The following is a 55,387-nucleotide window of genomic DNA, read 5'->3' as shown; positions in this document are numbered from 1 at the left end:
GCGAGGACGGCGTGCTCACCACCATCGACGTCGAACCCGAGCACCAGCGCATCGCCAAGCAGGCGTTCACCGAGGCAGGGGTGGGCCCGGGCCGGACCAGGCTGATCAGCGGCCGCGCCCAGGAGGTGCTGACCCGGCTGGCCGACGAGTCCTACGACCTGGTGTTCATCGACGCCACACCGGCCGACCAGCCCCACTTCGTCACCGAAGGCGTGCGACTGCTGCGCCCCGGCGGCGCGATCGTCGTGCACCGCTCCGCGCTCGGCGGCCGGGCCGGTGACGCCTCGGCCAAGGACAGCGAGGTCGCCGCGGTGCGCGAGGCGGCCCGTTTGATCGCCGAGGACGACCGGCTGACGCCGGTGCTCATCCCGCTCGGCGACGGCCTGCTCGTGGCTGCCCGGGACTGACGCTTTTCCCTTTCCACTCCCCGCCCCCGCGGAATAGCGTTGCCGGCTGCACTCAGGCCTCCGGTATGAGTGACCAGGAACGGCTATTCCGGCGCTTCTTGACGAATCCTTGACGGGTCTGATCCTTGACCGCCTACTGAACGAGCGTTTAATGTACTGAACATGCGTTCAGTAGATGATCTGACCGCGGTGGCGCGGATCCGCGACGCCGCGGTCGACCTTTTCGGCCGCGACGGCTTCGGGGTGAGCGTGCGGGCGATCGCGGCGGCCGCAGGTGTCAGCCCCGGCCTGGTGATCCATCACTTCGGCTCCAAGGAGGGCCTGCGCAAGGCGTGCGACGACTTCGTCACCGAGACCGTGCGGGCCAGCAAGACCGAGACGATCCAGTCCTCCGATCCGGCGACGTGGTTAGCCCAGATGGCCGAGATCGAGGAGTACGCCCCGCTGATGGCCTACCTGGTACGCAGCATGCAGTCCGGTGGCGATCTGGCAAAAGCGTTCTGGCGCACCATGATCGACAATGCCGAGCAGTACATCGAGGAGGGGGTGCGGGCCGGCACCGTCAAGCCGAGCGCGGATCCGTTGGGCAGGGCGCGATTCCTGGCGATGGCCGCCGGCGGCGGCTTCCTGCTCTACCTGCAGTTACACGACGACCCGACAGACCTGCGGGCGGTGCTGCGCAACTACAGCGAGGACATGGTGCTGCCCGCCCTGGAGCTCTACACCAACGGTCTGATGGCCGACTCCACCATGTACGACGCGTTCCTCGCTCAACGGCAGCGAGGCATCGGATTCACCGAAGGAGCGCACGATGACTGACCGCACACCGGCCGTAGACATCCAGGGATTGCGAAAGTCCTTCGGCCGCACCAAGGCTCTGGACGGACTCGACCTCACCGTCGCTCCCGGCACCGTCGCCGGATTCCTCGGCCCCAACGGCTCCGGCAAGTCCACCACCATCCGGGTGCTGCTCGGGCTGCTGCGGGCCGACGGCGGCACGGTCTCGCTGCTGGGCGGTGATCCGTGGCACGACGCGGTCGCTTTGCATCGCCGGATCGCCTATGTGCCTGGCGATGTCACTCTGTGGCCCAACCTGACCGGGATGCAGGCCATCGACTTCCTGGCCGGGCTGCGGGGTGCGGACACCGTGGACCGGGCGCGTCGTGACGAACTCATCGAACGCTTCGAACTCGACCCGCACAAGAAGGCCCGCACGTACTCCAAGGGCAACCGTCAGAAGGTCGCGATCATCGCTGCGTTCAGCACCCGCAGTGAACTGTTCGTGCTGGATGAGCCGACCTCGGGCCTGGACCCGCTGATGGAACAGGCTTTTCAGCAGTGCGTGCGCGAGGTCGCCGGCCAGGGCGCAGCGGTCCTGCTGTCCAGCCACATCCTGGCCGAGGTCGAGAAGCTCTGTGACACAGTGACCATCGTGCGCGCCGGGCGGACCGTGCGGTCCGGAGCACTGGCAGACCTGCGATATCTGATGCGCACCACCGTCACCGCACGCACCCGGGGGGACCGCAGCCGACTGGAACGTGCGCCCTATATCCACGACCTGCGCACCGACGACGGGGATCTGCGGTTCTCGGTCGACCGTGGTGATCTCGACCGCGCCATGGCCGATCTCAGCAGCCTCGGCATCGACGAGCTGACCGTCGCACCGACCTCGCTGGAGGACCTGTTCCTCCGCGAGTATCAGGGGGCCGGGCGATGAGCACCGCCGTCGAGTTGCGCTTCGGAGGTCCACGGCACGCCTCCGGGACGTCGAGCTCACCGTGGACGGGCACCGCCCGGCTGGTCGGCCTCGCGCTGCGGCGTGACCGCATCCGGTTGTCCGTGTGGATCGTGGCCCTGACCGCGATGATGGCCTACTCCCCCGGCACCATCGAGCTGGCCTACCCTGAGGAGATTCAGCGCCAGGCCAGGGTGGACCTGCTGAAGACCCCCGCCGGGATGATGCTGGGCGGGCCGATGTTCGGTGTCAAAGAGACCGAGCTCGGTGCGATGGTGGCCAACGAACTGATGCTCACACTGATCATTGCCACGTCGATCCTGGCCGTGCTCACGGTAATTCGGCATACCCGGGCCGAGGAGGAAAGCGGCACAGCAGAACTGGTGCTGTCCTCGGCCGTCGGCCGCTACGCGCGCACCACCGCGGCACTGGCGGTGGTGGCGGCCGTCAACGTCGTTCTCGCCGCGACGATGACCGCTGCCACGGCCGCCAACGGCTTCGACGTGGTGAACTCCGCCGCAATGTGTCTCGGGGTCACCGCGGTCGCCACACTGTTCGGCGCCGTCGCCGCAGTCACCGCGCAGATGTGGCGGTCGGCGCGGGCCGCAACGGGAGCCGCCATGGCCGTCCTCGCCGCGGCCGCGCTCATCCGCGGCGTGGGCGATGTCATCGACCCGGCGGGCAGCCCTCTGAGCTGGGTCTCGCCCATCGCGTGGGCCCAGCAGATGCGGGCCTTCGTCGAGTTGCGTTGGTGGCCGTTGATTCCGCTGCTACTGCTGGCGCTGATCCTGATCGCCGCGGCGGCGGGGCTGGAGGCGCGCCGCCAGTACGACGAAGGCTCGATCGCGTCGAGGAGTGAACGCCCCGGCGCCCGGCCGGTACGGGGCCTGCTCGCGCTGCACCTGCGTTTGCAGCGCGGTCAGACGATCGGATGGTCGGTCGGCCTGTTCGCCGCGGGCTTGGCCTTCGGTTCGATGACGGACTCGCTGCTGGATGCCGCCCGGGACAACGAGCTGATCGCCGCGATCGTCTCGGACCAGGGAGTGGACGGGGTCTACACGACGATGTCGCAGTTCCTCGCCGCCGCTGCGGCCGCCTACGTGGTGTCCGCGGTGTTGCGCGTGTACGGCGACGAGCAGTCCGGTCTGGGCGAAGCGGTTCTGGCAGGAGCGGTTTCGCGAGAGCGGTGGTTGTTGAGCGCGGTGGCCTCGGCGGTGCTCGGCGCGACGGTGTTGATGTTCTTCGCAGGCATGGGCAACGGCCTCGGCGCCGGACTGACCCTCGGTGAGCCCGTCACGGTGCTCAGGCTCACCGTGGCCGGGCTGGCGTTCGTGCCGGCCCTGGCGGTGCTGGCCGGCGTCGCCGCGCTGTCGGTCGCGCTCCGTCAGGCCTGGACCGCCTGGCTGGCCGTGACTTTCGTCGTGGCCGCGTTGTACCTCGGCGCACTGCTGCGGCTGCCCGACTGGCTGCTCGACCTCTCGCCGGTGGGCCACACCACCTACCCGAACGAGGTTCCCACCCTCGCTTGGATCGTGATGTGCTGCGTGGCAGCGGCTTTGGCGGTGATCGCAGCCGGACTGTACCGGAACCGCGACGCGGTCTGAAATCGGCGGGAGGCCGACCGTGGAGCTGATCGCACAAGCGCTCGCGTCGAGGGTGTCGGTGCGGTGTTCTGCGCCGCGGAGACCCGGCCCGCCCAGCGGGTCATCATCACCGCGACGACGGCGCTTGTCGCTGTGACCTTCGCGATGTCGGCGCTGGATCACCGGTTCGGCTGGTCGTCGGTGCCGGTGTGGCTGGTTGTCGTCAGCAACGTCATGGTGGCCGCCGGGCTGGGGGCGGCTGCGCTGGTGATCGTGCAGAACCACTACGCGGCCGTGACCGTGCGGGTGCAAGCCGGTCCGCCGCTGGCGTCGACCGGCCTGTACGGGCTGGTGGTGGCACGCATCCTCGACGAGGAGACCCCAGCGGGTGCGTTACCGGCTGGTCCCCGGGATGTGGCGATCGCCGCATACTGATCGGATGGAGCTGCTCACCGGGTTCGGCCTGGCCACGGCGGCGGGACTGAACGCCTACATCCCGCTGCTCGCGCTCGGGCTGCTTGCGCGGTTCACCGACCTGGTCACGCTGCCCGCGGGCTGGGCCTGGCTGGAGAACGGCTGGGTGATGACGATCGTCGCGGTGCTGCTGGCCGTCGAGATCGTCGCCGACAAGGTGCCCGCGCTCGACACCGTCAACGACACCGTGCAGACGTTCGTCCGTCCCACCGCGGGCGGCATCGTGTTCGGTTCCGGCACCGCGGCCCAGACGACGGCGGTCACCGACCCGGGAGCGTTCGCCCAATCCGGTCAGTGGATCCCGGTCGCGGTCGGAGCAGTGGTGGCCTTGGCGGTGTCGCTGACCAAGTCGACGGTGCGGCCCGCGGCCAACGTCGCGACGGGCGGGGTCGCTGCACCCGTGCTGAGCACCACCGAGGACGTGATCAGCATCGGGCTGGCCTTCGTCGCGATCCTGGTCCCCATCCTCGTCCTGGTGATCACCGTCGCGCTGGCGTGGGCCGCCGTGCGGTTGATCCGGCGCCGTCGCTCCCCGCGCGCCACCTGAACCGCGCGCCACTGGGTACCCCGTCGCCATGCAGACGTTCCTGCCGTATCCGGGCTTCGCCGACTCGGCCCGTGTACTGGACGCCCGCCGGCTGGGCAAACAGCGGGTGGAGACCATCCAGATTCTGCGGGCGCTGACGGTCGCGGGCTACGGCTGGCGTCACCATCCCGCCGCCGCGATGTGGGCCGGTTACGAGGAGGCCCTGGTCCGGTACGGGCTCCAGATGTGCGCCGTGTGGTCTGCATCGGGGCGCGGTGACACATGCGCGGCGACACTGGTCAGTGACCTCACCGCCGGGACGGGGCTCTCGCAGATCCGCCCGTACGACGAACTCGTCGCCGCTCGCGAGCTTCCGCCCTGGCTCGGGGACGACGCGTTTCACCTCAGCCATCGGTCGGCGCTGGTGCGCAAGGATCCGGCGCACTACCGGCCACTGTTCCCCGACGTGCCCGACGACCTGCCCTACGTGTGGCCGGCGTCCGACCGCGCCCGCCGCGTCCCGGCCGGTTGACCGGCGGTCAGATCCAGACGCCCTTACCGACCGCGACCACTCCGCCGGCGCTGATCGAGAACCGTTCGCGGTCCTTGTCGAGGTCCACCCCGACCATCTCCCCTGGGCCGACCACCACGTTCTTGTCCAAGATCGCGTGGCGCACGACAGCTCCCCGTCCGATGCGCACCCCGGGGTGCAGCACGCTGCCTTCGACGATCGCGCCGTCGTCGATGACGACATTGGACGACAGCACCGAATTACGCACGGACGCAGCCGAAATGATGCTGCCGGCGCCGACCACGGATTCCTGCGCGGACCCGCCGTTGACGAACTTCGCCGGTGCGAGGTTCTCGGCGCCGCCCCGGATCGGCCAGCGCTTGTTGTAGAGGTTGAACACCGGATGCACCGACACCAGGTCCATGTGCGCGTCGTAGAACGCATCGAGGGTTCCGACGTCGCGCCAGTATCCGTGATCGCGCTCGGTGGCGCCGGGCACCTCGTTGTCGTTGAAGTCGTACACCGCGGCCATCCCGTCGGCGACCAGCAGGGGGATGATGTCGCCGCCCATGTCGTGGTCGGAGTCGTCGTCCTCGGCGTCCGCCCGGATCGCGTCGATGAGCACCTTGGTGGTGAAGATGTAGTTGCCCATCGACACGAAGGTCTGCTCGGGATCGTCGGGGGTGCCCGGCGGATCGGCCGGCTTCTCGATGAACCCGCGGATGCGCCCCGAGTCGTCGGCGTCGATGCAGCCGAACGCGCTGGCCTCGGCCCGCGGCACCCGGATGCCCGCGACGGTGGCACCCGCACCGCTTTCGATGTGCTGCTGGACCATCTGCTCGGGGTCCATCCGATAGACGTGGTCGGCGCCGAAGATCACGATGTAGTCCGGATCCTCGTCGTAGATCAGGTTCATCGACTGATAGATCGCATCCGCCGAACCGGTGTACCAGCGCGGGCCGAGCCGCTGCTGGGCCGGAACCGGGGTGATGTATTCACCGGCGAGCCCGGACAGCCGCCAGTTCTGCGAGATGTGACGGTCCAGCGAATGTGACTTGTACTGAGTCAGCACGCAGATCCGCAAGTAGCGGGCGTTGACGAGGTTGGAGAGCACGAAATCGATGAGCCGGTAGCCGCCCCCGAACGGGACGGCGGGCTTGGCGCGATCGGCTGTCAACGGGTAGAGACGCTTGCCTTCTCCGCCGGCGAGGACGATGCCCAACACATGTGGCGCTTCCCTCATGCTGCCAACCTATCCGCACGTGGAGACCGCGGCCACCCATTCCCGTCATTGCCACGCCGGGCGTGGCGCCGGCATACCGCGGCGGACGGCTTCTCGGGCTGTCCGTCAAGACAATTGGGTATGCGGCGCGGCCGGTTCCGAAGTTGGATACGGTCACAGGATGCGGGTGGCGATGATGACTCGGGAGTATCCGCCCGAGGTATACGGCGGTGCTGGTGTCCACGTCACGGAACTGGTGGCCCAGTTACGCCACCTGTGCGAGGTCGATGTGCACTGTATGGGCGCTCCGCGGGCCGGGGTCACGGTGGCGCAGCCCGATCCCGCGCTGTCTGGAGCCAACCCGGCGCTGGCCACGCTGTCGGCTGACCTGAACATGGTCAACGCCGCGTCGGCGGCCACCATCGTGCACTCGCACACCTGGTACACCGGGATGGCCGGGCACCTGGCCGCGCTGCTCTACGACGTCCCGCACGTGCTCACCGCGCACTCTCTGGAACCGATGCGGCCGTGGAAAGCCGAGCAGCTCGGCGGCGGCTACCGCATCTCGTTGTGGGTGGAGAAGACCGCAGTGGAGGCCGCCGACGCGGTCATCGCGGTCAGTTCGGGGATGCGGCAGGACGTGCTACGCACCTATCCGGCGCTGGACCCGGACCGGGTGCACGTGGTGCGTAACGGTATCGACACCGAGGTCTGGTATCCCGCCGAGCCGGACCCCGACGAATCGGTGCTTGCTGAACTCGGTGTCGACCTGCAACGGCCGATCGTTGCGTTCGTCGGCAGGATCACCCGGCAAAAGGGAGTGGCGCATCTGGTGGCGGCAGCGCACCGCTTCGAGCCGGACGTGCAGTTGGTGCTGTGCGCGGGCGCTCCGGACACCCCGGAGATCGCCGAGGAGGTCGCGTCGGCGGTGCAGGAACTGTCCCGCACCCGCACCGGGGTGTTCTGGGTGCGGGAGATGCTGCCGACCCACAAGATTCGCGAAATCCTATCGGCGGCAACCGTGTTCGTCTGCCCCTCGGTCTACGAGCCGCTCGGCATCGTCAACCTCGAGGCGATGGCGTGCGCGACGGCGGTGGTGGCGTCCGACGTCGGAGGGATTCCCGAGGTGGTGGCGCACGAAAAGACGGGCCTGCTCGTGCACTACGACCCCGACGACACCGCGTCGTTCGAACGCGGCCTGGCCGAAGCGGTCAACTCCCTGGTCAACGACCCGGACCGCGCGCGGCGCTACGGGGTCGCCGGTCGCCAACGGTGCATCGAGGAGTTCTCCTGGGCGCGTATCGCCGAGGAGACCCTGCAGATCTACCGCAGGGTCTCCGTCTAGCGGACACAGCGGGCTAGCTTGTCACGCCCTTGAGTTCGTCGCCCAGCGCGGCGGCCTCTTCGGGAGTGAGCTCCACGACGAGCCGGCCACCGCCTTCCAGTGGTACTCGCATCACGATGCCTCGCCCCTCCTTGGTTGCTTCCAGTGGACCGTCTCCGGTCCGGGGCTTCATCGCCGCCATCGAGTGCTCCCTCCACATGGGCGTGCCCGTCAGGGCCCGGTCTGTCCGTGAGCCGGGCCCGCACCTTCGACGTGCTCTGATAGCACCCGGCTCTGAACTGCTACAGGGCTCTATTGTTCCCTATCCGAGGCTGCTCGTGTGCGAAGACCCGGCTATAGCTGCCGTGATGAGGGGATCGTGCCCCGGCCCGGTCCTTCTTGACCGCCCTGAGCAAGTAGCCGCGCGGCGCCCCCGGCACATCTGCGGGCGCGGCGGGAGCGTGCTACCGCCGAACGGGTCGGTGAACAGGCGGTCCTCGCGCGCTGACTCCCTGGCGCGGATGGCCGCCACCACAACCGCGGTGCGCGCGCCACGGCTTCCCGCTGCCCGGACACGACGGTCACTGCCCTTCGCCGATGCGCGGTACCCAGCAGTTGTCGACATGGTCGTCCACCATCCCGGTGGCCTGCATCAGCGCGTACGCCGTCGTCGGCCCGACGAACCGGAACCCCCGTTTCTTGAGTTCTTTGGCCATCGCCTTCGATTCCGGGGTGACGGCGGCGATCTCGGACATGCTCGCCGGCCGGGCCCGCGCCCCCCGGTCGGCCGGCGCGAAGGACCACAGCAGCTCGCCGAGGTCCTCGCCGGCGTCGGCCATATCCGCGGCCACTCGCGCGTTGGCGATGGTGGCGTCGATCTTGGCACGGTTGCGCACGATGCCGGGATCGGCCATCAACCGCTCGACGTCCCGGTCGGAGTAGCGGGCGATCCGCTCGACGTCGAACCCGTCGAAGGCGGCGCGGAAGTTGTCCCGCTTGCGCAGGATGATCAGCCAGGACAACCCGCTCTGGAACGCTTCGAGGCTGACCCGTTCGAACAGTGCCGCCGAGTCGCGCAGGGGACGACCCCACTCGGTGTCGTGGTAGGCGCGATACAGCTCATAATCGGCCGGCGACAGCCGTGACCGGTCGATCCACCCGCACCTGATCAGCGGATCGGCGGCCGCGGAGGTCACGCGTCATCCCGGGCGCGCTGCGACGACACCGCGTGGTCGTCTTCGGGACCGTGGGCGGCCTCGTCAAGACCGTGGGCGGCGCGCAACGTGGTGAGCTCGCCGCGGAGCATGTCGAGCTCACGGGCCAGTCGATCCAGCACCCAGTCGACTTCGCTGGTTTTGTAGCCGCGCAGCGCCTGGCTGAACTTCACGGCGTCCACATCGGCACCGGTGACGCCCGATGCGGGCAGCACCGTGGCGGTGGTGGCCTGCGGCAGCGGCGGCAGCGTCTCGCCGCGACCGAACAGCACACTGCCGATGGCGAACAGGACGATCCCGACGAGCACCAGCACGACGAGGTACAGCAGAACGAGAGTCACCCCTCGATACTGCCGGATGGCGCCGACATCGACCGGTCAGGACGCCCCGGCCATCGGCGGGAAGTGCTACCGCGGGCGCAGCGTGATCATCGGCGGCCGGTCGGTCAGCGAGACCGTCGACGTGCGCGGGGCGTAGTCCTCGCCGTCGGCGAAGAACTGGGTGAGCCCAACCCCGGAGTCCGGGATCCCGCACCGGGACAGCAGCGTGGCGATCACCTGCCGGCTCATCGACGCGAGCTCGGTCAGCGGCCGGTTGCGGTGTGTCCGCACGCCGAGATTGACCTGGGCGATTCCGTCCAGACCCAGCCGGTCGTAGGTGTCGACCAGCAACCCGATCTCGACGCCGTAGCCGGGCGCGAACGGTACCGCCGTGAGCAGCTCCCGGGTTCCGGCGTACTCCCCGCCCAGAGGCTGGTACAGGCACATCAACTCGGGGCGTAGCGCGGCCAGCAGCGGGCGCGCCACCAGTTCGGTGACCCTGCCGCCGCCGTTGGCGTCCTCGCGCCCGCTGACCTTCAGCGGGCGCCGGTAGAACCCTTTGACCAGGTGCACGCCGTCGGCGGTGAGTAGCGGGCCCAGCAGCTTGGGCACGAACATCGGATCGGGGTCGAGCAGGTCGGAGTCGACGAAGGCGATGATGTCACCCGTCGTCGCGGCCAGCGACCGCCACAGCACCTCGCCCTTGCCGGGCTGCGGGGCGACCTCGGGCAGGGCAACCTCGCGGCCGACCACCCGGGCCCCGGCGGCGACGGCCCGGATCTCGGTGTCGTCGGTGGACCCGGAGTCGAGCACGATCAGCTCGTCGACCAGCCCGCCCAGCAGCGGGGTGATGGTCTCGACGACGCCGGCGACCGTCTCTTCCTCGTTGAGCGCGGGCAGCACCACCGACACGGTGCGGCCCTTCTTGGCGGCCTCCAGTTCGGCCACCGTCCAGCTCGGCCGACACCAGCTGCGCTCGCTGAGCCAGCGATGGTCGGCGACACCGAACGTTTCCAGATCGTTGACGCGATCAGACAACACAGTCATGCCAGTCCCCTCACCGTGCGTTTCGGCTGACGGGCGCCCTTGATCGACGCAACCATCTCAAGTACCCGACGTGTGGGTCCGACCTCGTGCACCCGAAAGAGCCGCGCCCCGTCGGCCGCCGCGAGAGCGGTGGCCGCCAGGGTGCCCTCAAGGCGTTCGGTCAAACCCACACCCAGAGTCTCCCCGACGAAATCCTTGTTACTCAGGGCCATCAGGACCGGCCATCCAGTGTTTACAAGGTCTTTCACATGACGCAACAAACTAAGACCGTGGTAAGTGTTCTTGCCGAAATCGTGGGTCGGATCGATGACGATCCGGTCCCGGCGCACCCCGAGCGCGACCGCCCGTTCGGCCGCCGCCGTCACCTCGGCGATGACGTCGTCGACGACTCCCCGCTCGGTCAGGCCGTAGTTCACCCGGAACGGACGGGTCCGCGGCACGGCGCCGCCGGTGTGTGAGCAGACCAATCCGGCGCCGAACTCGGCGGCCACACCGGCCAGCGCGGGGTCCGCCCCGCCCCAGGTGTCGTTGATCAGGTCCGCGCCGGCCGCGCACGCCTGCTTGGCGACCTCGGCGCGCCAGGTGTCGACACTGATCACCTGGTCGGGGAACTCGGCCCGCAGCCACTCGATGAACGGCACGACGCGGGCGATCTCCTCGTCGACGTCCACCGTCGCGCCGGGACCCGCCTTGACCCCGCCGACGTCGACGATGTCGGCGCCGTCGGCGACCACGCGGTGGGCGGCTTCCTTGGCGGCTTCGTCGGTGAACGTCGCGCCGCGGTCGTAGAACGAGTCCGGCGTGCGGTTGACGATCGCCATGATCAGCGCGCGATCCCCGGCCACGGGGTGTCCCAGAAACGTCGACTGCACGCCTTCAGGCTACGTTTCGCGCGCCGACCCGCTTTTCCAGCGTGATCACCCCTCGCGGGCTACTTGGGCTTCTTGCCCTCCTTCACCTCGGTCAGGTACTCCTCGTAGAACTCGACGTAGCCTTCCTCGCGGCCGGACAGCACGTACAGCGGATCGTCGACCTTGACGTCGTCGTCGTCGCCCTCGCCGCTGGAGCCGCCGTAGCCCTCCTTGCGCAGGTCGCCCTTCTGGCTCTTGAAGGTCGAGGTGTGCGCCAGCTCCTCCACCACTCGCACGAACAGCGGCACCGCGTAGCCGGGAAGCTTCTCGTACACCGTCTTGGCCAGCGCCTTGCCGTCGAACTCGTGGCCCTCCTTGAGCTGGATCGCGACCATCCCGGCCCGGCCGCCGGTGTCGGGCACCTCGACGCCGAAGACGGTGCACTCCTCGACCTGATGGTGCGTGGCCACCGCAGCCTCCACTTCGGTCGTGGCCACGTTCTCGCCCTTCCAGCGGAACGTGTCACCGAGCCGGTCGGTGAACGCCGCATGCCCGAGGCCCTGTGCGCGCATCAGGTCGCCGGTGTTGAACCACACGTCGCCTTCCTTGAACGCGTCACGGACGAGCTTCTTCTCCGACTCCTTCTCGTCGGTGTAGCCGTCGAACGGCTGGAAGTTGCTCACCTTCGACAGCAGCAGGCCGGGTTCACCCTTCTTGACCTTGCGCACCCGGCCGTCCTCGCCACGCACCGGTTCGCCGGTGTGCTCGTCGTACTCGACGAACGCGATCGGGGACGGGCAGATCCCGGTGGTCTTGTCGATGTTGAGGACGTTGACGAACGCGGTGTTGCCCTCGCTGGCGGCGTAGAACTCACAGACCCGCTTGATGCCGAAGCGCTCGGTGAACGCGTCCCAGATGGCGGGCCGCAGACCGTTTCCGCAGATGACCCGCACTTTGTGCTGGCGGTCGGTGGGCTTTTCGGGCTGGTTGAGCAGATAGGTGCAGATCTCGCCGATATAGACGAAGGCGGTGGCGTCGTAGCGGATCACGTCGTCCCAGAACTTCGACGCCGAGAACGACTTGCCCAGCGCCAGCGTCGCTCCGGAGTTGAGCACCGATGACAGTGCGACCGTCAACGCGTTGTTGTGGTAGAGCGGCAGGCAGCAGTACAGCGTGTCGTTGCTGTTGAGGCGCATGCCGAGCCCGCCGAAGCCGGCCAGCGCGCGCAGCCAGCGGTAGTGCGTCATCACGCTGGCCTTCGGCATGCCGGTGGTGCCGGAGGTGAAGATGTAGAACGCCTTGTCCTTGGCCAGCACGGCAGAGGTGGTGGCGGGGTTGGTGGTCGGCGCGGTCTCGGCCAGCTTCTTGAGCTCGTCGAGAGTGATCACCCCGTCGGTGTCGGCACCGGATTCGGTGATGTGCTCGATGAAGTCGGTCTCGGCGACGACCACCGAGGCCGACAGCAGGCCCAGGCTGTGCTTGAGCACCTCGTCGCGCTGGTGGTAGTTGAGCATCCCGGAGATCGCACCGCATTTGACCGCGGCCAACATCAGCAGCACCGGCTCCGGCGAGTTTCGCATCATGATGCCGACGACGTCGCCGTGGCCGACCCCGCGCGCCGCCAGCACGGCGGCGTACCGGTTGACGGTCTCGTTGGCCTCGCCGTAGGTGATCTCGCGGTCTTCGAATCTCAGGAACACGTTGTTGGCGTTCTGGGCGGCGCGGTCCTGGAAGACCTTGCCGATCGACGTCTTGGCACTGGGGCGGGCCCCGAACCCGGTCACGACGCCACGCACGATGGTCGGCGTGTCCATGAGCAGACCTGGTACCTGCTTGGCGATGTCGAGCAGCCCCACGCTGCTCCGGGTCCCCGACCTGTTCGTCATAGTTGCTGCTCTTCCTCCGTCGTCGATGTGTGGGTCAACTTAGCCGGGCGAACACGCGGACAGAGCGGCTTCGACGTCGTCGACGACGGTGAGGCACCGCATCGCGTCCTCGGCGACGTAGCCGGTTCCGACCAGCCCGCGCAACCAGGCCAACAGCCCGTCGTAGTGCCCGAGAGTGTCGAGCATCACGATCGGTTTGGTGTGCATACCCAAATAGCCCGCTGTCCAGGCTTCGAAGAATTCCTCCAGCGTGCCGATGCCTCCGGGCAGGGCGAGGAACGCGTCGGCGCGGTCCTCCATGACCTGTTTGCGTTCCCGCATGGTGTCGGTGACGACGAGTTCATCGGCCTCGGTGTCGGCGACCTCCCGGTGCACCAGGCGCTTCGGGATGACACCGACGGTGTAGCCGCCGCGTGAGCGGGCCGCGGTCGCCACCGCGCCCATCGCCGAGACGTTGCCTCCGCCGGAAACCAACGTCCACCCGCGCTCGGCGATCCCCTCTCCGACCGTGCGCGCCAACTCCAACAGATCCGGGTGCATCGGACCCGAGGCGCAGTAGACGCAGACAGCCCACTCACGATCTTGATCTCGGGACACAGCACCAACTTAGCCACATAGACTCCGCGATGTGCCGCAGCCTCTCGGATGGGTGACCGCGCCGCCCGAACCCGCTCTCGAGCAGCTCGAAGCCGGCGTGCGGACCCGCGCCGGGGCGGTGCTGATCGGCCCCGCCGGCGTCGGCAAGACGACGTTGGCACGCAACGCCGCCGACCGGCTGGGCGCCGACTTCCCCCGGGTCGACCGGGTGCGGGCGACGGCGTCGCGCCGGTCCGTCCCGTTCGCGGCGTTCGAGAGGCTGCTCGAAGTCCCCGAGACGGGCACCACCACAACGGTTCTGCGGACCGCCGGGACCGCACTCGGTGACGGCCGCCTGATCGTCGTCGACGACGCGCACCTGCTGGACCCGTTGTCCGCGACGCTGGTGTACCAGCTCGCCGCCGGTCGGACGGCGCGGCTGCTGCTGACCGCCACCGCCGGCGGGGTCGGGGTGCCCGCCGAGATCGCGGCGTTGTGGCGGGACGGCCTGGTCGCGCGGGTCGACGTGGAGCCGCCGGGCCACGACGACGGCCGGTTGATGACGCGGATCGATGAGTTCGTCGCGGCGGTGCCGGCCGGCGCGCATCGCATCCTGGAGTTCCTCGCCGTGTCGGATCCGCTGAGCCGAGCCGACGCCGAGGCGCTGACCGACCTCGACACCGTGGACGATGCGTTGCGCTCCGGCGCGGTGGTCGTCGAGGACGACGAGCTGCGCCCGGCGCATCCGCTGTTCCTCGACGCGATCCGTGACGCACTCGGCGGCCCCGACCTGCGCCGGCTGCGGACCGCGATGGTCGCGCAGATCTCGACCGGCTGCATCGGCGTGGTCGGCCGGCTGCGCCTGGCCGTGCTGGCGCTGGACAGCGACCGTCCGCTGCCGCTGCCGGATCTGTCCGCCGCGGCACGGGATGCGTTGCGGCTGGGTGATCTTGAGCTGTGCGAGCGGCTGGGCCGCGCGGTGTTGGCCAGGGCGCCGGATCTGAGCACCCGCCTGACGCTCGGATATGCGCTGGCCTGGCAGGGCCGCGGCCGGGAGGCCGATGCGGTACTGGCCGAGATCGACCCGGCGGCGCTGAGCGAGGACCAGCTGATGGCGTGGGCGCTGCCGACGGCGGCGAATCGGTTCTGGATGCTGTCCGAGCCGGAACGCGCGACCGCGTTCCTGCGCGCCACCCGCGAAAAGGTGAGCTCACCGGCGGCCCGCGTGACTCTTGACGCGCTGTCGGCGACGTTCGCGATGAACGCCGGAAACCTCAGTCGTGCAGTCGAACTCACCGGTGAGGTGCTGTCATCACCTGATGCCGACGAGACGGCGGTCGGGTGGGCGGCGTCGGCGGCGGCGCTCAGCTCGGCGCGGATGGGCAGATTCTCCGACGTCGACGTGCTCGCCGAGCAGGCACTGGCCGCCGGGCAGCCGGGTCTGCTGCGGTTCACCAGCGGGCTGGGTCAGACCACGGCGCTGCTGATGACCGGCGAGCCGGACCTTGCGCTCGAATTGGCCCAGCGGATCACCGATTTCGCCCAGCGTAGGCAACCCGCCCGCGCGATAGGTGAGGTGCTGATCGGCGATGCGTTGATCGCCCGTGGGGAACTCGCGCTCGCGGTGCCGCTGCTCCGCGAGGCCGCAGCGACGCTGGCCCCCACCGGGTACTCGTGGGGTCCGTTGGCATGGATGCTGTTGGCGCAGGCGCTCGGCCGGCTCGGCCAGACCGTCGAGGCCGGAAAAGCGCTGGCGCGCGCCGAGTCCCGGCACGGGTTGAAGTCGATGCTGTTCGCCCCCGAGCTGGCGCTGGCGCGGGCCTGGACCACTGCGGCGCGGCACGACGCGCACGGTGCCGTGACGGCTGCGCGCGAAGCCGTGAAGGCCGCCGAGCGTGGCGGACAGCAGGCAGTCGCGCTGCGGGCCGCAGCCGACGCGCGGCAACTGGGCGACCCGCGGGCCGCGGACACCCTGTCGCGGCTGTGCGGTGAGCTCGACTGCGCGTTCGGCCGGGCGGCGCTGGCCGCGGCCACCGGCCCGGCCTGACCGCGCCGATATTGCCGCCCGGCCCCCCTGACGCGCGCTCCTAGAATCAGATGCGATCGAACTGGAGGCGCGCGATGACCGAACCGTTGTCGGTGGACACCCGTGGAGTGCGTTCGCTGGGCGAGGTCCACCGACACGTGGCCGACGGCCTGGGCTCCCTGGTCGCCGGGTCGCCCGGGCCGGCCGCAGTCGCGCAGTCCCACGGCAGCATCGCCGCAGCGGTCGACACGGCCCTGGCCGGGGCGCTCAGCAGCAGGTCGGGCACCATGTCAACCACCCAGGCCGCCGGGGACACCATCTCCGAGCTGCTCCGGCAGGCGGCTCTGGCCTACGAACGGGGCGACAAGCGCGGAGCGGAGGCGATCCGTGCTGCCGCCGACCACATGTCGCGCTCCGAGCGCGGGGCAGGCCCGGCCGGTACCGCCGGGGGTGCGGCGGACCCGCTCGGGCAGGCGGTCGGTCAACTCGGCCAGCTCGGTCAGGTGGGCCAGCAACTGGCGGCTCCGATCGCGGCGCTGGCTCAACCGTTCGCGCAACTCCCGCAGCTGCTCACCCAGGGCCTCGCACAGGGTTTCGCGCAGACCGGTCAAGCTTCGGCGGCCACGGGTGTCCCCGGCGCGGGGGCCGTCTCCGACGCACCGGAAGTTCCCGGCGCGCCGGAGGTGGCCGACCCCGGCCGGGACGCGGACCGCGCCGAGCGGGACCCGGACGACGAACGTCGGGCCGACCGGGACGGTGAGGTCGCCGGCGACGCCGCGCCGGCGCCGCCTCCGGGGTTCGTTCCCGCTCCGCAGCCCGCGCCGCCACCGCGTCCGGCGCCCACCCGGCCGGCCGTCGATTAGATCTCAGTCAGCACGCCGTGGGCCAGGCGAAGTACGCGATCCACACCGATCGCGTCGACGAACGACGCGTCGTGACTGACGACGATGAACGCGCCCCGATAGGCGGCCAACGCACTCTCCAGCTGCCCGGAGCTGACCAGGTCCAGGTTGTTGGTCGGTTCGTCGAGGAGCAGCAGGTGCGGTGCCGGTTCGGCGAACAGCACACACGCCAGCGTCGCCCGCAGCCGCTCCCCTCCTGACAGCGCGCCGACCGGCAGGTCGACAACGCCACCACGAAAGAGGAACTGCGCCAACAGATGATGACGGCGGGTGACGGACAGACCCGGCGCGAACGCGGCCAGGTTCTGCGCTACCGACCGGTCCTCGTCGAGCAGATCCAGCCGCTGCGACAGATAGGCGACACGTCCCTCGGCGACGTCCACGGTGCCCGCGTCGGGCGCGATCTCGCCGAGCAGACTCCGCAGCAACGTGGTTTTGCCTGCGCCGTTGGGTCCGGTCAGCGCGATCCGCTCCGGACCCCGCACCGCCAGATCGACACCGCCGAGCACGTCGCGACAACCGCTACGCACCCGGATCCCGTTGAGCCGCGCGATGTTCCGGCCCGCCGGCACCAGCGTCGCGGGCAACGCAAGCATCAGTGCCTCGTCCTCACGCAGGGTGCGTTCGGCGTCGTCGAGCCGACTCTGGGCGTCGTCGATCCGCCGTGCGTGCACCTCGTCGGAGCGGCCGGCAGACTCCTGCGCGCGGCGCTTGCGGGCGCCGGCGACGATCTTCGGCAGGCCGGCGTCGGAGAGGGTGCGGGCCGCGGTGCCTGCGCGCCGGTCGGCCCGTTCCCTGGCCTGTTGCCGGTGCTGTTTTTCGCGTTTGAGTATCAGCTCGGCGTTGCGGACCGCACCCTGGGCCGCTCGCTGGGCGTCCCCGAGCGCATCCCGATACGCGGTGAAGCCGCCGCCGTAGACGGTCACCTCGCCGCGGTAGAGCTCGGCGATGCGGTCCATCCGGTCCAGTAGCACCCGGTCGTGGCTGACCACCAGCAGACACCCGGTGAAATCGTCGAGTGCGTCGTAGAGCCGGTGCCGCGCGTCGGCGTCGAGGTTGTTCGTCGGTTCGTCGAGGAGCAGCACATCGGGGCGGCGCAACAACTCCCGCGCCAGGCCGAGGCTGACGACCTCACCACCGGAGAGCGAGCCCAGCGGCCGGTTCAGACCGATGTGCCCGAGACCGAGCCGGTCGAGCTGGACCCGGGTGCGTTCCTCGATGTCCCAGTCGTCGCCGATCACCGCGAAGTGGCGGGTGCTAGGGTCCCCTGCTGCCAGCGCGTTCAATGCGTCGATCACCGCTGCGACACCGAGCATCTCGGCCACGCTGCGGTCGTCGAGCAGCGGCAGGGTCTGGGGCAGATAACCGATCACGCCGTCGACGGTCACGGCGCCGACGGTGGGGGTCAGTTCCCCGGCGATGAGCCGCAGCAGGGTGCTCTTGCCGGCGCCGTTGGCAGCGACGAGCCCGGTGCGGCCCGCACCGACGGTGAGCGTCAGGTCGGTGAACGGGCTGGTGCCGTCGGGCCAGGAGTAGGAAAGATGGTTGCACACAACAGAAGACATGCGGGAATGCTCTCGTTGGGGCGTAACGCCTGGCGAAGGTCGCGGCGTGACGCCTACCGAAAAAGGGGACCCGTCCGGGTACTACCCGGTGATGTCTTCTCCCAGCATGGCTTCCAGGCTAGCGGCACCGTCAACCGATTAAGTAACGCCTCAGCATGTCCGTCACCGCGGTGATCTGCTCGACCTCGACGCGCTCGTCGACGCGGTGCGCCACATTCGGGTCGCCGGGACCGTAGTTGACCGCCGGGATGCCCAGCGCCGCGAACCGCGACACGTCGGTCCAGCCGTACTTGGCGCGCACCCGGCCGCCGGCCGCCTCGACGAGTGCCGCAGCCGCGGGCCGCGTCAACCCCGGCAGCGCACCGGCGGCGGAGTCGGTGAGTTCGGTTGCGACGCCGAGCCCGTCGAACACCTCGCACACGTGGGCATAGGCCTGCTCGACGCTGCGGTCCGGAGCGAACCGGAAGTTGACCGTCACGCTCGCCGCGTCCGGGATGACGTTTCCGGCGACCCCGCCGTCGATGCGCACCGCCGACAGTCCCTCGCGGTAGACGCAGCCGTCGATGTCGACACTGCGGGCCGGGTACGACTCCAAGCGGGCCAGAACCGCACCGAGTTTGTGGATCGCATTGTCCCCCAGCCACGATCGGGCCGAGTGGGCGCGGGTGCCGGTGGCGCTGACGATCACCCGCAGGGTGCCCTGGCAGCCGGCCTCGATGAAGCCGCCCGACGGTTCGCCGAGGATCGCGACGTCGGCCGCCAGCCACTCGGGCAGCTCGCGTTCGATGCGGCCGAGCCCGTTGGCGGAGGCCTCGATCTCCTCGCAGTCGTACATGACCAGCGTGATGTCGTGGACCGGTTCGGTGACGGTGGCGGCCAGATGCAGGAACACCGCGTCGCCGGATTTCATGTCCGAGGTTCCGCAACCGTGCAGCACTCCGTCGGCCAGCCGGCTCGGCAGATTGCCGGCGGCGGGCACGGTGTCGGTGTGCCCGGCCAGCAGCACGCGGGACGGGCGGCCGAAGTCGGTGCGGGCCAGGACCGCGTCACCGTTGCGGACGATCTCGAAGCCGGTGGTCTGCTCGCGCAGCGCCTGCTCGATCTCGTCGGCGATGCGCTTCTCGTGGCGCGATTCGCTCGGGATGTCGACCAGCGCGGCCGTCAACGCGATCGGGTCACCGTGTAGGTCCAGCACACGACCACGTTAACCCGTCGCACCGCCGCTCACCGGCACCCTCAGTACCGAATCGGCTCGATCAGGGGCCCCGGCTCGTCCATCAGCGCCCAGAAGCGGTCCCGGATCGCCACCGTCACCGGGCCGGGCTTCCCGTCGCCGACCGCGACGCCGTCGAGGGTGTTGATCGGCGTCACGCCGCCCGCCGTGGTGACCGCCATCATCTCGTCGGCGTCGTACAGTTCGTGGCTGGTGACATCACGCAGCGTGGCCTCGATCCCCATGGCGTCGGCGATCTCGAAGACGGTTTTGCGGGTAATGCCCGGCAACGCATTTCGCGACGGCGACGCCAGCTTGCCGTCCTTGACGACGCAGACGTTGAAGCCGGGCCCCTCGGCGACGCAGTTGTCCGAGTCGAGCAGGATTGCGGTCCGCGCCCCGCGGTCCTTGGCCTCGAAGCTGGCCGCGGTCAGATCGCCCCACTGGTAGTTCTTGATGGTCGGGTCGACAGTGTTGCGCCCGGCCCGGCGGACATGACGCGGCACGATGGCAGTGGTGCCGAAGATCTGCTCGGCGGGCGGGAACGCCCACAGGTACGGGATCGCGTAGATGTACACCTGGTGGGTCAGCTTGGATAGGTCCTTCTCACCCTTGCGCTTACCGTAGCCGCGGGTGACGGTCAGGTTGACAAAGGACTCGCGCAGCTGCGACATCGACACGCACCGCTTGGTGATATCGGCGAGTTCGTCCTTGGTGTAACCGGCGTCCAGGCGCAGCTTGCGCGCTCCGTCGAGCAGCCGGTCCAGGTGGTCACCGAGCCGGAAGATGTTGCCGTGCCACACGTGCGCGACGGTGTACGTGAGATCGGAGTGCCCGAACCCGGTGTCGAAGATCGAGATCTTGGCGTCCTCGGCCGGCAGATACTCGCCTTCGATCCAGGCCACCCCTCCGGCGAACGGGCTGGAGTAATCGAGTTCGTAGTCGCTGTACTGAATCACCGACCCCGGTGGGGTGTCCTCTCTGATGGCACCGGGTTCGACGGCGACGAGATTGGAGGTTCCGGTGTCGACGCTCATGGGACGGTCCTTTCGCAGGATCGGGGATTGGGGGTTGAGAGTGGAAGCGCAGTGCAGGGATCGGCGATCACACGCTGTGAGTCTTGGCGTAATCGGCGCCGGCGTCCCCGCGGCTCAGCCGTGACTTCAGGCAGGTGGCCCACCAAGCGGCGGCAATCACGACGATGCCGAGGAAAACCCATTTGTTCGTGGTGAATTGGGGCAGGAACAGCAGGGCCACCGCCACGGCGAGGAACACCACCAGCGCCGTGACGTAGAGCGGCAGCCGGAATCTGCCGAGGTCGAAGGTGCCGGGTTCGGCCGCGGGGATCGTTCCGCGCCGGTAGCCGACCAGCAGGCCGATGGTCTGCAGGATGTAGACGAAGAAGAACAGCAGTGACGCGATGCCGATGATGTAGTTGAACGCCTTCTCGTTGACCAGCGCGGACAGCAGCAGAACTGTGGACAGACAACCCAATCCGATGACTGCGTAGGTCGGCGCCTTGCTCTTGGTCGACACGTGGCGCCACACATGGGAGAACGGCAGCATGTTGTCGCGGGCCATCGAGTAGGTCAGCCGGGTGGCGACCAGGATGTTGGCCAGCAGGCACGCCAGGATGTTCGTCAGCGCGATCGCGACGATGACCTTGGTCACCGCGGGACCGGCCTGCTGGGTGATGATCTCCTCGATCGGCGCAGCCGAATTGGCCTGCACCGCGGCAGGATCCTTGATGGCCAGCACGTACACGACGTACATCAGGAACTCGATGACGATCGAGGTGACCAGGGCGTAGAACATCGTCCTGGGCACGACGCGGCGCGCATCCTTGGTTTCCTCGGCGACGTCGGCGCCGGACTCCACACCGATGAGGCCGAAGAACGGACCGAGTGCCGCCGCGAGCCACGCCAGCAGGTAGGAGTCCTTGTCACCGGACTCCCCACCGGTGAACAGCGACGAGATCGGCTGGTGGTTCTCCGGTGCGCTGAACGCGATGATCGCGACCAGTGCGGTCGCGCCGACGGTGATCACCAACTCCAGGCTGACGCCGATGTTGTTGACCATGGTGGCGAACCGGACACCGTAGATGTTGATCAGCACGCAGACGAACACCACCGCGATGGCGAGCAGGATCTGCGTGGTCTGCGTCATGCTCCAGCCGAGCAGACCGCCGAGGTATCCGGACAGGATGAAGCCGACCCCGGTCATGCCGCAGACCCAACCCATCAGGGCGATGAAGCCGGTGAACCACGCCAGATCGGGACCGTTGATCCGACTGATCCACTGATACGAGTAGCCCGCCAGCGGCAGCTTTGCGGTGAGGTCGGCGGCGATGAACGCCCACAACGCGAATACCGCGCCTGCCAGCAGCAGCGTCCACACGAACGGCGCTCCCGCGGTGAAGTAGCCGGCGCCGAAGCCGGTGAACACGGCCGTGGTGGCGCTGATGGTCGCGAATCCGATCGCGAACGAGGCCAGCGTGCCCACCGAACGGTCCAGCTTCTGGTCGTAGCCCAGTTCGGCGAGTTTGGCGTCCTCGGCGCTCAGCGTGCAGGGGCGCTGCTGTGAATGAGTGGGTGGGGATATCGCATCGGTCATGGTCGCTCCAGGTCAAGCCATCGGGAAGAACACCTGCAGACAGAAAACCGCCGCCGCGCGGACACCGGAAGTTCGCAGTTTTGATCTGCTCATAACCTGGGGTTATCAGCGGTGGTCGGCGGCCCCTGACTTGCATCGGAGTCCCCGAAACTCCATTCCGAGCGCACGTGTCTGACCAGCGCATCAGCCTGCGGGGTCAGGTCGGCGGGATTCCACGCCAATGCGGTGTGACTTGGTGGCCGGTCGGAAATCGGCACGTAGACGATGCCGGGCCGGTCGTAGAACCGGGCAACCGACGAGGTGGTGAAACTGATACCGAGCCCACGGGCGATGGCTGTGGTCTCGGCCTCGTAGGTGGCCGCCACGGCGGCGATGGTCGGCGGCCGGTTGCCGCGGACGTCCATCGCCAGCCAGTAATCGCGCCAGGTGCCCGCGGTCAGCGGAGCGCAGACGATCGGATCGTCGAGCAGCTCGGCGATCTCGATCTCGGCACGTTCGGCGAGGCGGTGATCGCGCGGCAGGCAGGCCACCCACGACTCGGAGTCGAGAATCAGCATCCGATGCTCGGGCAGGTCGACCGGGGGCCGAATGATGGCGACCTCGGTGCTGCCATCGGCCAGCCCGGCCGTCGGGTCGGCGAAATCGAACTCGATGGGCTCGACGGTGACGTCGGGGTAGGCGGCCTCGAAGTGGCGGACGAGCCGGAACAAGAGGTCGGCGCCGGTGCCGATGAGGTAGCCGACCCGCAGCACCCCCCGCCGGGTGCCCGACAGCATGATCAGGTTCTCGACGACGGCGTCCACGCCGGACAGCGCCTGCTGCACCTGGGGCAGCCATGCCGCGCCCAGATCGGTCAGGGCCACTTCCCGGGTGTTGCGGTGAAACAGCACGAGCCCGAACTGGTGCTCGAGTTGCTTGATCGCGGTCGAGAGCGCCGGCTGGGTGATGAACAGTTTCTCGGCGGCCCGCCGGTAGTTCAGCTCCTGGCCCAGAACAGCGAAGTAGCGCAGTTGACGCAGCGTCACATCGACGGTCGTGGCTCGCCTCCTGACCTGGTCGGGACCCTGTGAAGCGATGCTAGGCCCACCGGTAACCTGAAGCACCGTGACTTCTGCTTCTGGAGCATCCGGTGTGGGCGTGGCGACCATCGCGGCCGACGGATCGGTTCTCGACACGTGGTTCCCCGCCCCGGAACTGACCGCTGAACTGACCGCTGAACTGACCTCCGCGGGCGAGCCCGGCACGGTGCGCCTCTCGGTGGCCGAGGTGCCCGAGGAGCTCGCGGCGCTCGCCGGTCGCGACGAGGACCGCGACGTCGACATCGTCGTCGTCCGCACGGTGATCGGGTCGCTGGCGGACAAGGCTGTCGATGCCTACGACGCGTACCTGCGCCTGCACCTGCTCTCGCACCGCCTGGTCGCCCCGCACGGGCTGAACGCCGACGGACTGTTCGGGGTGCTCACCAATGTGGTGTGGACCAGTCAAGGACCCTGCGCGGTCGACGGGTTCGAGATGGTGCGGGCCCGGCTGCGCCGGCGTGGGCAGGTCGCGGTCTACGGCGTCGACAAGTTCCCCCGCATGGTCGATTACGTGCTGCCCTCCGGGGTCCGCATCGCCGATGCCGACCGGGTCCGCCTGGGCGCGCATCTGGCGCCCGGCACCACGGTGATGCATGAGGGCTTCGTCAACTTCAACGCGGGCACGCTGGGCAGTTCGATGGTCGAGGGCCGGATCTCGGCGGGCGTGGTCGTCGACGACGGCTCCGACATCGGCGGCGGCGCGTCGATCATGGGCACGCTGTCGGGCGGGGGCACCCAGGTGATCTCGGTGGGCAAGCGCTGCCTGCTCGGCGCCAACGCCGGTCTGGGCATCTCCCTCGGCGACGACTGCGTCATCGAGGCGGGCCTGTATGTCACCGCGGGCACCAAGGTCACCACATCAGACGGCGAGACGGTCAAGGCCCGCGAACTCTCCGGCGCCGACAACCTGCTGTTCCGCCGCAATTCGGTGACCGGCGCCGTCGAGGTGGTCAAGCGCGACGGCACGGGCATCACGCTCAACGAGGCGCTGCACGCCAACTGACCCTCCGTTCTGCGCGCGCCGCCCCGTGGCGCGAGCGTGCGCGCCTGCGGGCGACACGCCGGGTGATTCACGAAGTTCACGCACGCTCACATCGACTGGCGCTGCGCCCAATCCGCCAGTCCCGCGGGCGCGGTGACGTGATCCATCGCCATGATCACCGCACCGCGCAGTGACCCCTCCTCACCGTGCTCCGCGTCGCGCACCGGGGGCGGGGCGTCCTGGCGGTAGGCCATCAGGCCTTCGCGGTAGGCGGCCTCGAAGGTCTCCGCCGCCGCTCCCCGCAGCAGCGCGCCGACACCGCCCAAGGTGATCACGTCCGGGTCGTGCAGGTTCACCAGACCGCCGATACCGCGGCCTAGTGACGCCGCGACGGCTTCGAACGCCTGCCGGGTGGCCACGTCGTCGCCGGGGCGCCCGAGCAGGCGGTGCACGTAGTCGACCGGATCGTCGGGCGGTGGGTCACCCCGGTACCGGGCCAGCGCGCGCCCGTCCACGGTCAGGTCCCAGCAGCCGCGCGCGCCGCACGGGCAGGCCAGTGCGGGGTCGCCGAACGGGATGTGGCCGTACTCCCCGGCAGCACCGTGGGCGCCGGCCATCGGCTCGCCGTTGACGACGAGCGTGCCGCCGATACCGGTCGCGACGATCAGATGCAGCGACGTGCCCGCCGCCCTGGCCGCCCCCGTGCGGGCCTCGGCCAGACCCGCCAGCGTGGCGTCGTTGCCCAGCAGCATCGGCACGTCCGCGCGGCGCGGAAGCGTGCTCGTCAGCAGCGACAAGTCCACGTCGCGCCGGCCCCTCGGGGTGAACTGGACCAGCTTCGCGTCGCTCACCGTGCCGGCGACCGACACCGCCAATGCGCTGAGCTGCTTGGCTTTCCGTCGATGAACCGCGGCGATGGTGTCGGTCAGTGTCGCGAGGGCGACGTCGAGGCCCGGATCCTCGTAGGCCCCGCCGGCCACGATCCTGGGGGCGCCGTCGAGGCCGGCCAGCGCGAGCCGCCAGTCGGTGGCCCTCAGGTCCGCCGCCAGCACCAGCGGGCCCTCGGGATGCGGGACCAGCAGCGTCGTCGGCCTGCCGCGGCCCTGTGCGGGTGCCGGCGCCTCGTCGAGGAGCCGCGCCTGCCTCAACCGCGCCACCAGATCGGTGGCACCGCCGCTGCTGATCCCGAGGCGCTGCGCGGCGGCGGCGCGGGTGATGCCGGGTTCGGCACGAACCACACCCAGCAGCTGGGCGGCGCCGACCCACCGCAGGTGTGCGGCGTGGCGGGGATCGTCGGACATCGCCGAAAAGTATTGCAGTTGATTAAACTCGATAGCCGAGTATATTCGCGTCGGTGACCTTGACCGCACCGCGCACCGCCGGCCTGCGTACGAACCTCACCGGCCTGCTGTCGCTGGCGGCGGCGTCGTGCCTGGCGGTGACGACCGAGATGCTGCCCGTGGGCCTGCTCCCCCGGATGGCCGACGCGTTCGGGGTGTCCGAATCGGCGACCGGGCTGCTGGTCGGCCTCTATGCCGTCATGGTGGCCGCGCTGGCGGTGCCGCTGACCGCCATCACGTCGCGGTTCGCCCGAAAGCCGCTGCTGCTGGCGACCGTGGCCGGTTACGCGATCAGCAACGCGGTGGTCGCAGCCGCGCCCACGTTCGCCGTCGTCGCGGCGGGACGCACGGTCGGCGGGGTGACGCACGCTCTGTTCTTCTCGTTGGTGATCGGGTACGCGCCGCGACTGGTGTCCGGTGCGCACGTCGGCAGGGCGCTCGCGCTGGCGGGCAGCGGCGCATCGGTGGGGTTGGTGCTCGGAGTACCGGTGCTGACGTCGCTGGGCACCGCGGCCGGGTGGCGCGTGCCGTTCGTCGTTCTGGCCGTGCTGTCGGTACTCACATTCCTTGCGCTGAGCCGCGTGTTGCCCGCGGTGGACCACGATGCGGCCGGGGCGGCGGCGCAGCCGGGAGGCAGGCGCCGGCTGGCCGCGGTGGCGATGTCGAACATGCTGGTGTTTCTCGGACAGTTCACCGTGTACACGTTCATCAGCGTGATACTCATGGCCGGCGGAGTGCGGCCGACGCTGGTGGGACCGGTCCTGTTGATGTGCGGCGTCTGCGGCCTGCTCGGGTTGTGGTACACGGGGCGGGGCCTGGACCGGAACCCGCGGCGGACCACGCTCGCGCTGCTCGCGACCATCGCGGTCGCGGTGGCGGCCCTGGCGGGGCCGTGGTCTGCGGTGGGGGTGGCGCTGGCTCTGATCGCGGTGTGGAGCACCGCTTTCGGTGGGGTCCCGTCGATCTACCAGTCGTGTGCGGTGCGCACCGGGGCGGTGGCTCCCGAACGTGCCGGCGCCTGGATCAACGCGACGGCCAACGCGGGCATCGCGGGCGGATCGGCGATCGGGGCAGGTCTGCTCGCGACGACGGGCCTGTCCTCGCTACCGTGGGCCGGCGCCGCATTGATCGGGGCCGGACTCGCGGTGGCGCTGGTGTCGCGCAGGGCTTTTCCGTCGCGGCCCTAGCTCTCAGCCGGCCGCGTTCGGTTTCAGTGGCGGGCAGTTCCCCTGGTCGTCCGCGACGAGCTCGAAGTGCCATATCTCGTTGGCGTAGATCTGACACAACCCGAATCGCGGACCGTTGGCGATCATCCAGCGGTCGGCCTCGGCCGGACCAATGTCGACGGCCTGGCCCACAACATGTTTGGAGACTTCCGGGGTGGCGACGAATTCGGCGGCCCGCTGCGCGCTGCCGTAGGTCAGGACGGCGTCGTCGAACAACCGTTGCTGGAAGCCCTTGGAGCGCCAGCCGGAGGTCACTTCGAGTTGCACGCCGTCGGCCTCCGCCGCCCTGGCCGCTTCTTGCACTGCCGCCAGCAGAGCCGGATCCAGCTGCGACAGTATCGGATTGGCGGTGTCGAACGGTGACAGCATGGTTCCGTCCGCGAGCCAGCCGCCGGTGGTGTCGACGGCCGCCGGGCCGATCGTGAGCGGCTCGACAGGTGGCGGTGCCGGCGGTGGCGGCGCCGGCGGCACCACGATGCTGGTCTGCACCAGCATCACGTCCGGCGACTGGCCGCACCCCGACAGCAGTGCGACGGCGAGCACCCCGAGGGTGGCGACGAGCGTGCGTGTAGTCGCCGATTGTGCCCGCGTGTCGGCCGCCGACACGCACGCTCGCGGGGTCGCAGGCGCCCCGGGAACGTGCCGTGCGGGCCGGGTCACCCGTCGGCCGCCAAGATGCAGAACTCGTTGCCTTCGGGGTCGGCCAGCACCACCCAGCTCTGCTCGCCCTGGCCGATGTCGACCCGGCGAGCGCCGAGGGCGATCACCCGCTCCACCTCGGCGTCCTGGTCGTCGGGGGTGAAGTCGAAATGAATGCGGTTCTTGACGGCCTTGCCCTCGGGCACCTCGAGAAACAACCAGTCCGGCCCGACGCCGCCCGGTGCCCGCAGCACGACGTCACCGTCGTCGGTGCCCTCGGCCGGCCAGCCCAGCACCTGTGACCACCAGGCCGCCAGTGCCCGCACGTCGTTGGCGTCGACACAGACCTCGCTGAACCTCAAACCCATTGCGCCAATTCCTTCTTCAGCAGCTTTCCCATCGCGTTGCGGGGCAGGCTGTCCACGACCCGTACCTCGCGGGGCCGCTTATGAACCGAGAGTTGCTGCGCCACATACTCGATCAGCGTGTCGGGACGGGCGTCGCCGACGACGAACGCGACGATGCGCTGTCCGAGGTCCTCGTCGGGCGCGCCGATCACCGCGGCCTCGCGCACGTCGGGATGTGCCAACAGCACGGTCTCGATCTCCCCTGCCCCGATCCGGAAGCCGCCGCTCTTGATCAGGTCAACCGATTCGCGGCCGACGATACGGTGCATACCGTCCGCACCGATCACCGCGACATCGCCGGTGCGGTACCAGCGGTCCTCACCGAGCACCTCGGCGGTGGCGTCGGCGCGGTTGAGGTAGCCGTCGAACAGCGTCGGGCTCTGCACCAGCAGCTGCCCGATCGCCTCTCCGTCGCGGGGCAGTTCCGTGCCGTCCTCGGCGACCAGCCGCGTCGACACCCCCGCCAGCGGCAACCCGACCCAGCCAGGCCTGCGCTCCCCGGCGACCAGCGTGCTGAGCGTGATCAGGGTCTCGGTGCTGCCGTAGCGCTCGATGGCGCGGTGTCCGCTCAACGCGGCGAGCCCCTCGAACACCGGGACCGGCAACGCCGCGCTGCCGGACACCAGCAGCCGGGCCGGCGTCAGCGCCCGTGCCGCGGCGCCGTCCTCGACGATGCGCGACCACACCGTCGGCACCCCGAACAAGAGCGTCCCGCCAAGCTCGCCCACCGCGTGGGCGTAAGCCTGCGGTTTCGGCTTTCCGGTGTGCACGAACCGGTTTCCGATCCGCAGGGATCCCAGCAGTCCCAACACGAGACCATGCACGTGGTACAGCGGCAGGCCGTGCACCAGAGTGTCCTGCGGCGTCCACTCCCAGGCTTGGGCGAGCATGTCGATGTCCGCGGCGATGGCGCGGCGGCTGACCACCACCCCCTTGGGCAGACCGGTGGTGCCCGAGGTGTAGATGATCAGCGCGGGCGCGTCCGGCGGCGGCTCGGCATAACGGTGCCAGGACCGGGCGTGGCGCCGCACCGGGATGTGCGGCAGACCGTCTGTCTCGCCGGGCAGATCGCCCAGCCAGGCCTGCGCACCCGAGTCGGCCAGGATGTGACGCCGCTCGGCGGCGCCCACATCTGCGGGAACCGGTACGACGGGCACCCCGGCGATCAGGCAGCCGGTGACCGCCAGCACCGCCGCGGCGGTCGGGGTGGCCAGCACCGCGACACGGGATGCGCCCGCGACGCGTTCGGCCACCGACGTCGCCGCGCCCACGAGGTCGCTTCGACTCAACGACACCCCGTCGATGCGCACCGCATCACCGAGATCTGCCCCCGCCGCCACGGCCGCAGGATTCAAGGACGCCAGCAACACAGGAACCGAGGCTACTCCCCGGGGGTGGTCATACTGGTGCGGTGGATTCGATCCGGGCATTGGGCACGCGTGAGGTGTACCGCAACAACTGGTTGACCATCCGCGAGGACGAGATCTGCAGAGCCGACGGCAGCGCCGGCATCTACGCGGTCGTGGACAAGCCGACCTATGCGCTGGTGATCCCGCGCGACGGGGACCGCTTCCACCTCGTCGAGCAGTTCCGCTACCCGATCGGGTTGCGCCGGTGGGAGTTCCCGCAGGGCACCGCCCCCGGGCAGGCCGAGCTCGACGGCGCCGAGCTCGCCGCGCGGGAGTTGCGCGAGGAGACCGGCCTGGTCGCGTCGACGATGACCGAGATCGGGCTGCTGGACGTGGCACCGGGGATGAGCAGCCAGCGGGGCCGGATCTTTCTGGCGACCGGTATCAGCGAGGGGCCGCACGAGCGCGAGCACGAGGAGCAGGACATGCGCAGTGCATGGTTCGCTCGCGCCGAGGTCGAGCAGATGATGCGTGACGGGATCATCACCGACGCCCAGACCCTGGCAGCCTGGACCCTGATGCTGCTGCGTGGTCACTGACCATCCGAATACCGGCTGCGCGAACGCCATTCGCACACGGAAGCCGATACCAAGCCGTGATCCAACCGTGCCCGAACAGGCCGTGTCGATCAGGCACCTTGACGGGTGGGGCAATTACGTTCGTGTTGCCAGACCCACCAGACTGCGAGGGAGCCATGCCGGCGCGACGTGCGCGTAGTGCTCTTGCCTCCGCGACTTTCGTCGCGGCTGCGTGCATGTGCGCCGAGACCACCGCCGACGCCGCGACACCCGACTGGAGCGGCAGGTACACGGTGGTGACGTTCGCGTCCGAGAAGCTCGGCACCAGTATCGCGGCGCGCCAGCCCGAACCCGACTTCAGCGGTCAGTACACGTTCAGCACGTCGTGCGCGGGCACGTGTGTCGCGGTCGCGTCCGACGGCCTGACTCCGTCGAACCCGACGATCCCCCAACCGCCGCGGTACACGTGGGACGGCCGGCAGTGGGTGTTCAACTACAACTGGCAGTGGGAGTGCTTCCGCGGCGCGGATGTGCCGCGTGAGTACGCCGCCGCCCGGTCGCTGGTGTTCTACGCCCCGACCGCCGACGGCACGATGTACGGAACGTGGCGCACCGAGATCCTGGAAGGCATCTGCAAGGGCACGGTGATCATGCCGGTCGCCGCATACCCCGCCTGAGTGCGTCAATCCACCAGCGCGCGAACGAAGAACGCGAGGTTGGCCGGCCGTTCGGCCAACCGCCGCACGAAGTAGCCGTACCACTGTGTTCCGAACGGCACATAGACCCGGATCGCGCTGCCGGACTCGGCGATTCGGCGCTGCTCGCCATCGCGGATGCCGTACAGCATCTGGTATTCGAACCGGTCTGTGCCGCGGCCGAATTCGCGCGCCAGCCCGGGGACCGCGCCGATGACCTCAGGGTCATGCGAGGCCACCATCGGATACCCGTTGCCCGCCATCAGGATCCGCAGACACTGTAGGTAAGAGTCGGTGACGTCGTCGCGGTCCCGGAACGCGACCGACGCCGGCTCGTCGTAGGCACCCTTGCACAACCGGATTCGGGCTCCTGAGGCCGCGAATTCGGCGCAGTCGGCCCGCGAGCGCCTGAGATAGGCCTGCAGCACCGTGCCCACCCAGTCGAAGTCCACCCGAAGCTCGCGCACGATCGACAGCGTCGAATCGGTGGTCGTGTGGTCCTCGGCGTCGACGGTCACCCAAACCCCCGCGCGCGCCGCACGTTCGCAGATGGCGCGCGCGTTCTCCAGCGCGATCTTGTCGCCGTCACGCGGCAGCGCCTGGCCCAGCGCCGACAGTTTCAGCGAGACCTCCAGCGGCCGTATGTCGGCGGCGGTCTCACCATGGGCATCCAATGCGTCGATCAGCTCGCGGTACGCGGTCACGGTCGCGCCGGCAGTGTCGGCGTCGACGACGTCCTCGCCGAGGTGGTCGATCGACACCAACCGCCCTGACTCGCGGAGCTGCCGCACCGATGTCATGGCATCGGTGAGGCTCTCCCCCGGCACGAAGCGGCGCACCACCTCTCGCGTCACCGGCATCCGCTCGGCGGCGCGCCGCAGCCCGTCTCGACGCGACGCCGCCAGGATCACCGGCCGGGCGACGGTGTCGAACACGCCCATGGGTCATGCCTCCATGTGCGGGTAGGTGTGGTCGGTCGGCGGCACGAACGTCTCCTTGATCGAGCGCGCGGAGGTCCACCGCAGCAGGTTGAGCGGGGACCCGGCCTTGTCGTTGGTTCCGGAGGCCCGCGACCCGCCGAACGGCTGCTGGCCGACGACCGCGCCGGTCGGTTTGTCGTTGACGTAGAAGTTGCCCGCCGTGTGCCGCAGACGTTGTTCGGCGACGAGCACCGCGGCGCGGTCGTCGGCGATCACGGCGCCGGTCAACGCGTAGCGGGCGGTGGTGTCGATGACGTCGAGGATGCGCTCGTAGTCCTCGTCGGGGTAGACGTGCACGGCCAGCAGTGGGCCGAAGTATTCGGTGCTGAACGCTTCGTCGGCCGGGTCGTCGGACAGCAGCACCGTCGGCTGCACGAAAAACCCTTCGCTGTCGTCGTATTCGCCGCCCACCGCGATGGTGACCCCGGCCGCGTCCTTGGCCCGTTCGATCGCGGCGACGTTCTTGGCGAACGCGCGTTCGTCGATCAGCGCGCCGCCGAAGTTGGTCAAATCGGTGATGTCGCCGTAGCGCAGCGACTCGGTGACGTCGAGGAAATCGTCGCCCATCTTCTGCCACACCGACCGCGCGATGTAGGCCCGCGATGCGGCCGAACACTTCTGTCCCTGGTAGTCGAACGCACCCCGGATCAGCGCTGTGCGCAACACTTCCGGCTGCGCCGAGGTGTGCGCGACGACGAAGTCCTTGCCCCCGGTCTCGCCGACCAACCGCGGGTAGGAGTCGTACCGCTCGATGTGGGCGCCGACTTCGCGCCACAGGTGCTGAAATGTCGCGGTGGATCCGGTGAAGTGGATTCCGGCCAGCCTCCGGTCGGCCAGCAGCACCTCCGACACCGCCTTGCCGTCCCCGGTGAGCATGTTGACCACACCGGGCGGCAGACCCGCTGCCTCGAGCAACTCCATGACCAGGTAGGCCGCGAACGTCTGGGTCGGCGACGGTTTCCACACCACGGTGTTGCCCATCAGCGCGGGCGCGGTCGGCAGGTTGCCCGCGATCGCGGTGAAGTTGAACGGTGTGATCGCGTAGACGAAGCCCTCCAGCGGCCGGTAGTCGGTGCGGTTCCACACCCCGGTTGAGCTGACCGGCTGCTGGGCCAGGATCTGCCGCGCGAACGCGACGTTGAACCTCCAGAAGTCGACGAGTTCACACGGCGCGTCGATCTCGGCCTGGTAGGCGGTCTTGGACTGCCCGAGCATGGTGGCGGCGGCGATCTTCTCCCGCCACGGGCCCGCGAGCAGGTCCGCCGCGCGCAGGAACACCGCGGCGCGTTCGTCGAACGGGGTGGCCTCCCATCCGGGTTTGGCAGCGACAGCCGCCTCGACGGCGGCCTCGGCGTCGGCGTGCTCGGCGTTGGTCAACAGGCCGAGACGCTCGGCGTGCCGGTGGGGCTGGACCACCTCGATGGTGGCGCCGGCACCCATCCGGCGCTCCCCGCCGATGACATGGGGCAGATCGACCGGCTCCGCCGCGAGGTCGGACAGCGCGTCCTCCAGTCGATGACGTTCCGGGGATCCGGGGGCGTAGTTGTGCACCGGCTCGTTGGCCGGCATCGGCACATCGGTGATGGCGGTGATGGGGTTCATGACGTGAGACTGGTCCACTCCACCCACGAAATCGATGGCCGAATGGACAACCGGTGGGACACTCGATGGTGATATCGGACAAAGGAGCGGCGATGGTGTCCACGCTCGCAGGTCTCGGCCTCGGCCAGCTGCTGCTGGCGCTGGATCGGACCATGGTCACGCTGATCGAGGCACCGCGCGGGTTGGACATGCCCGTGAGCTCGGTCGCGCTCGTCGACGCCGACGACATCAGGTTGGGGCTGGCCGTCGGCCCGGGATCGGCCGACCTGTTCTTCCTGCTCGGGGTGTCCGACACCGAGGCGCTGTGCTGGCTGGAACAGCATGCCGACCGGCCGGTCGCGATCTTCGTCAAGGAGCCGACCCCTGCGGCGGTGGCCCGCGCGGCCGCGCTCGGCACCGCCGTCGTCACCGTCGACCCCTGTGCCCGCTGGGAGCATCTGTACCGTCTGGTCAACCACGCCCTGGAACACCACGGAGATCGCGGCGACCCGCTGCGCGACTCGAGCACCGACCTGTTCGGCCTCGCACAGTCCATCGCCGACCGGACCCGGGGCATGGTCTGCATCGAGGACGCCGACAGCCACATGCTGGCCTACTCGGCCAGCGACGAAGCCGACGAGTTGCGCCGGCTGACGATCCTCGGCCGTGCCGGACCGCCCGAGCATCTCGAATGGATCGGGCAGTGGGGCATTTTCGACGCGTTGCGGTCGGGTCCCGACGTGGTCCGCGTCGCCGAACGTCCAGAGCTCGGCCTGAGGCCGCGGCTGGCCGCCGGCATCCACCTGCCCGCCGACCCGGCGCACTCGCCGCGGTTCGCGGGGACCATCTGGCTGCAGCAGGGGTCCGCCCCGTGGGCCGACGACGCCGAGGAGATCCTGCGCGGCGGCGCGGTGCTGGCGGCGCGGATCATGTCGCGGCTGGCGGCGACCCCGTCCCAGCACACGGCGCGTGTGCACCAGCTGCTCGGCGTGGCAGCTGGTGCCGTCGACGACGTCGCCGCGCTGGCCCGCGAGCTCGGCATCCCCGCCGACGGACGCGCCGCGCTGGTCGGGTTCCACCGCCACGGCGGACCGCCGCCCACGGACGTTCTGGCGTTGAGCGCCAGTGCTTTTCGTCCAGATGCCCAGGTGGCGGCGGCCGGCGACCGAGTGTACGTGCTGTTCCCCGAACTGCGGGCCACGGAGGTGCTGTCGTCGTGGGCGCACGGCGTGGTGTCCACGCTGGCGCGAGAACTCGGATTCCAGGTGCGTGCGGTCACCGCCCCGCTGCCGGGGCTGGCCGCCGCGGCGACCGTCCGGGCCGAGGTCGACCGAGTGCTCGACAGCGCCGAAAGACACCCCGGCGCATTCGGTCTGGTCACCTCACTGGAGCAGGCGCGTCCGACGGTGCTGCTCGACGAAATCGTGTCGCACATCGCGACCCAGGGCCGGCTGGTGGACCCGCGGGTGCGGCGGCTGCGGGCCGAGGATCCACTGATGGCCTCGACGCTGCAGGCTTACCTGGACGGCTTCGGCGACATCGCCGTCGTCGCCGCGTGCTTACACGTGCACCCGAACACGGTGCGCTACCGCATCCGCCGGGTGGAGAAACTGCTGCGCACCTCGCTGAACGACCCCGACGAGCGGCTGGTGCTGGCCCTGGGCCTGCGCGCGACGGAACGTTCGGCCGCGCCGCTGCCAACGCGGATCGATACGAACTCGCACGGATAGGGCCCGACTCACCCGAGGCGGTGTGCGCCTGATCTGACGCGCCGGCCTCAGGCTCGGTCTACGATCCGGCCGCAGAACCGAGCCGCTCGACGGCGGCGGCGATGCGCTCGTCGGTGGCGGTCAGCGCCACCCGTACGTGTCGGGCACCGCGCGGCCCGTAGAACTCGCCGGGCGCGACGAGGATGCCCTTGCCCGCCAGCCACGCCACGGTGTCGCGGCACGGCTCGCCGCGGGTGGCCCACAGATACAGCCCGCCCTCGGAATGGTCGACGGTGAATCCGGCGGACCGCAGCGCGGGCAGCAGCGCATCGCGGCGGCGCCGGTAACGCGCGCGCTGCTCCAGCTCATGGGCGTCGTCGTCGAGCGCGGCCACCATCGCCGCCTGGATCGGCGTCGGCACCATCAGGCCGGCGTGCTTGCGCACCGCCAGCAATTCGGCCACCACCGCCGGGTCACCGGCGACGAAACCCGCCCGGTAACCGGCCAGCGACGACGTCTTCGACAGCGAGTGCACGGCCAGCAACCCGGTGTGGTCGCCGTCGCAGACCTGCGGGTGCAGCACCGAGACCGGCTCGGCGTCCCAGCCGAGGCCGAGGTAGCACTCGTCGGAGGCGATCAGCACTCCCCGTTCCCGAGCCCACCCGACGATCTTGCGCAGATGGTCGATCCCGAGGATCTGGCCGGTCGGGTTGCTCGGCGAGTTCAGATACACCAGCGCGGGCACCAACGGGCCCAGCTGGGTCAGGGAGTCCGCGCGGACCACCGCCGCACCGGCCAGCAACCCGCCCACCTCGTAGGTGGGGTAGGCCAGCTCGGGCACCACCACGATGTCGCCGGCGCTGAGGCCGAGCGTCGTGGGCAACCACGCGATCAGTTCCTTGGTCCCGATCGCCGGAAGTACCGCCACCGGCGAGAGCCCGGTGATCCCGTACCTGCGCTCCAGCGCGGACACCGCGGCCCCGCGGAGCGCCGGGGTGCCATGCGTCGTCGGATATCCCGGCGACGCGCTCGCTGCGGCCAGCGCGTCGCGGATGACCGGCGCGACCGGATCGACCGGGGTCCCGACGGACAGGTCGACGATCCCGCCGGGATGTGCCCGGGCGGTCGCTGTCGCGTCAGCCAGGGTGTCCCACGGGAAGACGGGCAGGGACGCCGACTTCCGTGGCCGGCGGGCAGACACGGACGTCGCTCAGTCCTCGCCCCGCGGGGGCAGGTCCTTGACGGCTGGGGGATCGTTGTCGGTCTGACCGACCTTCGAGGCGCCGCCCGGCGAGCCCAGCTCGGCGAAGAAGTCGGCGTTGATCTGGGTGTAGCCGCTCCACTGATCCGGGACGTCGTCCTCGTAGTAGATGGCCTCGACGGGGCACACCGGCTCGCAGGCGCCGCAGTCGACGCACTCATCCGGGTGGATGTACAGCATGCGTGCGCCCTCATAGATGCAGTCGACAGGGCACTCCTCGATGCACGCCTTGTCTTTGACGTCGACGCAGGGCTCAGCAATGACGTACGTCACGAACTACTCCTAGTCCTCTCGAACTACCTGTCCAGTGGGGCTGCTGTCTAGGCAGGGCTCAGCCGAGCCGCGGCCAACTCAGCAAGTATCCCTGCCGGTTGTTGGACGCCTGTCTCAGTGTGCCCTAACTTACTCGCCGCCCCGGGTAGGGGTTGCGCGTGGTTACTGATACTAAACGTCGCAGATACCGCTCGCCTAGTACCCCACGCCGCGGCGGACTCCGAAGATTCGGGCCGGCGTGCCGGGCGTGCGGGAATGAATTCGGACCATAGTCCGCTTAACTCGGATGTACGCGTCGGACCACACCGACCCACTTCGAGGAAAGAGACACCCATGACCACTACCGCTACCACCGCACTGCCCGCCGGAACCTGGACCATTGACCCGTCCACTCGTCGATCAACTTCTCGGTGCGCCATCTCATGGTCAGCAAGGTCAGGGGGTCGTTCGACACGTTCAGCGGCGCGATCACCGTCGGCGAGGACGGCATCCCGTCGGTGCGCGCAGAGATCGCCGTCGACTCGGTCAACACCCGCAACGAGCAGCGCGACGCCCACCTCAAGTCCGCCGACTTCTTCGACACCGACAAGTACCCGACGGCGACCTTCGTCTCCACCGCTGTCCGCCCCGACGGCGAGAACTATGTCCTCGACGGCGATTTCACCCTCAAGGGATCCACGCGCCCGATCTCGCTGACGCTTGAGTTCAACGGCGTGAACCCCGGCATGGGCAACGGCGAGGTCGCCGGATTCGAGGCGTCAGCCGTGCTCAACCGCAAGGACTTCGGCATCGACATCGACATGCCGCTGGAGACCGGCGGCGCGGTCGTCGGCGACAAGGTGATCATCACCCTCGAGATCGAGGCCGCCAGGCAGGCCTGAGGCCAGAAGGGTGATACCCACTGCCGCAGTGGGTATCACCTGAGCGTTCACTCCTCGATCCGGTGGCTGATGTCGCCGATCTGATCGATCGTCAGGGTCAACCGGTCGCCCGGCCGCAACCAGCGGCCGGTTTCCATGCCGCTTCCCCCGGGCAGCGTGCCGGTCGCGAAAAGCTCACCCGGATAGAGTCTTTCATCGCGAGAGGCATGAGCGAGCAGTTCGCCGATCGACCACTGTATGCCGCGGGTGCTGACCGTGCCGATCCTGGTTCCGTTGACTGACACCGCTCCGGTGAGCGAATCGATGAGCGGCAGGATCTCATCGGCGGTCACCGCCACGGCCGACATCGACGACGCGAAATGCTTGGCCTTCTGGGGCCCCAGCCCGCTGGCCATTTCGCTGCGCTGGACGTCCCGAGCGGAGAAGTCGTTGACGACGACGAAGGCGCCGATCGCGTCGAGGGCCTCCTGCGGGGTCGCGTTGTGCAGCGGCGCCCCGAGCACGAAACCGAGCTCGAGTTCGAAGTCCAGCGCGGCCGAGTAGGACGGGAACGCCACGGGCGTACCGGAGGGCACGAAGCTCAGGTGGTTGGACATGTAGTAGATCGGCTGCCGGTAGAACAGCGGCTTCGGCTTGAACAGCGGGAACGGCTTCCGTGTCAGCTTCTCGATCACCCCGGCGGCACGGGCCTGCCCCGGATGGAAGCGGCGCACCAATCCGCGGGCCGCATCGATCGCGTGGTGTTCGTAGAGCATGAAGTCGCGGAAGGACGCCGGCTGAAAGGGCAGGACGTGCCCGGAAAGCTCATGGTGGCGCTGGGCGGCGACCGTCTCCCATTCGGCGTCGAACACGCGTCCGCCGAACGGCGACGGGCCCTCGGCGCGCACCCAGGAGCCGTCGGCCGCAAGCAACTGCAACTCCAGCCTGCCGTCCTTGATCACCCGTCGCAGCTTCATGGTTCCGTCCTACCAGCCCGACGTGTCACCGCGCGCATGTCCCCGAGCGTGCGCCCGCGTTACTGAGTGCCGGGGGCCGAGTGCCGCGCTCTCAGGCGGCGAGAGGGGTGTAGTCGGTGCTGCGCTGGCGGGCCGGGCGGCCGATGCCCTCGGCGATCGCGACCAGTTCGGCGACGCTCTTGGCCGAGCCGTTCTCAGAACCGGCCATCCGCGAGATCGTCTCCTCCATCAGGGTGCCGCCGAGATCGTTGGCGCCGCCGCGCAGCATCACCTGCGTGCGCTCGACGCCGAGCTTGACCCAGCTGGTCTGGATGTGAGAGATCCTGCCGTGCAACATGATCCGCGCCAAGGCGTGCACCGCACGGTTGTCCCGATGGGTGGGCCCCGGCCGCGCACCGCCTGCCAGGTACAGCGGCGAGGACTGGTGCACGAACGGCAGCGGAACGAACTCCGTGAAACCGCCGGTGCGGTCCTGGATGTCGCGCAACACATTCAGATGTCCGACCCAGTGCCGCGGGGTGTCGACGTGGCCGTACATCATCGTCGAGCTCGACCGCAGACCGACCTGGTGCGCGGTGGTGACGACCTCGATCCACATCGACGTCGGCAGCTTGCCCTTGGTGAGCACCCAGCGCACCTCGTCGTCGAGGATCTCGGCGGCCGTGCCGGGGATGGTGTCCAGGCCGGCTTCGCGCAGGCTGGTCAGCCACTCCCGGATCGACAGTCCGCTCTTGGTGACCCCGTTGGCGATCTCCATCGGCGAGAACGCGTGCACGTGCATCGACGGCACGCGCTTCTTGACCGCCCGGACCAGATCGGCGTAGCCGGTGACCGGCAGCTCCGGGTCGATGCCCCCCTGCATGCAGACCTCGGTGGCACCGGCGACGTGGGCCTCCCACGCGCGGTCGGCGACCTCGTCGACCGACAGCGAGTACGCGTCCGCGTCGCCTTTGCGCTGGGCGAACGCGCAGAACCGGCAGCCGGTGTAGCAGATGTTGGTGAAGTTGATGTTGCGGTTGACCACGAATGTCACGTCGTCACCGACCGTGTCGCGTCGCAGCGAATCTGCCAGCGCGGTAACGGCTTCCAGGGCAGGACCGTCAGCCGTCGCAAGCGCCAGATACTCGTCGTCGGAGCAGCCTGCCGGGTCCCGCTCGGCCGAGCGCAGCGCGGCCAGCACATCGGTGTCGATCCGCTCGGGCGCCCGGGAAGCCAGCTCGGAGACCTTCGCCCGGATCGACTCCCAGTCACCGAATGCGCTGCCCAGATCCGACCGGGTCTCGGTGCGCCGGCCCTCGGTGTCGATCGCCGAGTGCAGATCGGTACGGCCGAGCGACTCGGTGGCCTCATCGGGTTCCTGCCAGGGCCGACCCGCCGGATTGACGTCGAGGGCGTACCCGGTGTCGGCATCGGCCAGTGCCGCCACGTGTCCCATCACCCGCGGGTCGATCCACGCCGCTCCGGCCTGCACGTACTGCGGCTGCGCGGTCAGGCGTTGCACCAGATCGAATCCGGCCTCGGCGGTCACCTCGGCCAATTCGTCGAGCGCGGGCCAGGGCCGTTCGGGGTTGACGTGATCGGGGGTCAGCGGCGACACCCCGCCCCAGTCGTCGACGCCGGCGCCGATCAGCGCCAGACACTCCTGCCGCGACACCAGATTCGGCGGGGCCTGGATGCGCACCTTCGGGCCCATCACCAGCCGGGTGACCGCGAGGGTCGCCAGGAAATCCTCCAGTCCGGCGTCCGGGACCGACGCCATGACGGTGTGGTCCTTGGCCCGGAAGTTCTGCACGATCACTTCCTGGACGTGGCCGAACTCCTTGTGCGAGCGGCGAATCGCGTGCACGGTCTCGGCGCGTTCGGTCAGCGTCTCACCGATACCCACCAGGAGCCCGGTGGTGAACGGAATCGACAGCCGTCCCGCGTCGTCCAGCGCGCGCAGCCTCACCGCGGGATCCTTGTCCGGGCTGCCGTAATGCGCCAGCCCGCGGGTCTCGAACAGCCGTCGCGAGGTGGTTTCCAGCATCATGCCCATCGACAGGGCCACCGGCTTGAGCCGGGACAGCTCCGACCACGACATCACGCCCGGATTCAGGTGCGGCAGCAGCCCGGTCTCCTCCAGCACCCGGATCGCCATCGCGCGCACGTAGTCCAGCGTCGAGTCATAACCGCGCTCGTCGAGCCACTGCCGCGCCTCGTCCCAGCGGTCCTCGGGGCGATCCCCGAGCGTGAAAAGCGCTTCCTTGCAGCCCAACTCGGCACCGCGACGGGCGACGTCGAGGATCTCGTCGGGCTCCATGAACATGCCCCGGCCCTCGGCGCGCAGCCTGCCGGGCACGGTGACGAACGTGCAGTAGTGGCATTTGTCCCGGCACAGATGCGTGACCGGGATGAACACCTTGCGCGAATAACTGACCGGCAGCCGGCCCGTCGCGCCCCGCCGTCCGGCGGCATCCAAACCGGCATCGCGCACCCGCGCCGCCGACGCGCACAGGTCAGCAAGATCCTCACCACGCGCGGTCATCGCGATCGCGGCCTCGTCGACGTTGAAAGCCACCCCGTCACGGGCCCGCCTCAATACCCGCCGCAACGCGGCAGGGCTGGGCGCGCCGGCCTTCGGGGGAACCATCGGGCTGGGCAGATCAGAACCGCGCTGGGTGTTCAGAGCCACTTCCCTATAACCCCGGCATTGTCGCGGATCATCCTCGCGTCTCACTCTCTGAAACACCATGTGTCCGCAGTCCGCGTGACATAGGGATCACAGTAGTCACCCCGAGCGGCCGGCGGTGCCCGCCCCCGCCGAGGGCGGGTGCCTGGTCAACAACCACGCCGCCGGCAGCGCCCCGAGCACGACCAGTAAGACGGTGCCGAACTCCATGATCCCGGTCCCGCCGAAGACGATGTCGTCGCCGGGCCGGACGGCCATGCACAGGAATACGGTGGCAAGCCAGGTCCACAGGGGCAGAGCGGCCAGCCGTGGCGCCGTCGTCCACTGCAGCCCGGCCCACACCAGCGCGACGTTGAGCAGTCCACTGAGCAGCGCGCTGACCGGGAACGGGACCCCACCGATGCGCAGCGGAAGGAAGAAGACGGCCATCAAGGCCGAGAGCACGCCGTCGAGGGCGAGTAACACCAGGACAACCACGCGAAGCCGGCCCGGGGCCGGCGAGGCCGGCGCCCTCAGGTCGGGATGCTGTCGAGCACCGAAACCAGCGAGCCGACCACCCATTGGAAGCTGTCGAGACGATCCTGCCAATGCTGCAGGTTGGGATCCAGATCCGGGTCCATGTGCTTCCCTTCCGCGCGCTGGGTTGCGGGCAGCTTACCCCGCGCAACGCGGCGTCAACCGAGGGACAGCCCGGAAAGCAGGTCCGTCTCCCAGCCGCGGTGGTCACGGTCACCGGCCGTTCCCGCCGCCAGCTTGTAGTACTCGGTGGAGTCGACCGGCAGCGCGATGTTGTTCGACAGCGCGAACGCACGCCCGTCCGGTGCGACGCTGACCTGCGTCGCGTGCGCCCGCAGCGCGGCGATCCGCGCCGGCGTGTGTGCGCTCAGTTCCACGGCCGCGTCGATCTCGTCGTCCGGGTAGCCGACCAGCGGCAGGTCATCGGCGGACACCCGGATCCATCCGGCCGGCACGTCGCCGAGGGCGGCCAGTCCGGCGGTCAGCGCCGACGCCGACGTCACCGTCCAGTAGAGCTTCGGCACAGTCCACGCCGCGGCCTCCACCGCCGCCGTCGTGATCCGGTGGACGTGGATGTGGTCCGGATGTCCGTAGCCGCCGTTCGGGTCGTAGGTGACGACGACGTGCGGGCGCAATTCGTCGATCGCGGCGGCCAGCGCGGCGGTCTGTTCGGCGACGTCGCCGTCGACGAACCGTTGCTGCTGCCGGGCCGGTGTGCCCTCCATGCCCGAGTCCCGCCAACGACCGGCCCCACCCAGATAGCGCGGCCGGTCGACGCCGAGTTCGGCCAGCGCGGCGGTGAGCTCACCGATCCGGTAGCCACCGAGTTGGTCGGCGCGGTCGACCGCCAGCCCCGCCCACTGGTCACCGATGACCTCCCCCTCCTCCCCGAGGGTGCACGTGATCACCTGCACCTGCGCACCGCGACCGACGTAGTGCGCGATCGTCGCCCCCGTGGCGAGGGTCTCGTCGTCGGGGTGGGCGTGGACGAACAGCAGGCGCGGGGTCTCCATTCGGTCCAGCTTGCCAACCCGTTCGCCGTCGCGGTTGCCGGGCCTGTCATACATTCGGCTCGTGAACCGCCGCGCCGTGCAGTTCGGGTGCGCCGTTGTCGTCGTCGGTGTGATCGCGGGGATGGCCGGCGCAGCCACGACGCTGCTGCTGCACGCGGTGGAGTACCTCACCTACCACTACAGCTTCGGCACCCTGCTCAGCGGTATCGAGGGCAGCAACCACATTCGCCGCGCCGTCGGCCCGATGCTGGGCGGCGCCCTGGCCGGTTGCGGGTGGTGGGCGTTGCGGCGCCGCCGGGACAGGGCTGCGCTGACGGCGACGGCTGACGCAGGGCTGCAGGTGCTGCTGGTCGGTTCCGGGGCCTCGCTGGGCCGTGAGGGTGCGCCGCGGCAGCTCGCCTCCGCGTGGAGTGACACCGCCGTCTCCCGGCTCGCGCTCACCGCGGCGGACCGGAAGATCCTGCTGGCGTGCGCGGCCGGCGCGGGGCTGGGCGCGGTGTACAGCGTGCCGTTGGGCGGGGCGATTTTCGCGGCCGGCATCGTGCTGCGCACCTGGCATCCGCGCGCGCTGGGCACCGCGCTGATCACGTCGAGCATCGCCGTCCTGGTCGCCGCGCCCGTGACCCACCTGGAGCATCCGCTGTCCTGGCCTGATGCCCGCCTGTCCTATCTGCTCGGGTTTCTGGCGTTGGCGATGGCTCCGGTGGCGGTGGCGGCGGGCCTGGCGTTCGACCGGCTGATGCACGCCGCCCCCACGCTGAAACTGAAGTCCTGGAAGGTGATTCCAGGAATCGCCGCGGCCGGCCTGCTGACCGGCGTCTGCTCGATCTGGCTTCCCGAGTTACCCGGCAACGGCCGCAGCATCCTGGAGGTCAGCATGAACACCGGGCTGACGGTGACCTCGGCGGCTCTGATCCTGCTGCTCAAACCGTTGTTGACGACGCTGTTCCTGCGTGCGGGCGCCGTCGGCGGTCTGCTCACGCCCGCGCTGGCCACCGGCGCGGCCGCCGGCTCGCTGGTGGCGCTGGCGGTGAACCAGTGGACGGGAACGCAGTTGCCGGTGGCGGTCGTGTCGTTGAGCTGCGCGGCGGGCGTGCTGGCGATCACGCAGCGCTCGCCGTTGTTCGCGGCGTTGTTCGTCTGGGAGCTCGCCCGTCCCCCGCTGTGGCTGCTGCTGGTGTTCGCTGTCGGCGCCTACGCGGCGTACGTCCTCGCGGTGCTGCGTCGGCGAAATGAGCCCGCGGCTATTGCGGAAGTTTGACCCAGTTGCCGGCGTCGCCGACGATGCCGACGGGGACCGCGCCGGTCAGGCTGACGTGCTGCACGCTCGGGCCGGCGGCGACGATCGTGGTGTCCTGCAGGATCGGCAGCACCGTGGCCATCTCCCACAGCCTCGGCTCGACCTCGGCGATCACGTCGGCGATGTCGGCGTCACCGCGCAGCGCAGCGTCGATCCTCGGCTGGATGCTGTGGTCGCAGATGCCGGTGATGTTGCTGGGTGCCTGCACGAGCCGGTCGGTGTCGGAGGCCTGGGTCGGAGTCTGCGTCGGGGTCTGCGTCGGGATCGTGCCGGTCGGCCCCGGGGTGGTGCCGATCGGTGCCGGGGCCGTGCCCGTCGGTGACGGATCCGGTGTCTCCGGTGTCTCCGAGGTGGGTGCCGGCGCTCCCGGGGTGGTCGGCACCGGGGTGGCCTCCAGCGCCGGGCATCCGTAACGCGAGGCCAGCGAGGTCGCGAGGTCTCCCCCGGCCGGGTGCCAGCCGATCACGGCATCGACCCTGTTGTCCACCAGCGCATCGCCGTACAGGGTGACCGGGTCCAGCGCCGACACCGATGCGGCGATGCCGACATTGCGCAGCTGGTCGGCGGCGGTGTTGGCGACGGCGACTGACGTCGGGTCGTTGGCGGCGACACCGAGGACCAGCGTCAGCGGCTGACCGTCCTTGGTGAGTTGACCGCGGTTGTTGTCCGGCGGAGCCGGCGCAGGCGGCTCGAGCGGCTCGGGCGCCGGAGCCGATTCGATCTGGTAGCCGGCCTCGGAGAGCAGCGCGATCGCCTCCTCGCGCGTCATCGCCTTCGGTGCGGTCGGGACGTAGCCGGGGTCCGAGGGTGAGCGCACCTGGGCCTGGGCCAGTGTCACGGTGTTGTCGTCGCCGGCGCCGACGGCGGCGAGCAGGTCGACGTCCAGCAGGCCCAGTACGGCTTTGCGGACCAGCGGGTCGGTGAGCATGGGCTGCTGCGCCCGCAGCGTCAGGTGCATGACCCGCGGGGTCACGATCCGCGCGGTGCGCACATCCGGGATCGCCGAAAGCTGCGCGAACACCGCCGATCCGCCGTGAACCTGGGCGACCTGTGTGTCGCCGTTGCGGATCGAATCGGCCAGTGCGGCCGGTGCACCGCCGCGACGGAAGAGGATCAGATCCGGAGTGGCGGGTTTGCCCCAGTAGCGGTCGTTGCGTGCCAGGAGGATCTCATCGCGCTGCGGGTCGATGGTGTCGACCCGGAACTGCCCGCCGGTCACCGGGAGCGTCTGGGCCAGCCCCGCGGCGAACCCGCCGGGCACGTCCTTGACGATGTGGGCGGGCAGGATGTCGTTGAACAGCTCGCGCCACGCCGGGTAGGGCTGGGAGAACGTCACCACGGCCGTCTTGCCGCCTTCGACCGACTGCACACCGGTGATGAGGTCGTAGCCGGCCGGGTCGGCGGTGCCGGGCTGGCTCACCATCTGCCGCCACAGATACCAGTAGTCGTCGGCGCCGATCGGGGCGTTGTCGGTCCACTGCGCCTCGGGCCGGATCTTGTAGGTGACCGTGAACGGGTTCTCACTGGTGACCTCCGCTGATTCGAGCAGCGAGGTGTCCATCTCCCAGCGCGAACCCGTCGGGGTCCGGGAATCGGGTATCGGGCGGAACGAACTGGGCAGCACGAGCGAACTGATCGCGGCGTTGACCGGAGACTGGTCGGAGAGCAGATGAGAGTTGAAGCCCGGCCCGATCGAATCGATCGCCACGATGATCTGGGTCGCCTTCATCGGCGGCGGAGGGGTCACCTCGGTGGTGTCGGTGCTCTGCGGCGCCGGCGGCGGACTCACCGTACAGCCGCTGACCAGGGCCAACGTCATGCCGATCGCGCTGACACCGGCGCTGACGCGTCGCAGGGTCGTCAGCATGCTCTACAGGGTAGCCAGGGGCGGACGGTCCACCGGGGTCAGCTGTTTGCCTGCGCTTTGGCGCGCGCCTTGGCCCGGGCCCGCAGCGATGCCGTCAGCTCGACCTTGCGCACGCGCACGATCTCGGGGGTGACCTCGACGCACTCATCCTCGGCGCAGAACTCCATCGCCTTCTCCAGGTCGAGCTCCAGCGGGCGGGCCAGCGTCTCGATCACGTCGGCCGTGGAGGACCGCATGTTCGTCAGCTTTTTCTCGCGGGTGATGTTGATGTCGAGATCCTCGGCGCGCGGGTTGATCCCGACGACCTGGCCTTCGTAGGTCTCCTGGCCCGGTTCGACGAAGAACTGGCCTCGGTCGGCGAGCTGGATCATGGCGAAGGGCGTGATCTGGCCGCTGCGGTCGGACACCAGCGACCCGGTGTGGCGGGCCCGGATCTCACCCGCCCAGGGCCGGTATCCGTCGAACACCGCGTTGGCGATGCCGGTGCCGCGGGTCAGCGTCAGGAAGTCCGTGCGGAACCCGATCAGGCCACGGCTGGGCACGATGAAGTCCATCCGCACCCAACCGGCGGCATGGTTGGTCATCTGCTCCATGCGGCCCTTGCGCGCGGCCATCAGCTGGGTGATGGCGCCGAGGTGTTCCTCCGGGCTGTCGATGGTCAGCGCTTCGAACGGCTCGTGCAGCTTGCCGTCGATGGTCTGGGTGACCACCTGCGGCTTACCGACGGTCAGCTCGAATCCTTCGCGGCGCATCTGCTCGACGAGGATGGCCAGCGCGAGCTCACCTCGCCCCTGCACCTCCCACGCGTCGGGGCGGCCGATGTCGACGACCTTGATGGACACGTTGCCGACCAGCTCGGCATCGAGGCGGTTCTTGACCATGCGGGCGGTGAGCTTGTGACCGGAGATCTTGCCCGCCAGCGGCGAGGTGTTGGTGCCGATCGTCACCGAGATCGCGGGCTCGTCGACGGTGATACGCGGCAGTGCGTGCGCGTGGTCCGGGTCGGCGAGCGTGTCGCCGATCATGATCTCCGGGATGCCGGCGACGGCGACGATGTCACCGGCGAAGGCCTCGTCGGTGGGCGTGCGTTCCACACCTTCGGTGACGAGCAGTTCGGTGATCTTGGCGTTCGTGATGACGGGATGGCCGTCGACATCGCGCATCCACGCGACCTGCTGGCCCTTTTTGATGCGGCCCTTGTAGATGCGGATCAGCGCGAGGCGGCCGAGGAAGGCCGACGCATCAAGGTTGGTGACGAGGGCCTGCAGCGGCGCCTCCGGATCGCCCTGCGGCGGCGGGATGTGCTCGAGCAGCACGTCGAACAGCGGGTCAAGGTTCTCACCGTCGGGGTTCTCCCCGTTGGCCGGCGCTGTGGTGCTGGCAATGCCGGCGCGGCCCGAGGCGTACAGCGTGGGCAGGTCGAGAGCCTTCTCCGCGGCGGCCTGAGCTTCCTCGTCGAGATCGGAGGCGACGTCGAGCAGCAGGTCGTGGCTTTCCTCGACGACCTCCGCGATGCGTGCGTCGGGGCGGTCGGTCTTGTTGACGACCAGGATGACGGGCAGGTGCGCGGCCAGTGCCTTGCGCAGCACGAAACGGGTCTGCGGCAGGGGCCCCTCGGAGGCATCGACGAGCAGCACGACGCCGTCGACCATGGACAGGCCGCGTTCGACCTCACCGCCGAAATCGGCGTGACCGGGGGTGTCGATGACGTTGATGACCGTCATGCTGCCGTCGGGATGGTGCCGGTGGACGGCCGTGTTCTTCGCCAGGATGGTGATTCCCTTTTCCTTTTCCAGGTCACCGGAATCCATCAGGCGTTCGATCGCGTCATCGCCGCGGTGGCTCAGCGCACCGGACTGCCGCAGCATGGCGTCGACCAGGGTGGTCTTGCCGTGGTCGACGTGGGCCACAATGGCGACGTTGCGAAAGTCCGGACGAGAATTCACGCCGGTGATTGTCGCAGTGCAGTGCACCGATCGCGAAAACGAGAGATTCCCGTCACGTGAAAGCCACCAAGCTCGCCGGCGTCAAGCCCAAGAAGAAATGCTGCCGCAGCAAACCGCGGTGCAAGCGGTGCCCACTGGTGGTTCACAAGGTGCGCAAGGCGGAACTCAACGGCCTGCGGGGCAAAGAACTCGAGAAGGTCTACAAGCGGGCCAGGAAGGCCTGAGCGGCGGATTCGCCTCCGATTCCGCCGGATTCACGCCGGGCCAGGCGTACCGTGAAAGGCACCCGTCAGACGTCTTTGTTGGAGGTAGGTCATGACGGTTTATACGGTGCTCACCATCGTTCTCATCACGGTGCTCGCGACCTTGACGACGCTGGCGATCTTCCTGGGGCTGGCCAACTGGATCGGCGCGTTCTACGTCGTGCGATGTAGCGAGTGTCGGCATCTGACCTTCAGCTCGGCCAACCGCGCTCAGGCATCGTGCCCGCACTGCCGGCATCCAGTGCTGACCCACCCGATCCACGCGATCGCCCACCCGGACGCCCGGGCCGACGTCCGCGTCGCCGGGGACCGCCTGCGCTACTGACGGCGGTTCGACGGGACCACTTCCCGCCTCATTCCCGCCGCGCCGCGAGACCCGTCATGCGACGGCGCCGCCGAGCAACCGGATCAGGTGGGGCAGCCACGCCCGGTCGGCGGGCACCCACGCCAGGCCCTCGATCTCGTCGCCGCGCACCCAGCGCAGCGCATGGTGGTCGTGGGGTGCGACGACGCCGCGGGTACGCGTGACGACGTAGGCGCGCAGACTCATCGTCGCGCTGACGGCGACGTCGCCTCCCACCCTGGCGCCGACCGTCACATCGACACCGAGCTCCTCGTTCAGCTCACGCGCCAGCGCGGCCTCGTCACTCTCCCCCGGTGCGACCTTGCCGCCCGGCAGTTCCCACAGCCCGGCCAGCTCCGGTGGGCGGGCGCGCTGGGCGACCAGCAGCGCCCCGTCCTCGACGAGCGCACCGGCCACCACGATCACGTTCGACATTGCGCCAGACGGTATACCGTCGTGGGCATGGCTGTGTTAACCGATGAACAGGTCGACGCCGCACTGCCGGAGCTCAACGGCTGGGAGCGCGCCCAGGGGACCGTGCGGCGATCCGTCAAGTTCCCGACTTTCCTGGACGTTATCGACGCCGTCCGCCGGGTCGCCGAGCACGCGGAGGCCAAGGACCATCATCCCGACATCGACATTCGCTGGCGCACAGTAACTTTCGCATTGGTCACGCACTCGGAAGGCGGTATCACGGACAAGGACCTGCAGATGGCTCGCGATATCGACGGGATCCTCGGATAGCGATCCAGGCCAGGGTCGTCAACGTGGCGACGATGTAGATCATGCCTGCCCACGCCAGGTACCACGGCCGTGGGATCACCCAGATGGTCGGCTGAGCGAAACTCAGCAGCCACGGCACGCCGACCAGGGTCAACACCAGCCAGCCCCAGCCGAGCACACGCGCGCCGAGCCGGTCGCGCAGCGGGCCGTGCAGCAGCCAGATCATCAGCGGCAACAGCCACACCCAGTGGTGCGTCCACGAGATCGGCGACAGGAGCAGACCGAACAACTCGACGATGACGATGGCGCCGAGCCGGTCGTCGGCACCCCCGATGGCCCGCCACGCCAGCAGCGCGAGCGCCGCCGTGACCACGATCCCGGCTAGCACGACCGGGCCGTAGCCCGCGTCATGACCGAGAATCCGCGAGATCCCGCCCCGCCACGACTGGTTGAACGACGTCCCGACCGGGCCCACCCGGTCGGCGTCGCCGAGCAGTTCGGTGAAGTACACGCGCGTCTGCTCCCCGACGAGCAGCGCCGACACGCCGATGGTGAGGAGAAAGACCGCCGCCGAGCAGAAGACCGCGGCCCAGCGCCGCGCACCGACGAAGTACAGCCCCGCCACCGCCGGCGTCAGCTTGACGCCGGCGGCCAGCCCGACCAGCAAACCTGACAGCCACCACTTCGAGGTGTAGACCGCGTACAGCACGGCGAGCACGAGCAGCACGTTGACCTGGCCGTAGTCGAAGGTGCTGCGCAGGGGCTCGGTCCAGATGCCGATGGCGGTCCACAGCATCGCGACACGCCGGTCGCCGGGCGCCGATTCCGGGGACAGCAGCCGTTGACACAGCCGCACCACGCCGTAGAGCGCGGCGATGATGCCGACCTGCCAGGCGAACGCCACGACGCCGAACGGCAGCAGGTGCAGCGGGAAGAAGACCACCGCCGCGAACGGCGGATAGGTGAACGGCAGCGGGAAGTCCGGCGTCTGCTCGCCGTAGACGAAGTCGTACAACGTGCCTGGTCCGTCGAGTTCGGCGGCGCCGCCGATGTACACGTGCAGATCGACGAAGTTGGCGCCGTTGGGCACGAGGTAGGTCCACGCCAGGCGCAGCGCGACGCTCAGGACCAACAGCGCGGGCGCCGCGGCCCGTAGCCGATCGGTCGCCCCGGTGGCGCATTCGGTGGTGTTTATTCGACCGACTCTAGCGAGCGGTCACCGTCCGCCTTCACCTCCGTAACAGTTCCATAAATGCCACACTTGTCACTTGAGTAACTCTAGTAACAGGCTAGCTTCGGGTGCAGGCGTGCCGTCAGTGTCTTTCTCGGTCATTCGCGGCCTCCATCAAGCGCCACCGACGGAATGGGAGAACTTTCATGCACCGCACCCGGAAACTGTTCGCAACATCGATGATCGCAGCGGCCGGGGCGGTGTCGGCTGCCGTGGCGCTGAGCGCCTCCGCCTCCGCCCAACCGGCGCCTGCGCCTGCCCCCGCGCCGGCTCCCGAGGTGCCGGGCCTGCCCTTCCTGCAGCAGCTGGCCGCCAACCCGGCCGCCGCCACGCAGATCATGCAGGGCTTCGCCAACATGATGGGCACCGCTCCGGCCGCGACGGCGTCCACCACGCCCGCCACCCCGGTCTCGGGTCCGGGTGCGACCGCGTCGATCAACCTGCCTCAGCCGGCGAACGTGCTGCCCGGCGCGACCGCTCTGCCCGGCGGCAACATGACCACCGTGCCGGTCGGCAACACCACCACGGTCCCGCAGACCGCGCCGGCGGCCGCGCCCGCGTCACCGCTGTCGGGCCTGACCGATTCACTCGGCGTGCCCGGCGGCCTGGCCTCGCTGCTGCCCGGCGGGACATCGCTGGCCGGTCTGCTGCCGACCGGCGCGACGGCACCGGTCACCGCCGCACCCGCGGCCGCAGCGCCGGCTCCCGCTCCGGTACCGCCGCTGTTCACCCCGCTCTCGGCCCTGCCGTGACCGACTGAACGAGCTCGACCCATCTGAAACCACCGATGTATTGGGGGATCATGCCTACGACCCGGCTCATGTCAGCAAGCCCGACGAAGCTCACCACCCAGCTGGCGGTGTGCTCATCCGCGCTGCTGCTGACGATGGGCGTGACCGGGGTGGCGCACGCCGAACCGGCGGCGCCGCCACCGATTGACGGGTCGCAGGCCCCCGGTCTGCCCGCCGTGCAGAGCCTGGGGCCGGTGATCCAGCAGGCGGCTTCTGATCCCACCAATGCGGCATCGATGTTGATGGCGGCCGCCGCCGTGTTCGCCGGGGACATGGCGGCGCCGCAGCCGTCGCGCGATGTGGCCTCAGCGGTCAATCAGTTCGTCGCTCAGCCCGTCGCGCACGTCCCGGCGACCGGCGCCGTACCGGGTACCGAGGCGCACCTACCCGCCGGCGTCAACCCCGCCCACGTCGTCGGCCCAGCCCCCGAGGCCGTGCCGCACGCGCTGCCCGAGGCACACGCGCCGGCCGCGGTCCCGACGCCGCCGGGACCCGCGTCCCCCGTTGCCCCGGTTCCCGCACCCGAGGTGGCCACGCCGGTCGCTGCGCCGGTGGAGCCCGCGGCCGCACCCGCCGCCCCCGCCGCCCCTGGTGCTCCGGCGGCTGCACCCGGGCTCGGCCCGAACGCACCGGTGACGCAGGACTTCCTCTATCCGTCCATCAGCAACGGCTGCCTTGCCGACGGCGGCAATGTGCTCGCAACCGCGATCTCGGTGGCCGGCCCGGCGACAATCCCGCTGCCCGGACCCGGCCCCGGCCAGACTGCGTATGTGTTCACCGCGATCGGCACGCCCGGCCCGGCGGCCGAGCAGAAGCTGCCGCTCAATGCGACATGGGTGAACCTGACCACCGGCAAGTCCGGCAGTGTCACCCTCAAGCCGCGCCCGGACATGAACCCCAACGGTCCGACGACGCTGACCGCCATCGCCGACACCGGTTCGGGCAGCATCATGTCGACGATCTTCGGTCAGGTCACCACGACCGAGAAGCAGTGCCAGTTCATGCCGACGATCGGCTCCACCGTCGTCCCCTGACCCCGCTGCGCCGCGCAGGGGCGTGGATCAGTAGGCCATGAACAGGATCGCCTCGCGGTCGTAGTCGCGACCCGGATGCACCTCGGACAGGTGCTTCTGGGCCTGCTCCACGAGGTCGTCCTCGTCCTTACCGGTGATCGCTTCGCCGCAGGGGCAGTTGAGATGAGTCTTCATGGGTTCACTTTGACACAGCCGCCGGCGGGCGATGAGACAAGATCGTCAACATGGACCTCTACGACGTCATGCGCACCACCGGAGCGGTCCGGCAGTTCACCGCGGACCCGCTGCCCGACGACGTGCTGCACCGGATCCTGGACAACGCGAGGTTCGCCCCGAGCGGCGGCAACCGGCAGGGCGTGCATGTGATCGCGGTCCGGGACCGGAACACGCGGGAAGCGCTCGCGGCGCGGAGCGCGACTGGCGCACGACGTTACGTCGCCCAGAAGCGCAACGGCGAAGGGCCGTGGAACCCATTGCGCCCCATGGAGATCAGTGAAGAGCAGGTCGCGGCCACCGAGGTGCCGGCCGACATGACGGCCCCGCTGCGCAGCGCGGCGGTGGTACTGGTGGTGTGCGTCGATCTCGGCGTGGTCGCGGCGATCGACCAGAACCTCGACCGGATTGGTCTGGTCGCCGGGGCGTCGGTGTATCCGTTCGTGTGGAACGTGTTGCTCGCCGCCCGCAACGAAGGCTACGGCGGCGTCCTGACGACCATGGCGGTCGCCGAGGAACCGGAGGTGAAGGCGCTGCTGGGCATTCCTGACGACTATGCCGTCGCCGCGGTGCTGCCGTTGGGCAAACCTCAGCGTCAGGTCAGCAAGCTGACGCGCAGGCCCGTCGCGGAGTTCGCAACCCGCGAGAGGTTCGACGGCGAGTCTCTGTGACGGCGCCCGCGCGAGGTGAGACCTTGGAACGGTGACGGTCACGTTGGGTTATGCCACGGCCGCGAACGGGGACCTCGACGAGCAACTCGCCGAGCTCGCTGCGGTCGGCGTGGATCCGCGCCGGATCTTCACCGACAAGACCGCAGGCTCGGTGGAGAAGATGCGGGCCGGACTGGTGGCGCTGCTCTCCTACGCGCGCTCCGGCGACGTCGTCGTCGTGGTGACGATCGAACGGCTGGGACGGTCCGCGGCGGAGGTGGCGCAGACGGTGACCGACCTGACTCGCCGCGGGATCACGCTGCGCTGCCTGCGCAACGGGCTCGACACCGCCACCTCGACCGGACGCGTGGTCGCCGGGATCCTGTCCGACCTGGCCGCTCTGGACGTCCCTGGTTCCGCCGAAGCCGCACACAGGTCGTGATTCGGCCGCGGTGTGAGAGCGCCCCGCCGAGCAGGAGAAACTAGGCCTTCGCCGCCTTCGCTTCCTTGTTCTTGGCCTTGGCTTCCTTCTTGTACGCACGGACCTTCTGCAGCGAGCCGGGGTCCGTCACGTCCGCCACCGACATGTGCGTGCCCGCCTTGCCGTAGTCGCCGGCCGCGGTCCGCCAGCCTTTCGGGGTGACGCCGTACTGCTTGCCCAGTAGCGCCAGGAAGATCTTGGCTTTCTGCTCGCCGAAGCCGGGCAACGCTTTGAGCCGGCGGAGCACGTCGGCCCCGTCGGCTCCGTCGGACCACAAGGCCGTCACGTCGCCGCCGTACTCATCGACGATCACCTGCGCCAGGGCCTGCACCCGCTTGGCCATCGAACCCGGAAACCGATGCACCGCAGGCGTTTGCGCGCACAGCTCGGCGAACTTGTCGGGATCGTGGTCGGCGATCGACTGCGCGTCGAATCCGCCCATCCGGTCGGCGATCTTCTTCGGACCGCCGAACGCGACCTCCATCGGGATCTGCTGGTCGAGGAGCATTCCAACCAGCAACGCGAACGGATTGTCTTCCAGCAGAGCATCGGCCGCCGGCTCCTGAACCAACTGCAGTTTCGCCACGCGGCCAGTCTAGGACGACGCGACTCTCGGCTTCCCCGAAGCCGGTGCTGCGAACCGTCGGTGGCTGATAAAGCCCACCGCGAAATCGGAATGCCTCTGGATATCGAAGCCGTACGTCGACGCATCTCTGATGCGGATCGTCCCGACTGGACGTACACGTTGCGCAAACTCGGCAACAGCCGTTTCGGGATCTGGACCGGGTCGATTGTGCGAACGTGTAGGCGATAACGGCGGCAGAGCCCGGAGGAGAGATGACGTTGAGACGTGTGATCGCACCTGTCGTCGCAGCGGTGGCCGTCGCAATCGCCACGGCAGGCACGGCGTACGCGATTCCGGAGCAGGGCACGCCGGAGTTCGACGGCTATATGCAAGGTCTGCAGCGAAACGGCTACAACCTGAATCCGGACACCGCGTGGCGTGTTGCTCACCAGGCGTGCGTGGGCGGCATACCGGGATACATCGGTTTGGAGTTGGCTGCTCAAGGAGTCATCGGTCCCGGCGCGCAGCAGCGGGTGATGGAGGTCGCCCGCAAGTACGCCTGCCCCGTTCAATAGCCGACGACCAAGCACCTGTAACCGGTCACCGACGCGTCTGCAGCCGACCGCTGCCGCATCACGCGTGTCACCGCGACAGCCCTCGGGCTGTCGGGATCGAACGGCGCCCGTCACAGGTAACTGATCCATCGCTCGGGCGAGCAGCGATGCAGGTCCGAGCCGCGACACCGGTTTGATCGCCATAGGTCCCGGCGGGAGGAGGCCAGGTCAGTTGGTGGTGGGTGGTGGGGGTTGGTAGGTGGGGTACCAGCGCCAGCTGATGCGTTCGCCGGTGGGTCCGCGGTAGGGCGTCACCGCTGGTGGGGGTTGGGTGGGTGGGCGGGCCAGGGATCCGGGTTTGAGGTCTCGGCCGGTGCTGTCGGTGACCCGAAGCCGCTCGGCGGGGCCGGTGATGGTGATGACTCCGCGGTGGTGCAGCCGGTGATGGTGGGGGCAGACCAGCACCAGGTTGTCCAGCTCGGTCTGCCCGCCGTCTTCCCAGTGCTCGATGTGGTGGGCGTGCAGCCCGCGGGTGGCCCCGCAGCCGGGCACCGCGCAGCTGCGGTGCCGGTATTCCAGCGCACGGCGTAGCCGGCGGCTGATGGTGCGGGTGGTGCGCCCGGCCCCGAGGGGGATTCCGTCGCGTTCGAACCACACCTCGCAGGTGGCATCACAGCTCAGGTAGCGGCGCTGCTCGGCCGAAAGCAGCGGTCCCAGATGCAGGGCGGCGATCTGGTCTTTGACATCGACATGGACCACCACCGTGGTGTGCGCACCGTGCGGGCGGCGCGCGGCCTCGACATCCCAGCCCGCCTGGACCAACGCCATAAACGCATGACCGGCCGTCGGGATCGGCGAGCGCCACAGGCCCCGCCCATCGCCGTCGCCATGCCCGTCACGGTCGCCGCGGCCGTATCCGCCAGCGCGGTCACCGCTGTCGTGGTCGGTGTCGGGGTTGGTGGTGTCGTCGCGTTTCCACTGCGCGATCAACCCGTCATGGTGTGCCTTCAGGGCCGCTTCGAACTTCGCCGACTCCAGCAGCGGGAGCCTGATCCGCCAACACACGAACTCCCCGTCGATGGTTTTGGATAGCGACGGCTGCGGCACCGGCTCACACACCGGCTCAGGCTCGGGGTCGGGGTCGGGTTCGGGGTCGGGCTGGGGTTGGGGGCGGGCTTCGACGCTGATCGCGGTCCGCAACTGGCTGACCGTGGCATTGGCGGCCAACTGCGCATAATGGGCATCCGAACCCCTCCCCGCGCCCTCGGCGATCGCCCCGACCTGATCCAACGACAGCC

The 55,387-nt window shown here is 69.3% G+C and carries 56 protein-coding genes and 1 pseudogene (1 of these 57 cut by a window edge); 25 read left to right on the top strand and 32 right to left on the bottom strand.

Annotated elements, in window-relative coordinates; genetic code table 11:
• The 7 genes from ACXMYJ_RS18620 to ACXMYJ_RS18590 form a co-directional block, all read left to right on the top strand.
• Positions 1-407: the 3' portion of an O-methyltransferase gene (locus tag ACXMYJ_RS18620; protein WP_260754729.1), read on the top strand. 274 nt of this gene lie to the left of the window's left edge; the window shows 407 of its 681 coding nt (coding positions 275-681); its start codon lies off the left edge, out of view; the stop codon is at positions 405-407.
• 162 nt (positions 408-569) lie between these two features.
• Positions 570-1,226: a TetR family transcriptional regulator gene (locus ACXMYJ_RS18615; RefSeq protein WP_460358324.1), complete on the top strand. Its 657-nt coding sequence runs from the start codon at positions 570-572 to the stop codon at positions 1,224-1,226.
• Entirely contained in the window at positions 1,219-2,124 is a 906-nt protein-coding gene (locus ACXMYJ_RS18610) for an ABC transporter ATP-binding protein (protein ID WP_260754731.1), read from the top strand. Before ACXMYJ_RS18615 ends, ACXMYJ_RS18610 begins: the two co-directional genes overlap by 8 nt.
• Positions 2,121-3,746, top strand: a complete 1,626-nt coding sequence (locus ACXMYJ_RS18605) for an ABC transporter permease (RefSeq protein ID WP_460358321.1) — start codon at positions 2,121-2,123, stop codon at positions 3,744-3,746. Before ACXMYJ_RS18610 ends, ACXMYJ_RS18605 begins: the two co-directional genes overlap by 4 nt.
• 63 nt (positions 3,747-3,809) lie before the next feature.
• The gene (locus tag ACXMYJ_RS18600) at positions 3,810-4,160 is read left to right on the top strand and encodes a hypothetical protein (protein ID WP_460358318.1); all 351 of its coding nucleotides are present in this window, start codon (positions 3,810-3,812) and stop codon (positions 4,158-4,160) included.
• Positions 4,161-4,164: 4 nt separating this feature from the next.
• Positions 4,165-4,746 (top strand): DUF4126 domain-containing protein, encoded by a 582-nt coding sequence (locus ACXMYJ_RS18595; RefSeq protein WP_260754734.1) that lies wholly within the window; start codon positions 4,165-4,167, stop codon positions 4,744-4,746.
• Between the two features lie 28 nt (positions 4,747-4,774).
• Positions 4,775-5,257 carry an MSMEG_6728 family protein gene (locus tag ACXMYJ_RS18590; RefSeq protein WP_460358315.1) on the top strand — a complete coding sequence of 161 codons (483 nt, stop codon included), beginning with the start codon at positions 4,775-4,777 and terminating at the stop codon, positions 5,255-5,257.
• A 7-nt stretch (positions 5,258-5,264) separates the two neighbouring features.
• Here the strand turns inward: ACXMYJ_RS18590 and glgC are convergent, their stop codons facing one another.
• A complete protein-coding gene (glgC, locus tag ACXMYJ_RS18585; RefSeq protein ID WP_260754735.1) occupies positions 5,265-6,479 on the bottom strand; it encodes a glucose-1-phosphate adenylyltransferase in 1,215 nt (404 codons plus the stop codon).
• Between the two features lie 160 nt (positions 6,480-6,639).
• Between glgC and glgA the strand changes: the two genes are divergently transcribed.
• Positions 6,640-7,803 carry a glycogen synthase gene (glgA, locus tag ACXMYJ_RS18580; protein ID WP_460358313.1) on the top strand — a complete coding sequence of 388 codons (1,164 nt, stop codon included), beginning with the start codon at positions 6,640-6,642 and terminating at the stop codon, positions 7,801-7,803.
• A gap of 13 nt (positions 7,804-7,816) precedes the next feature.
• Here glgA and ACXMYJ_RS18575 read toward each other — a convergent pair whose 3' ends face one another.
• The 7 genes from ACXMYJ_RS18575 to ACXMYJ_RS18545 form a co-directional block, all read right to left on the bottom strand.
• Positions 7,817-7,984, bottom strand: a complete 168-nt coding sequence (locus ACXMYJ_RS18575; RefSeq protein WP_003931055.1) for a DUF3117 domain-containing protein — start codon at positions 7,982-7,984, stop codon at positions 7,817-7,819.
• A 379-nt stretch (positions 7,985-8,363) separates the two neighbouring features.
• Positions 8,364-8,978 carry a DNA-3-methyladenine glycosylase I gene (locus ACXMYJ_RS18570; protein ID WP_460358310.1) on the bottom strand — a complete coding sequence of 205 codons (615 nt, stop codon included), beginning with the start codon at positions 8,976-8,978 and terminating at the stop codon, positions 8,364-8,366.
• Positions 8,975-9,337: a DivIVA domain-containing protein gene (locus tag ACXMYJ_RS18565; protein ID WP_260754737.1), complete on the bottom strand. Its 363-nt coding sequence runs from the start codon at positions 9,335-9,337 to the stop codon at positions 8,975-8,977. Before ACXMYJ_RS18565 ends, ACXMYJ_RS18570 begins: the two co-directional genes overlap by 4 nt.
• Before the next feature lie 66 nt (positions 9,338-9,403).
• Positions 9,404-10,363, bottom strand: a complete 960-nt coding sequence (locus tag ACXMYJ_RS18560; RefSeq protein ID WP_260754738.1) for a glucosyl-3-phosphoglycerate synthase — start codon at positions 10,361-10,363, stop codon at positions 9,404-9,406.
• Entirely contained in the window at positions 10,360-11,184 is an 825-nt protein-coding gene (folP, locus tag ACXMYJ_RS18555; protein ID WP_260758235.1) for a dihydropteroate synthase, read from the bottom strand. The genes ACXMYJ_RS18560 and folP overlap by 4 nt, the downstream gene beginning before the upstream one ends.
• A gap of 110 nt (positions 11,185-11,294) precedes the next feature.
• On the bottom strand, positions 11,295-13,100 hold the full coding sequence (gene fadD6, locus ACXMYJ_RS18550; protein ID WP_260754739.1) for a long-chain-acyl-CoA synthetase FadD6: 1,806 nt from the start codon (positions 13,098-13,100) through the stop codon (positions 11,295-11,297).
• A gap of 39 nt (positions 13,101-13,139) precedes the next feature.
• Positions 13,140-13,697 (bottom strand): LOG family protein, encoded by a 558-nt coding sequence (locus ACXMYJ_RS18545; RefSeq protein ID WP_460358306.1) that lies wholly within the window; start codon positions 13,695-13,697, stop codon positions 13,140-13,142.
• Positions 13,698-13,728: 31 nt separating this feature from the next.
• Between ACXMYJ_RS18545 and ACXMYJ_RS18540 the strand changes: the two genes are divergently transcribed.
• Both ACXMYJ_RS18540 and ACXMYJ_RS18535 read left to right on the top strand, forming a co-directional pair.
• Positions 13,729-15,723: an AAA family ATPase gene (locus tag ACXMYJ_RS18540; RefSeq protein WP_460358303.1), complete on the top strand. Its 1,995-nt coding sequence runs from the start codon at positions 13,729-13,731 to the stop codon at positions 15,721-15,723.
• A gap of 74 nt (positions 15,724-15,797) precedes the next feature.
• Entirely contained in the window at positions 15,798-16,565 is a 768-nt protein-coding gene (locus ACXMYJ_RS18535; protein ID WP_460358301.1) for an ESX-1 secretion-associated protein, read from the top strand.
• On the opposite strand, the gene ACXMYJ_RS18530 is transcribed toward ACXMYJ_RS18535, so the two are convergent.
• The 5 genes from ACXMYJ_RS18530 to ACXMYJ_RS18510 form a co-directional block, all read right to left on the bottom strand.
• Positions 16,562-18,169 (bottom strand): ABC-F family ATP-binding cassette domain-containing protein, encoded by a 1,608-nt coding sequence (locus tag ACXMYJ_RS18530; protein WP_460358298.1) that lies wholly within the window; start codon positions 18,167-18,169, stop codon positions 16,562-16,564. The two genes, ACXMYJ_RS18535 and ACXMYJ_RS18530, sit on opposite strands and share 4 nt — an antisense overlap.
• Positions 18,170-18,299: 130 nt before the next feature.
• Complete coding sequence (dapE, locus tag ACXMYJ_RS18525) at positions 18,300-19,364, bottom strand: succinyl-diaminopimelate desuccinylase (RefSeq protein ID WP_460358295.1); 1,065 nt, start codon at positions 19,362-19,364, stop codon at positions 18,300-18,302.
• A 41-nt stretch (positions 19,365-19,405) separates the two neighbouring features.
• Entirely contained in the window at positions 19,406-20,419 is a 1,014-nt protein-coding gene (locus tag ACXMYJ_RS18520) for an aminotransferase class IV (RefSeq protein WP_260754745.1), read from the bottom strand.
• Positions 20,420-20,486: 67 nt separating this feature from the next.
• A complete protein-coding gene (locus ACXMYJ_RS18515; RefSeq protein WP_260754746.1) occupies positions 20,487-21,995 on the bottom strand; it encodes an APC family permease in 1,509 nt (502 codons plus the stop codon).
• An 89-nt stretch (positions 21,996-22,084) separates the two neighbouring features.
• The gene (locus ACXMYJ_RS18510) at positions 22,085-23,020 is read right to left on the bottom strand and encodes a LysR family transcriptional regulator (protein WP_260754747.1); all 936 of its coding nucleotides are present in this window, start codon (positions 23,018-23,020) and stop codon (positions 22,085-22,087) included.
• Between the two features lie 79 nt (positions 23,021-23,099).
• Between ACXMYJ_RS18510 and dapD the strand changes: the two genes are divergently transcribed.
• Positions 23,100-24,077, top strand: coding sequence for a 2,3,4,5-tetrahydropyridine-2,6-dicarboxylate N-succinyltransferase (gene dapD, locus ACXMYJ_RS18505; protein WP_260754748.1), 978 nt, complete (start codon positions 23,100-23,102; stop codon positions 24,075-24,077).
• A gap of 86 nt (positions 24,078-24,163) precedes the next feature.
• Here the strand turns inward: dapD and ACXMYJ_RS18500 are convergent, their stop codons facing one another.
• Positions 24,164-25,357: an ROK family transcriptional regulator gene (locus ACXMYJ_RS18500; protein ID WP_460358289.1), complete on the bottom strand. Its 1,194-nt coding sequence runs from the start codon at positions 25,355-25,357 to the stop codon at positions 24,164-24,166.
• A gap of 53 nt (positions 25,358-25,410) precedes the next feature.
• Between ACXMYJ_RS18500 and ACXMYJ_RS18495 the strand changes: the two genes are divergently transcribed.
• Positions 25,411-26,583: an MFS transporter gene (locus ACXMYJ_RS18495; protein WP_460358287.1), complete on the top strand. Its 1,173-nt coding sequence runs from the start codon at positions 25,411-25,413 to the stop codon at positions 26,581-26,583.
• 3 nt (positions 26,584-26,586) lie between these two features.
• Here ACXMYJ_RS18495 and ACXMYJ_RS18490 read toward each other — a convergent pair whose 3' ends face one another.
• The 3 genes from ACXMYJ_RS18490 to ACXMYJ_RS18480 form a co-directional block, all read right to left on the bottom strand.
• Entirely contained in the window at positions 26,587-27,117 is a 531-nt protein-coding gene (locus ACXMYJ_RS18490) for a M15 family metallopeptidase (protein WP_260758236.1), read from the bottom strand.
• 161 nt (positions 27,118-27,278) lie between these two features.
• Entirely contained in the window at positions 27,279-27,629 is a 351-nt protein-coding gene (locus ACXMYJ_RS18485) for a VOC family protein (protein WP_443187123.1), read from the bottom strand.
• Entirely contained in the window at positions 27,620-29,038 is a 1,419-nt protein-coding gene (locus tag ACXMYJ_RS18480) for an acyl-CoA synthetase (RefSeq protein WP_460358284.1), read from the bottom strand. Before ACXMYJ_RS18480 ends, ACXMYJ_RS18485 begins: the two co-directional genes overlap by 10 nt.
• 41 nt (positions 29,039-29,079) lie before the next feature.
• Here ACXMYJ_RS18480 and ACXMYJ_RS18475 point away from each other — a divergent pair, with 41 nt between their 5' ends.
• Together ACXMYJ_RS18475 and ACXMYJ_RS18470 are read left to right on the top strand one after the other, a co-directional pair.
• Positions 29,080-29,616, top strand: coding sequence for an NUDIX domain-containing protein (locus ACXMYJ_RS18475; protein WP_260754753.1), 537 nt, complete (start codon positions 29,080-29,082; stop codon positions 29,614-29,616).
• A 155-nt stretch (positions 29,617-29,771) separates the two neighbouring features.
• Positions 29,772-30,272, top strand: coding sequence for an Rv2253 family sensor-like surface protein (locus ACXMYJ_RS18470; protein ID WP_460358280.1), 501 nt, complete (start codon positions 29,772-29,774; stop codon positions 30,270-30,272).
• Positions 30,273-30,277: 5 nt separating this feature from the next.
• Here the strand turns inward: ACXMYJ_RS18470 and ACXMYJ_RS18465 are convergent, their stop codons facing one another.
• Both ACXMYJ_RS18465 and pruA read right to left on the bottom strand, forming a co-directional pair.
• Positions 30,278-31,231, bottom strand: a complete 954-nt coding sequence (locus tag ACXMYJ_RS18465; protein WP_443187120.1) for a proline dehydrogenase family protein — start codon at positions 31,229-31,231, stop codon at positions 30,278-30,280.
• A gap of 3 nt (positions 31,232-31,234) precedes the next feature.
• Complete coding sequence (gene pruA / locus ACXMYJ_RS18460) at positions 31,235-32,863, bottom strand: L-glutamate gamma-semialdehyde dehydrogenase (RefSeq protein WP_460358334.1); 1,629 nt, start codon at positions 32,861-32,863, stop codon at positions 31,235-31,237.
• Between the two features lie 101 nt (positions 32,864-32,964).
• Here pruA and ACXMYJ_RS18455 point away from each other — a divergent pair, with 101 nt between their 5' ends.
• A complete protein-coding gene (locus ACXMYJ_RS18455) occupies positions 32,965-34,581 on the top strand; it encodes a PucR family transcriptional regulator (protein ID WP_460358277.1) in 1,617 nt (538 codons plus the stop codon).
• Between the two features lie 58 nt (positions 34,582-34,639).
• On the opposite strand, the gene dapC is transcribed toward ACXMYJ_RS18455, so the two are convergent.
• Both dapC and fdxA read right to left on the bottom strand, forming a co-directional pair.
• Positions 34,640-35,761 (bottom strand): succinyldiaminopimelate transaminase, encoded by a 1,122-nt coding sequence (gene dapC, locus ACXMYJ_RS18450; RefSeq protein ID WP_443187118.1) that lies wholly within the window; start codon positions 35,759-35,761, stop codon positions 34,640-34,642.
• Positions 35,762-35,770: 9 nt separating this feature from the next.
• Entirely contained in the window at positions 35,771-36,094 is a 324-nt protein-coding gene (fdxA, locus tag ACXMYJ_RS18445; protein ID WP_443187117.1) for a ferredoxin, read from the bottom strand.
• A gap of 333 nt (positions 36,095-36,427) precedes the next feature.
• Here fdxA and ACXMYJ_RS18440 point away from each other — a divergent pair.
• Positions 36,428-36,975 (top strand): annotated as a pseudogene (locus tag ACXMYJ_RS18440) (YceI family protein).
• A 47-nt stretch (positions 36,976-37,022) separates the two neighbouring features.
• Here the strand turns inward: ACXMYJ_RS18440 and ACXMYJ_RS18435 are convergent.
• From ACXMYJ_RS18435 to mshB, 4 genes are all read right to left on the bottom strand, one after another.
• Positions 37,023-37,931, bottom strand: a complete 909-nt coding sequence (locus ACXMYJ_RS18435) for a fumarylacetoacetate hydrolase family protein (protein ID WP_443187115.1) — start codon at positions 37,929-37,931, stop codon at positions 37,023-37,025.
• A 91-nt stretch (positions 37,932-38,022) separates the two neighbouring features.
• Complete coding sequence (locus ACXMYJ_RS18430) at positions 38,023-40,560, bottom strand: bifunctional FO biosynthesis protein CofGH (RefSeq protein WP_443187177.1); 2,538 nt, start codon at positions 40,558-40,560, stop codon at positions 38,023-38,025.
• A gap of 138 nt (positions 40,561-40,698) precedes the next feature.
• On the bottom strand, positions 40,699-41,160 hold the full coding sequence (locus ACXMYJ_RS18425) for a hypothetical protein (RefSeq protein ID WP_443187114.1): 462 nt from the start codon (positions 41,158-41,160) through the stop codon (positions 40,699-40,701).
• A 113-nt stretch (positions 41,161-41,273) separates the two neighbouring features.
• A complete protein-coding gene (gene mshB / locus ACXMYJ_RS18420; RefSeq protein ID WP_443187113.1) occupies positions 41,274-42,128 on the bottom strand; it encodes an N-acetyl-1-D-myo-inositol-2-amino-2-deoxy-alpha-D-glucopyranoside deacetylase in 855 nt (284 codons plus the stop codon).
• Between the two features lie 61 nt (positions 42,129-42,189).
• On the opposite strand from mshB, the gene ACXMYJ_RS18415 reads away from it, so the two are divergent.
• Positions 42,190-43,389, top strand: coding sequence for a chloride channel protein (locus ACXMYJ_RS18415; RefSeq protein ID WP_443187112.1), 1,200 nt, complete (start codon positions 42,190-42,192; stop codon positions 43,387-43,389).
• Here the strand turns inward: ACXMYJ_RS18415 and ACXMYJ_RS18410 are convergent.
• Together ACXMYJ_RS18410 and typA are read right to left on the bottom strand one after the other, a co-directional pair.
• Positions 43,373-45,295 carry an ABC transporter family substrate-binding protein gene (locus ACXMYJ_RS18410; RefSeq protein WP_260754764.1) on the bottom strand — a complete coding sequence of 641 codons (1,923 nt, stop codon included), beginning with the start codon at positions 45,293-45,295 and terminating at the stop codon, positions 43,373-43,375. The genes ACXMYJ_RS18415 and ACXMYJ_RS18410 overlap by 17 nt on opposite strands.
• A 38-nt stretch (positions 45,296-45,333) precedes the next feature.
• Entirely contained in the window at positions 45,334-47,241 is a 1,908-nt protein-coding gene (gene typA / locus ACXMYJ_RS18405) for a translational GTPase TypA (protein ID WP_260754765.1), read from the bottom strand.
• 56 nt (positions 47,242-47,297) lie between these two features.
• Between typA and ACXMYJ_RS18400 the strand changes: the two genes are divergently transcribed.
• Positions 47,298-47,465, top strand: a complete 168-nt coding sequence (locus tag ACXMYJ_RS18400) for a hypothetical protein (RefSeq protein WP_260754766.1) — start codon at positions 47,298-47,300, stop codon at positions 47,463-47,465.
• 91 nt (positions 47,466-47,556) lie between these two features.
• Positions 47,557-47,829 (top strand): hypothetical protein, encoded by a 273-nt coding sequence (locus tag ACXMYJ_RS18395; protein ID WP_260754767.1) that lies wholly within the window; start codon positions 47,557-47,559, stop codon positions 47,827-47,829.
• Between the two features lie 54 nt (positions 47,830-47,883).
• On the opposite strand, the gene ACXMYJ_RS18390 is transcribed toward ACXMYJ_RS18395, so the two are convergent.
• A complete protein-coding gene (locus tag ACXMYJ_RS18390; protein ID WP_460358269.1) occupies positions 47,884-48,282 on the bottom strand; it encodes a (deoxy)nucleoside triphosphate pyrophosphohydrolase in 399 nt (132 codons plus the stop codon).
• Between the two features lie 27 nt (positions 48,283-48,309).
• Here ACXMYJ_RS18390 and ACXMYJ_RS18385 point away from each other — a divergent pair, with 27 nt between their 5' ends.
• Positions 48,310-48,591, top strand: a complete 282-nt coding sequence (locus tag ACXMYJ_RS18385) for a 4a-hydroxytetrahydrobiopterin dehydratase (RefSeq protein WP_460358266.1) — start codon at positions 48,310-48,312, stop codon at positions 48,589-48,591.
• Here ACXMYJ_RS18385 and ACXMYJ_RS18380 read toward each other — a convergent pair.
• Entirely contained in the window at positions 48,539-49,765 is a 1,227-nt protein-coding gene (locus ACXMYJ_RS18380) for a mannosyltransferase (RefSeq protein ID WP_443189562.1), read from the bottom strand. The genes ACXMYJ_RS18385 and ACXMYJ_RS18380 overlap by 53 nt on opposite strands.
• Before the next feature lie 182 nt (positions 49,766-49,947).
• Here ACXMYJ_RS18380 and ACXMYJ_RS18375 point away from each other — a divergent pair, with 182 nt between their 5' ends.
• The gene (locus ACXMYJ_RS18375; protein WP_443189559.1) at positions 49,948-50,553 is read left to right on the top strand and encodes a hypothetical protein; all 606 of its coding nucleotides are present in this window, start codon (positions 49,948-49,950) and stop codon (positions 50,551-50,553) included.
• 68 nt (positions 50,554-50,621) lie between these two features.
• The gene (locus tag ACXMYJ_RS18370) at positions 50,622-51,626 is read left to right on the top strand and encodes an Rv1157c family protein (RefSeq protein WP_260754775.1); all 1,005 of its coding nucleotides are present in this window, start codon (positions 50,622-50,624) and stop codon (positions 51,624-51,626) included.
• 27 nt (positions 51,627-51,653) lie between these two features.
• Here the strand turns inward: ACXMYJ_RS18370 and ACXMYJ_RS18365 are convergent, their stop codons facing one another.
• The gene (locus tag ACXMYJ_RS18365) at positions 51,654-51,800 is read right to left on the bottom strand and encodes a DUF1059 domain-containing protein (protein ID WP_082753974.1); all 147 of its coding nucleotides are present in this window, start codon (positions 51,798-51,800) and stop codon (positions 51,654-51,656) included.
• A 50-nt stretch (positions 51,801-51,850) separates the two neighbouring features.
• On the opposite strand from ACXMYJ_RS18365, the gene ACXMYJ_RS18360 reads away from it, so the two are divergent.
• The gene (locus ACXMYJ_RS18360; RefSeq protein ID WP_260754776.1) at positions 51,851-52,510 is read left to right on the top strand and encodes a nitroreductase family protein; all 660 of its coding nucleotides are present in this window, start codon (positions 51,851-51,853) and stop codon (positions 52,508-52,510) included.
• Positions 52,511-52,541: 31 nt separating this feature from the next.
• Positions 52,542-52,931: a recombinase family protein gene (locus ACXMYJ_RS18355; protein ID WP_460358261.1), complete on the top strand. Its 390-nt coding sequence runs from the start codon at positions 52,542-52,544 to the stop codon at positions 52,929-52,931.
• Between the two features lie 40 nt (positions 52,932-52,971).
• On the opposite strand, the gene ACXMYJ_RS18350 is transcribed toward ACXMYJ_RS18355, so the two are convergent.
• Positions 52,972-53,556: an HhH-GPD-type base excision DNA repair protein gene (locus ACXMYJ_RS18350; protein ID WP_260754778.1), complete on the bottom strand. Its 585-nt coding sequence runs from the start codon at positions 53,554-53,556 to the stop codon at positions 52,972-52,974.
• A 251-nt stretch (positions 53,557-53,807) separates the two neighbouring features.
• Here ACXMYJ_RS18350 and ACXMYJ_RS18345 point away from each other — a divergent pair, with 251 nt between their 5' ends.
• The gene (locus ACXMYJ_RS18345; RefSeq protein WP_460358258.1) at positions 53,808-54,110 is read left to right on the top strand and encodes a DUF732 domain-containing protein; all 303 of its coding nucleotides are present in this window, start codon (positions 53,808-53,810) and stop codon (positions 54,108-54,110) included.
• A 207-nt stretch (positions 54,111-54,317) separates the two neighbouring features.
• Here the strand turns inward: ACXMYJ_RS18345 and ACXMYJ_RS18340 are convergent.
• Positions 54,318-55,387: HNH endonuclease signature motif containing protein (locus tag ACXMYJ_RS18340; RefSeq protein ID WP_460358256.1), on the bottom strand; the 1,070-nt coding region annotated here is incomplete at its 5' end.

The sequence above is a fragment of the Mycobacterium sp. ZZG genome (assembly GCF_054786995.1).
Note: the sequence above shows the minus strand (reverse complement) of the source record. Positions and strands in the feature narration are given on the sequence as shown.

Excerpts from the sequence above, each read along its gene's own strand:
- ACXMYJ_RS18515 (WP_260754746.1), bottom strand. The coding sequence starts at position 21,995 with ATGACCGATGCGATATCCCCACCCACTCATTCACAGCAGCGCCCCTGC.
- ACXMYJ_RS18610 (WP_260754731.1), top strand. The coding sequence starts at position 1,219 with ATGACTGACCGCACACCGGCCGTAGACATCCAGGGATTGCGAAAGTCC.
- ACXMYJ_RS18365 (WP_082753974.1), bottom strand. The coding sequence starts at position 51,800 with ATGAAGACTCATCTCAACTGCCCCTGCGGCGAAGCGATCACCGGTAAG.
- folP (WP_260758235.1), bottom strand. The coding sequence starts at position 11,184 with ATGGCGATCGTCAACCGCACGCCGGACTCGTTCTACGACCGCGGCGCG.
- ACXMYJ_RS18425 (WP_443187114.1), bottom strand. The coding sequence starts at position 41,160 with ATGGGTGGTCGGCTCGCTGGTTTCGGTGCTCGACAGCATCCCGACCTG.
- ACXMYJ_RS18520 (WP_260754745.1), bottom strand. The coding sequence starts at position 20,419 with ATGAGCGTCGACACCGGAACCTCCAATCTCGTCGCCGTCGAACCCGGT.
- ACXMYJ_RS18615 (WP_460358324.1), top strand. The coding sequence starts at position 570 with ATGCGTTCAGTAGATGATCTGACCGCGGTGGCGCGGATCCGCGACGCC.
- ACXMYJ_RS18590 (WP_460358315.1), top strand. The coding sequence starts at position 4,775 with ATGCAGACGTTCCTGCCGTATCCGGGCTTCGCCGACTCGGCCCGTGTA.
- ACXMYJ_RS18605 (WP_460358321.1), top strand. The coding sequence starts at position 2,121 with ATGAGCACCGCCGTCGAGTTGCGCTTCGGAGGTCCACGGCACGCCTCC.
- ACXMYJ_RS18375 (WP_443189559.1), top strand. The coding sequence starts at position 49,948 with ATGCACCGCACCCGGAAACTGTTCGCAACATCGATGATCGCAGCGGCC.
- ACXMYJ_RS18470 (WP_460358280.1), top strand. The coding sequence starts at position 29,772 with ATGCCGGCGCGACGTGCGCGTAGTGCTCTTGCCTCCGCGACTTTCGTC.
- ACXMYJ_RS18360 (WP_260754776.1), top strand. The coding sequence starts at position 51,851 with ATGGACCTCTACGACGTCATGCGCACCACCGGAGCGGTCCGGCAGTTC.
- ACXMYJ_RS18410 (WP_260754764.1), bottom strand. The coding sequence starts at position 45,295 with ATGCTGACGACCCTGCGACGCGTCAGCGCCGGTGTCAGCGCGATCGGC.
- ACXMYJ_RS18370 (WP_260754775.1), top strand. The coding sequence starts at position 50,622 with ATGTCAGCAAGCCCGACGAAGCTCACCACCCAGCTGGCGGTGTGCTCA.
- ACXMYJ_RS18430 (WP_443187177.1), bottom strand. The coding sequence starts at position 40,560 with ATGGTTCCCCCGAAGGCCGGCGCGCCCAGCCCTGCCGCGTTGCGGCGG.
- glgA (WP_460358313.1), top strand. The coding sequence starts at position 6,640 with ATGCGGGTGGCGATGATGACTCGGGAGTATCCGCCCGAGGTATACGGC.
- mshB (WP_443187113.1), bottom strand. The coding sequence starts at position 42,128 with ATGGAGACCCCGCGCCTGCTGTTCGTCCACGCCCACCCCGACGACGAG.
- ACXMYJ_RS18395 (WP_260754767.1), top strand. The coding sequence starts at position 47,557 with ATGACGGTTTATACGGTGCTCACCATCGTTCTCATCACGGTGCTCGCG.
- ACXMYJ_RS18490 (WP_260758236.1), bottom strand. The coding sequence starts at position 27,117 with ATGCTGGTGCAGACCAGCATCGTGGTGCCGCCGGCGCCGCCACCGCCG.
- ACXMYJ_RS18390 (WP_460358269.1), bottom strand. The coding sequence starts at position 48,282 with ATGTCGAACGTGATCGTGGTGGCCGGTGCGCTCGTCGAGGACGGGGCG.
- ACXMYJ_RS18575 (WP_003931055.1), bottom strand. The coding sequence starts at position 7,984 with ATGGCGGCGATGAAGCCCCGGACCGGAGACGGTCCACTGGAAGCAACC.
- ACXMYJ_RS18435 (WP_443187115.1), bottom strand. The coding sequence starts at position 37,931 with ATGAAGCTGCGACGGGTGATCAAGGACGGCAGGCTGGAGTTGCAGTTG.
- ACXMYJ_RS18500 (WP_460358289.1), bottom strand. The coding sequence starts at position 25,357 with ATGTCCGACGATCCCCGCCACGCCGCACACCTGCGGTGGGTCGGCGCC.
- ACXMYJ_RS18385 (WP_460358266.1), top strand. The coding sequence starts at position 48,310 with ATGGCTGTGTTAACCGATGAACAGGTCGACGCCGCACTGCCGGAGCTC.
- ACXMYJ_RS18465 (WP_443187120.1), bottom strand. The coding sequence starts at position 31,231 with ATGGGCGTGTTCGACACCGTCGCCCGGCCGGTGATCCTGGCGGCGTCG.
- ACXMYJ_RS18485 (WP_443187123.1), bottom strand. The coding sequence starts at position 27,629 with ATGGGTTTGAGGTTCAGCGAGGTCTGTGTCGACGCCAACGACGTGCGG.
- ACXMYJ_RS18595 (WP_260754734.1), top strand. The coding sequence starts at position 4,165 with ATGGAGCTGCTCACCGGGTTCGGCCTGGCCACGGCGGCGGGACTGAAC.
- ACXMYJ_RS18560 (WP_260754738.1), bottom strand. The coding sequence starts at position 10,363 with ATGACTGTGTTGTCTGATCGCGTCAACGATCTGGAAACGTTCGGTGTC.
- ACXMYJ_RS18530 (WP_460358298.1), bottom strand. The coding sequence starts at position 18,169 with ATGTCTTCTGTTGTGTGCAACCATCTTTCCTACTCCTGGCCCGACGGC.
- fadD6 (WP_260754739.1), bottom strand. The coding sequence starts at position 13,100 with ATGACGAACAGGTCGGGGACCCGGAGCAGCGTGGGGCTGCTCGACATC.
- ACXMYJ_RS18345 (WP_460358258.1), top strand. The coding sequence starts at position 53,808 with ATGACGTTGAGACGTGTGATCGCACCTGTCGTCGCAGCGGTGGCCGTC.
- ACXMYJ_RS18535 (WP_460358301.1), top strand. The coding sequence starts at position 15,798 with ATGACCGAACCGTTGTCGGTGGACACCCGTGGAGTGCGTTCGCTGGGC.
- ACXMYJ_RS18455 (WP_460358277.1), top strand. The coding sequence starts at position 32,965 with ATGGTGTCCACGCTCGCAGGTCTCGGCCTCGGCCAGCTGCTGCTGGCG.
- glgC (WP_260754735.1), bottom strand. The coding sequence starts at position 6,479 with ATGAGGGAAGCGCCACATGTGTTGGGCATCGTCCTCGCCGGCGGAGAA.